This window comes from Pseudomonas sp. LARHCG127, assembly GCF_052871455.1.
On record NZ_JBIXJT010000010.1, the window covers coordinates 1 to 57,671 of the forward strand.

The 57,671-nt window shown below is 60.8% G+C and carries 44 protein-coding genes (1 of these 44 running past the window's edge); 28 read left to right on the forward strand and 16 right to left on the reverse strand.

Going from position 1 to position 57,671, the window contains the following annotated elements; all coding sequences use genetic code 11:
* Positions 1–175: 175 nt before the first annotated feature.
* The 6 genes from ntrC to glnA all read right to left on the reverse strand — a co-directional run bounded on the left by ntrC (position 176) and on the right by glnA (position 6,454).
* Positions 176–1,612: a nitrogen regulation protein NR(I) gene (gene ntrC, locus ACIPQ1_RS17810; protein ID WP_186706133.1), complete on the reverse strand. Its 1,437-nt coding sequence runs from the start codon at positions 1,610–1,612 to the stop codon at positions 176–178.
* Positions 1,609–2,694 carry a nitrogen regulation protein NR(II) gene (gene glnL, locus ACIPQ1_RS17815; RefSeq protein WP_003186732.1) on the reverse strand — a complete coding sequence of 362 codons (1,086 nt, stop codon included), beginning with the start codon at positions 2,692–2,694 and terminating at the stop codon, positions 1,609–1,611. The genes ntrC and glnL overlap by 4 nt, the downstream gene beginning before the upstream one ends.
* A 253-nt stretch (positions 2,695–2,947) precedes the next feature.
* Positions 2,948–3,571 (reverse strand): DUF4124 domain-containing protein, encoded by a 624-nt coding sequence (locus tag ACIPQ1_RS17820; protein ID WP_250961893.1) that lies wholly within the window; start codon positions 3,569–3,571, stop codon positions 2,948–2,950.
* On the reverse strand, positions 3,568–4,086 hold the full coding sequence (locus ACIPQ1_RS17825; RefSeq protein ID WP_250961894.1) for a DUF4124 domain-containing protein: 519 nt from the start codon (positions 4,084–4,086) through the stop codon (positions 3,568–3,570). The genes ACIPQ1_RS17820 and ACIPQ1_RS17825 overlap by 4 nt, the downstream gene beginning before the upstream one ends.
* Before the next feature lie 275 nt (positions 4,087–4,361).
* The gene (locus tag ACIPQ1_RS17830; RefSeq protein ID WP_411386238.1) at positions 4,362–4,925 is read right to left on the reverse strand and encodes a chorismate mutase; all 564 of its coding nucleotides are present in this window, start codon (positions 4,923–4,925) and stop codon (positions 4,362–4,364) included.
* Positions 4,926–5,047: 122 nt separating this feature from the next.
* Positions 5,048–6,454, reverse strand: a complete 1,407-nt coding sequence (glnA, locus tag ACIPQ1_RS17835; protein WP_057449143.1) for a type I glutamate--ammonia ligase — start codon at positions 6,452–6,454, stop codon at positions 5,048–5,050.
* Positions 6,455–6,782: 328 nt separating this feature from the next.
* On the opposite strand from glnA, the gene thiI reads away from it, so the two are divergent.
* Complete coding sequence (gene thiI, locus ACIPQ1_RS17840) at positions 6,783–8,237, forward strand: tRNA uracil 4-sulfurtransferase ThiI (protein ID WP_250961896.1); 1,455 nt, start codon at positions 6,783–6,785, stop codon at positions 8,235–8,237.
* A 133-nt stretch (positions 8,238–8,370) separates the two neighbouring features.
* Positions 8,371–10,191 carry a translational GTPase TypA gene (gene typA, locus ACIPQ1_RS17845; protein ID WP_250961897.1) on the forward strand — a complete coding sequence of 607 codons (1,821 nt, stop codon included), beginning with the start codon at positions 8,371–8,373 and terminating at the stop codon, positions 10,189–10,191.
* A 226-nt stretch (positions 10,192–10,417) separates the two neighbouring features.
* Here the strand turns inward: typA and ACIPQ1_RS17850 are convergent, their stop codons facing one another.
* Positions 10,418–10,855 carry a YkgJ family cysteine cluster protein gene (locus tag ACIPQ1_RS17850; protein ID WP_134922476.1) on the reverse strand — a complete coding sequence of 146 codons (438 nt, stop codon included), beginning with the start codon at positions 10,853–10,855 and terminating at the stop codon, positions 10,418–10,420.
* A 254-nt stretch (positions 10,856–11,109) separates the two neighbouring features.
* On the opposite strand from ACIPQ1_RS17850, the gene ACIPQ1_RS17855 reads away from it, so the two are divergent.
* From ACIPQ1_RS17855 to ACIPQ1_RS17875, 5 genes are all read left to right on the forward strand, one after another.
* Complete coding sequence (locus ACIPQ1_RS17855; RefSeq protein ID WP_411386240.1) at positions 11,110–13,560, forward strand: glycogen/starch/alpha-glucan phosphorylase; 2,451 nt, start codon at positions 11,110–11,112, stop codon at positions 13,558–13,560.
* A gap of 291 nt (positions 13,561–13,851) precedes the next feature.
* Positions 13,852–17,475, forward strand: coding sequence for a DUF2339 domain-containing protein (locus ACIPQ1_RS17860; protein ID WP_446534535.1), 3,624 nt, complete (start codon positions 13,852–13,854; stop codon positions 17,473–17,475).
* Positions 17,472–18,848, forward strand: coding sequence for a DUF3999 domain-containing protein (locus ACIPQ1_RS17865; protein WP_411386242.1), 1,377 nt, complete (start codon positions 17,472–17,474; stop codon positions 18,846–18,848). Before ACIPQ1_RS17860 ends, ACIPQ1_RS17865 begins: the two co-directional genes overlap by 4 nt.
* Positions 18,849–19,082: 234 nt before the next feature.
* Positions 19,083–20,093: a class 1 fructose-bisphosphatase gene (locus ACIPQ1_RS17870; RefSeq protein WP_030141457.1), complete on the forward strand. Its 1,011-nt coding sequence runs from the start codon at positions 19,083–19,085 to the stop codon at positions 20,091–20,093.
* 3 nt (positions 20,094–20,096) lie between these two features.
* A complete protein-coding gene (locus tag ACIPQ1_RS17875) occupies positions 20,097–20,693 on the forward strand; it encodes a DUF924 family protein (RefSeq protein ID WP_250961903.1) in 597 nt (198 codons plus the stop codon).
* Between the two features lie 103 nt (positions 20,694–20,796).
* Here the strand turns inward: ACIPQ1_RS17875 and ACIPQ1_RS17880 are convergent, their stop codons facing one another.
* Positions 20,797–22,689 carry a methyl-accepting chemotaxis protein gene (locus ACIPQ1_RS17880; RefSeq protein WP_446534536.1) on the reverse strand — a complete coding sequence of 631 codons (1,893 nt, stop codon included), beginning with the start codon at positions 22,687–22,689 and terminating at the stop codon, positions 20,797–20,799.
* A 284-nt stretch (positions 22,690–22,973) separates the two neighbouring features.
* On the opposite strand from ACIPQ1_RS17880, the gene ACIPQ1_RS17885 reads away from it, so the two are divergent.
* Entirely contained in the window at positions 22,974–23,228 is a 255-nt protein-coding gene (locus ACIPQ1_RS17885; protein WP_003186715.1) for a hypothetical protein, read from the forward strand.
* A 31-nt stretch (positions 23,229–23,259) separates the two neighbouring features.
* Positions 23,260–23,829, forward strand: a complete 570-nt coding sequence (locus tag ACIPQ1_RS17890; RefSeq protein ID WP_250961905.1) for a lipocalin family protein — start codon at positions 23,260–23,262, stop codon at positions 23,827–23,829.
* A gap of 119 nt (positions 23,830–23,948) precedes the next feature.
* Here ACIPQ1_RS17890 and ACIPQ1_RS17895 read toward each other — a convergent pair whose 3' ends face one another.
* On the reverse strand, positions 23,949–25,313 hold the full coding sequence (locus ACIPQ1_RS17895) for a formimidoylglutamate deiminase (protein ID WP_411386245.1): 1,365 nt from the start codon (positions 25,311–25,313) through the stop codon (positions 23,949–23,951).
* A 143-nt stretch (positions 25,314–25,456) separates the two neighbouring features.
* Between ACIPQ1_RS17895 and hutC the strand changes: the two genes are divergently transcribed.
* From hutC to mdoH, 17 genes are all read left to right on the forward strand, one after another.
* Positions 25,457–26,167, forward strand: a complete 711-nt coding sequence (gene hutC / locus ACIPQ1_RS17900) for a histidine utilization repressor (protein ID WP_014336125.1) — start codon at positions 25,457–25,459, stop codon at positions 26,165–26,167.
* Positions 26,164–26,733, forward strand: coding sequence for a HutD/Ves family protein (locus ACIPQ1_RS17905; RefSeq protein WP_411386246.1), 570 nt, complete (start codon positions 26,164–26,166; stop codon positions 26,731–26,733). Before hutC ends, ACIPQ1_RS17905 begins: the two co-directional genes overlap by 4 nt.
* 467 nt (positions 26,734–27,200) lie before the next feature.
* Positions 27,201–28,889 (forward strand): urocanate hydratase, encoded by a 1,689-nt coding sequence (gene hutU, locus ACIPQ1_RS17910; protein ID WP_446534537.1) that lies wholly within the window; start codon positions 27,201–27,203, stop codon positions 28,887–28,889.
* A 137-nt stretch (positions 28,890–29,026) separates the two neighbouring features.
* Positions 29,027–30,493 (forward strand): purine-cytosine permease family protein, encoded by a 1,467-nt coding sequence (locus ACIPQ1_RS17915; protein ID WP_446534538.1) that lies wholly within the window; start codon positions 29,027–29,029, stop codon positions 30,491–30,493.
* A gap of 70 nt (positions 30,494–30,563) precedes the next feature.
* Positions 30,564–31,532: an ABC transporter substrate-binding protein gene (locus ACIPQ1_RS17920; protein ID WP_446534539.1), complete on the forward strand. Its 969-nt coding sequence runs from the start codon at positions 30,564–30,566 to the stop codon at positions 31,530–31,532.
* 71 nt (positions 31,533–31,603) lie between these two features.
* Positions 31,604–32,455 carry an ABC transporter permease gene (locus ACIPQ1_RS17925; protein ID WP_181290757.1) on the forward strand — a complete coding sequence of 284 codons (852 nt, stop codon included), beginning with the start codon at positions 31,604–31,606 and terminating at the stop codon, positions 32,453–32,455.
* A complete protein-coding gene (locus ACIPQ1_RS17930; protein ID WP_446534540.1) occupies positions 32,452–33,282 on the forward strand; it encodes a quaternary amine ABC transporter ATP-binding protein in 831 nt (276 codons plus the stop codon). The genes ACIPQ1_RS17925 and ACIPQ1_RS17930 overlap by 4 nt, the downstream gene beginning before the upstream one ends.
* A 172-nt stretch (positions 33,283–33,454) precedes the next feature.
* Positions 33,455–34,978, forward strand: a complete 1,524-nt coding sequence (gene hutH / locus ACIPQ1_RS17935) for a histidine ammonia-lyase (protein ID WP_446534541.1) — start codon at positions 33,455–33,457, stop codon at positions 34,976–34,978.
* A 131-nt stretch (positions 34,979–35,109) separates the two neighbouring features.
* Positions 35,110–36,642 carry a histidine ammonia-lyase gene (gene hutH, locus ACIPQ1_RS17940; RefSeq protein ID WP_411386249.1) on the forward strand — a complete coding sequence of 511 codons (1,533 nt, stop codon included), beginning with the start codon at positions 35,110–35,112 and terminating at the stop codon, positions 36,640–36,642.
* A gap of 129 nt (positions 36,643–36,771) precedes the next feature.
* On the forward strand, positions 36,772–37,974 hold the full coding sequence (gene hutI / locus ACIPQ1_RS17945; protein ID WP_446534542.1) for an imidazolonepropionase: 1,203 nt from the start codon (positions 36,772–36,774) through the stop codon (positions 37,972–37,974).
* An 11-nt stretch (positions 37,975–37,985) separates the two neighbouring features.
* Complete coding sequence (hutG, locus tag ACIPQ1_RS17950; RefSeq protein WP_446534543.1) at positions 37,986–38,789, forward strand: N-formylglutamate deformylase; 804 nt, start codon at positions 37,986–37,988, stop codon at positions 38,787–38,789.
* A gap of 292 nt (positions 38,790–39,081) precedes the next feature.
* Positions 39,082–40,029 (forward strand): choline ABC transporter substrate-binding protein, encoded by a 948-nt coding sequence (locus ACIPQ1_RS17955; protein ID WP_446534544.1) that lies wholly within the window; start codon positions 39,082–39,084, stop codon positions 40,027–40,029.
* A 181-nt stretch (positions 40,030–40,210) separates the two neighbouring features.
* Positions 40,211–41,122 (forward strand): alpha/beta hydrolase, encoded by a 912-nt coding sequence (locus ACIPQ1_RS17960; protein ID WP_411386253.1) that lies wholly within the window; start codon positions 40,211–40,213, stop codon positions 41,120–41,122.
* 104 nt (positions 41,123–41,226) lie between these two features.
* Complete coding sequence (gene pip / locus ACIPQ1_RS17965; protein ID WP_003196909.1) at positions 41,227–42,198, forward strand: prolyl aminopeptidase; 972 nt, start codon at positions 41,227–41,229, stop codon at positions 42,196–42,198.
* Entirely contained in the window at positions 42,195–42,632 is a 438-nt protein-coding gene (gene dtd, locus ACIPQ1_RS17970; RefSeq protein ID WP_250961919.1) for a D-aminoacyl-tRNA deacylase, read from the forward strand. Before pip ends, dtd begins: the two co-directional genes overlap by 4 nt.
* Positions 42,633–42,982: 350 nt before the next feature.
* Positions 42,983–44,722, forward strand: a complete 1,740-nt coding sequence (locus ACIPQ1_RS17975; RefSeq protein WP_189656173.1) for a glucan biosynthesis protein G — start codon at positions 42,983–42,985, stop codon at positions 44,720–44,722.
* Entirely contained in the window at positions 44,715–47,285 is a 2,571-nt protein-coding gene (mdoH, locus tag ACIPQ1_RS17980; protein WP_411386254.1) for a glucans biosynthesis glucosyltransferase MdoH, read from the forward strand. The genes ACIPQ1_RS17975 and mdoH overlap by 8 nt, the downstream gene beginning before the upstream one ends.
* Positions 47,286–47,340: 55 nt before the next feature.
* On the opposite strand, the gene ACIPQ1_RS17985 is transcribed toward mdoH, so the two are convergent.
* Positions 47,341–48,366 (reverse strand): RHS repeat-associated core domain-containing protein, encoded by a 1,026-nt coding sequence (locus ACIPQ1_RS17985; RefSeq protein WP_446534545.1) that lies wholly within the window; start codon positions 48,364–48,366, stop codon positions 47,341–47,343.
* A gap of 472 nt (positions 48,367–48,838) precedes the next feature.
* On the opposite strand from ACIPQ1_RS17985, the gene ACIPQ1_RS17990 reads away from it, so the two are divergent.
* Together ACIPQ1_RS17990 and ACIPQ1_RS17995 are read left to right on the forward strand one after the other, a co-directional pair.
* Positions 48,839–50,032: an aminotransferase class I/II-fold pyridoxal phosphate-dependent enzyme gene (locus tag ACIPQ1_RS17990; RefSeq protein ID WP_250961922.1), complete on the forward strand. Its 1,194-nt coding sequence runs from the start codon at positions 48,839–48,841 to the stop codon at positions 50,030–50,032.
* Positions 50,029–50,970, forward strand: coding sequence for an NAD(P)-dependent oxidoreductase (locus tag ACIPQ1_RS17995; RefSeq protein ID WP_411386256.1), 942 nt, complete (start codon positions 50,029–50,031; stop codon positions 50,968–50,970). The genes ACIPQ1_RS17990 and ACIPQ1_RS17995 overlap by 4 nt, the downstream gene beginning before the upstream one ends.
* Before the next feature lie 134 nt (positions 50,971–51,104).
* Here ACIPQ1_RS17995 and ACIPQ1_RS18000 read toward each other — a convergent pair whose 3' ends face one another.
* The 6 genes from ACIPQ1_RS18000 to tatB form a co-directional block, all read right to left on the reverse strand.
* On the reverse strand, positions 51,105–51,542 hold the full coding sequence (locus ACIPQ1_RS18000) for a bleomycin resistance protein (RefSeq protein ID WP_250961924.1): 438 nt from the start codon (positions 51,540–51,542) through the stop codon (positions 51,105–51,107).
* 326 nt (positions 51,543–51,868) lie between these two features.
* Complete coding sequence (locus ACIPQ1_RS18005; protein WP_446534546.1) at positions 51,869–53,785, reverse strand: methyl-accepting chemotaxis protein; 1,917 nt, start codon at positions 53,783–53,785, stop codon at positions 51,869–51,871.
* A 212-nt stretch (positions 53,786–53,997) separates the two neighbouring features.
* Complete coding sequence (locus ACIPQ1_RS18010) at positions 53,998–55,902, reverse strand: methyl-accepting chemotaxis protein (protein ID WP_446534547.1); 1,905 nt, start codon at positions 55,900–55,902, stop codon at positions 53,998–54,000.
* Between the two features lie 114 nt (positions 55,903–56,016).
* A complete protein-coding gene (locus ACIPQ1_RS18015) occupies positions 56,017–56,724 on the reverse strand; it encodes a 16S rRNA (uracil(1498)-N(3))-methyltransferase (RefSeq protein ID WP_250966020.1) in 708 nt (235 codons plus the stop codon).
* Positions 56,721–57,518, reverse strand: a complete 798-nt coding sequence (gene tatC / locus ACIPQ1_RS18020) for a twin-arginine translocase subunit TatC (protein ID WP_411386258.1) — start codon at positions 57,516–57,518, stop codon at positions 56,721–56,723. The genes ACIPQ1_RS18015 and tatC overlap by 4 nt, the downstream gene beginning before the upstream one ends.
* Positions 57,515–57,671 carry the final stretch of a Sec-independent protein translocase protein TatB gene (gene tatB, locus ACIPQ1_RS18025; protein ID WP_186706103.1) on the reverse strand. It continues 263 nt past the right edge of the window, so the window shows 157 of its 420 coding nt (coding positions 264–420); its start codon lies beyond the right edge, outside the window; the stop codon is at positions 57,515–57,517. The genes tatC and tatB overlap by 4 nt, the downstream gene beginning before the upstream one ends.

Genomic DNA, 57,671 nt, shown 5'->3' on the forward strand with positions numbered 1-57,671 from the left:
TCAAGAACCATGCTTGCAGCACGTTGCTTGAACTCGCGGGTGTAGGTCTTTCGCTCTTGCATGAAACCTCCTGATTGGGCGAATCATATCGCCCTTAAGAGGTGTCCGGGTTCATTAGGCCAGTTCAGCTTGCTCGCGATGGGGCCTCCAAATTCAGCGAAGGGTCAAAGGCTGATCAGCCCTCATCCCCGTCATCATCATCCCCACCATCGACCTTCATCCCCAATTCCTTGATCTTGCGGGTCAAGGTATTGCGGCCCCAGCCCAGTAGCACGGCGGCGTCGCGGCGGCGGCCGGCGGTGTGCTTGAGGGCGGTTTCGATCATGATCCGCTCGAAGCTGGGCACGGCACTGTCCAACAGGCTCGACTGGCCACGGGCCAGGGCCTGGTCGGCCCACTGGCGCAGGGCTTGTTCCCAGTTGGTCACCGGGGCCGAATCCTGCGGCAGGCTCAACAGCTCCGGCGGCAGGTCGCTGATGTGCACCTCGCGACCCGAAGCCATCACCGTGATCCAGCGGCAGGTGTTCTCCAACTGGCGCACGTTGCCCGGCCATGGCAGGTTCTTGAGGTATTCCTCGGTTTCGCTCTTGAGCAGCTTGGGCTCGACCGCCAGTTCCTGGGCCGCGCGGCTGAGGAAGTGCCGGGCCAGGGTCGGGATGTCTTCACGACGGTCCGCCAGGCGCGGGATATGGATGCGGATCACGTTCAGGCGATGGAACAAGTCCTCACGGAATTTGCCGGCGTGCACCAGGGTTTCCAGGTTCTGGTGGGTCGCGGCGATGATGCGCACATCGACCTTGACCGGCGTATGGCCGCCGACCCGATAGAACTCGCCATCGGCCAATACGCGCAACAGGCGGGTCTGGGTGTCAGCCGGCATGTCTCCGATTTCATCGAGGAACAGCGTGCCGCCGTCGGCTTGCTCGAAACGCCCACGGCGCAGGTTGGCCGCGCCGGTGAACGCGCCTTTCTCGTGGCCGAACAGTTCGGACTCCATCAAGTCCTTGGGAATCGCCGCCATGTTCAGCGCGATGAACGGCGACGCCGCCCGTGGACTGTGGCGATGCAGGGCGTGGGCCACCAGTTCCTTGCCGGTGCCCGACTCGCCGTTGATCAGCACGGTGATGTTGGAGTGGCTCAAGCGCCCGATGGCGCGAAACACTTCCTGCATCGCCGGAGCTTCGCCGATGATTTCCGGGGTGCGGGCCAGGGCCGGCACTTCTTCCAGGCCCTGCTGCTCCTGGGCGTGCTGGTTGGCGCGCTTGACTAGCGACACCGCTTCGTCGACGTCGAATGGCTTGGGCAGGTATTCAAAAGCGCCGCCCTGGTAAGACGCCACGGCGCTGTCCAGGTCGGAATGGGCGGTCATGATGATCACCGGCAGGCGCGGATGCTGTTCGCGAATTCGCGCCAACAGATCCAGGCCGCTGGCGCCCGGCATGCGGATGTCGGAGATGATGACGTCCGGTTGCTGACGCGCCAGGCGACTCATCACCCCGTCGGCGCTGTCGAAGCTCTGGGTGGTCATGCCTTCCTGTTGCAAGGCTTTTTCCAGGACCCAACGGATAGAACGGTCGTCATCGACGATCCACACGGTTTCACTACGGCTCATGTCGATGTGGCTCCTTGTTCCAGTGGCAGGAAGATCGAGAAGGTGGTGTGGCCGGGGTGGCTCTCACATTCGATCAAGCCCTGATGCTGACTGATGATGTTCTGGGTAATGGCCAGGCCCAGCCCGGTACCGTCCGGACGGCCGCTGACCATGGGGAAAAAGATGGTTTCCTGCAGCTCGGCTGGGATGCCCGGGCCGTTGTCGATGATTTCGATCTTGGTCACCAGGCGATGGCGCACATGGCCGATGGTGAATTGGCGCATGGCGCGGGTCCGCAGGCTGATGCGGCCCAGGCGCAGTTCGTTCTGGCTGCTGATGGCCTGCATGGCGTTGCGCACGATGTTCAGTACTGCCTGGATCATTTGTTCGCGGTCGATCAAGACATCGGGAATGCTCGGGTCATAGTCGCGCACCAAGGTGATGCAGCCCTGGCTTTCGGCTTCCACCAGGCTGCCGACACGTTCCAGCACTTCATGGACGTTGCACATCGCCAGGGATGGCAGCTTGTTCGAGCCAAGCATGCGGTCCACCAGGTTCCGCAGGCGGTCGGCTTCTTCGATGATGACGTTGGTGTAGTCCTTGAGGCTTTCTTCCGGCAGTTCGCGGGCGAGCAACTGCGCCGCGCCACGTATCCCGCCGAGGGGATTCTTGATCTCATGGGCGAGGCCGCGCACCAGCATCTTGCTGGTTTCCTGCTTGGACAATTGCGCCTCTTCCTTGGTGATGCGCAGCAGCCGATCACGGGGATGGACTTCCAGCAGCAGCAAAGTGGCACCGTTGTTCAGGATCGGCGTGACTGCGTAATCCACGGTCAGGGTCTGGCCGGTCAGGGCGGTGAGCATCGCCTCACGCTTGGTGAACGGGTGGGCCTGCTCCACCGCTTGGCGCAGGGAGTTGAGCGCTTCGGCGGATTCGGTGAACAGCTCGCTGATGAACTGCCCGTGACTGCGCTGGCCGCTGACGGCCAGGAGCATCTCCGCCGCCGGGTTCATATACTCGAGGCGCAATTCTGCGTCGAGCAGGATGGTCGCGGTGGTGAGGTTGTCGAGCAGCAAGCGGTGTAGTGCGTCGCTAATGGTCATCAGGACCTCTTTTGGAGCGTAGCAACTGGGGACCGATCCCAAATTGCGCGCGCGATTAATGCGCTGTTGCGAGGAAAATGCAAAAACCAAACCAAGGCTCCGAAAAGAAGCGTTTAGAGCCTCAAAAGGGTGTTTTTCGGTCGGTTGCGTGGCGTTCTGCCAGCTTTTTCGGGTACTTTCGAACCAAAATGGGTTTTGGATCTGGGTATCGTGCAAGCTATTGCACCAATATAGTGCGTCGGTCTGGGTGGTGTTAGAAGAACGGCAAGATGCTGCTTTTTTCTTCTTCAGGTTTTTCGGCGAGAGGGCACTCGGGCCGTTGACCGTAGTCGGCCGTGGCGCAGGGCTTGATGCGGCGCTTTTGCGCCAGGGACATGCGCTGCATGTGGAAGGGCTGGTTGGCGGTGCGCTCGACGATGCGGTCCTGCTCGTCAAGGATTTCCACCGCCAGATGATGGCTGCCCCGGTCGATGTTACTCAAGGCGAATACCGGGCTCGGCCCCGGCGCGCCCGTCGGCTGGCCGTCGAGCAACAGCCGGTAGCGGTGGCCTTTTTTAAGGCCGGGCTCGCTGGTGACGCTGACGATCAGTTCGCCTGCGGTGCTGCGTATTGTCGCGTCCGGCTCGGGTATCAACAGCCGGAGCATTTCGTAATGGAACAGCGGCTCGGGCCGGGCTTCGGCCGCAGGCGCCGAGGGTGTGCTCGCCGGCGGCGTCGGCATCCGGTTGCCGGGTGACACTTGGACTTTCTTTGCGTTGCCAGGGCGCGGCTGATCGGTGAACACACGATTACCCTGGGCATCGATGTAGGTGTAGACCTGCGCCACCCCGGGCAGCGCCGCCAATGCCAGGCCAAGGGCGAGCCACCAGCGGATCATGGTCGGTGCACCCGTTGCACGGTGAACGTGACGGTTTCGCTTTGCTGCACAAGGTTCTCTCCGTCGATGACCTGAACCGCCAGGCTGTGTTCGCCCCGATCGATATTCATCAATTGCAGGCGCGGCACGTTGCTCGGCTGGCCGTAGGGCTGTCCGTCCAGCAGCAAACGGAACAGATGGGGGCTGCGCAGGCGCGGTTGGGCACGCACGCCCACGGTGAAGGTGCCGTTGTTGGCACGCAGGGCCTCCTCGGTGGGGATGTCGATCAGTTCCAGGATCTCATAGGCATTGCGCGGTTCGTCGCTGTTCGCGGGGGCTGGTGGGGTGTCCGGGCTGGTTGGGGATTGACGTTCGATGCTGTTGAGCGGTGGCAACTCCACTGTCTGCGCCGGTACGCCTTGGGGCGGCTGGTTGCTGTAGGCGGTGTTGCCCTCGGCGTCGGTGTACTTGTAGATATGCGCGGCGGCAGGCAGCGCCAGCAGCAACAACAGGATGATTAAAAAACCGCGACCCATGGGAAATCAACCGAAAACCAGAGTGATGGATGCAGCATAGGCCAGGGCGGATGGTTGGCCCAGTTGTTGTGTTGCTCCCACAGGGGATTTGCTGTGAGCACACATCTTGAGCCCGATGCAAAACCATTGTGGGAGCGAGCTTGCTCGCGATAGCGGCGTGTCAGTCATTGGGGTGTTGGATGTGCCGGCCTCATCGCGAGCAAGCTCGCTCCCACAGGGGATCGGTTGTGAGCACACATCTTGGGCTCGATGCAAAACCACTGTGGGAGGGGGGCTCAGGATTTCGGGGAAACGCACAGTCCGCCGGTTGCCCGGATCAAGGCGAGCCTGTGTATCGGGTGCTGTTTGTTGTGGTGGGTGGCTCGGGCCAGCCATTGCGGGCAGTGCGGGTCGGTGCGGTAGGGGGCGAAATCGGCCAGTTGCTGCAATAGGCGTTTTTGCAGTCGATCAAGTTGTGGGCGGATCTCGCCTACCAAGTCCGGGCGTGGCAGGTCCGGGGCCTTGCCGTCCAGGGCCCAGTCGGACAAGTTGATGTATTGCACCATTTTGTTGGCTTCTATCTGGGCGGCGAAAAACGCTTCCACGGTTTCGCCACTCAACTTGTAGGCCGGCGCCTGGGCAACGGCGGCGGCAATGACTTCACGCTCGCGCTGACGGTCCTCCACAGGTTTGCCACTGTCCCATTTGCTCAACGCTACCTGGTCGGCGATGGCCAGGCGTTCGCCAATGGCGTTGAGCAGCGGGGTGAGGTCGTCAGGGGCGCGGGTCGAGGCGGCTTCGGCGGTGGTAGCCAGCAGCGCGGCAGACAGGGCAAGGCAGAGCTTGAAGCGCAACGTCATGGTCAGTCTCGTCTTCTGTGGGGGAGCGACGAGGCATCATGCACTTAACCTGCCCCCATAAAAAAGGCCTCCCGAAGGAGGCCTCTCTTTAGTTCACGCCGTGCGTGGCGGCGCTTACTGGATCAGCAGCTGTAGTACAGCTCATATTCCAGTGGGTGTACGAAGGTGCGAACCTTGATTTCTTCTTCGCTTTTCAGTGCGATGTAAGCGTCGATGAAGTCATCGCTGAATACGCCGCCCTTGGTCAGGAACGCACGGCCCTTGTCCAGCTCTTCCAGGGCTTCTTTCAGGCTGCCACAGACTTGTGGGATTTCCTTGGCCTCTTCAGGCGGCAGGTCATACAGGTTTTTGTCAGCGGCATCGCCAGGGTGGATCTTGTTCTGGATACCATCCAGGCCGGCCATCATCAGTGCAGCGAAGGCCAGGTACGGGTTGGCAGCCGGATCCGGGAAGCGTGCTTCGATACGGCGGGCTTTAGGGCTGTTCACGTAAGGAATACGGATCGAGGCGGAACGGTTGCGAGCCGAGTAGGCCAGCATGACCGGAGCCTCGAAGCCTGGGACCAGACGCTTGTAGGAGTTGGTCGACGGGTTGGTGAAGCCGTTCAGGGCCTTACCGTGCTTGATGATACCGCCGATGAAGTACAGGGCGGTGTCCGACAGGCCGGCATAGCCTTCGCCTGCGAAGGTGTTCTTGCCGTCCTTGGAGATCGACATGTGAACGTGCATGCCCGAACCGTTGTCGCCGTACAGAGGCTTCGGCATGAAGGTCGCGGTGCGGCCGAAGGCGTCAGCCACGTTGTGTACGCAGTACTTGAGGGTCTGTACTTCGTCAGCCTTCTTGACCAGCGTGTTGAATTTCACGCCGATTTCGTTCTGGCCGGCAGTCGCCACTTCGTGGTGGTGAACTTCGACGGTCTGGCCCATTTCTTCCAGTGCGTTGCACATGGAGGTACGGATTTCGTGGTCGAAGTCGAACGGTGGAACCGGGAAGTAACCGCCCTTGATACCTGGACGGTGGCCTTTGTTGCCGCCTTCCACGTCCTGGTCGGACATCCACGAACCTTGTTCGGAGAAGATCTTGAACATGGAGCCGGAGATGTCGGACTTGAACTTGACCGAGTCGAAGATGAAGAACTCAGGCTCAGGGCCGAAGAAAGCGGTGTCGCCGATACCGGTGGACTTCAGGTATTCCTCGGCACGGTGGGCGATGGCGCGTGGGTCGCGGTCATAGCCTTGCATGGTCGAAGGTTCGATGATGTCGCAGACCAGGATCAGGGTCGGCTCTTCGGTGAACGGGTCCAGGACGGCGGTTTCGTCGTCCGGCATCAGGATCATGTCGGAGGCTTCGATGCCTTTCCAGCCGGAGATGGAGGAACCGTCGAACATCTTGCCGATTTCGAAGAATTCGTCGTCCAGCGCATCACGGGCCGGCATGGTCACGTGATGTTGAGTGCCTTTGGTGTCAGTGAAGCGCAGATCAATCCACTTGACGTCATGATCTTTGATGAGTTGAACCGACTTCGACATATGTCCTCCGGGTGGCTTCGGGCGGGTAGTGGAGTGCCCTTAGATATGGGTGATGCCGGCGCGAATACTCTGCCAAGGCAACCTGCCTCACAAGGGAGCAAATTGCATGCCAGTGCCCCAGCATGGGTTTTTTGCACCAAATCCACGCTTTTAAAGGCGTAAATCACAGATTGTCAGACAATAACGCACTGCAATGTGGCGCCGTCAATCGATAATGACCTGTTTTGGTGCATGTAAAACCATCTGCACAGAAACTGGTTAAACCTTGAGCAATTTCCGCTATAATCCGCGCCCCCCTTTTTCGGCTGGCCGTTCGCGCGCTGTTTTCATGAAACTAATCGTAAAAGTCTTCCCCGAGATCACCATCAAGAGCCGCCCGGTACGGATGCGTTTCATCCGCCAGTTGGCCAAGAACATCCGTGCTGTGCTCCGAGACCTGGACCCGGCTGTGGTGGTGAATGGCGTGTGGGACAACCTCGAGCTGGAAACCCGTGTCAGCGAACCCAAGGTCCTGAAGGAAATGACCGAGCGCCTGAGCTGCATGCCGGGCATCGCGCATTTTCTGCAAGTCGACGAATATCCGTTGGGTGATTTCGACGACATCCTTGCCAAGTGCATGCTTCATTATGGTGACGCACTGACCGGCAAGATCTTTTCGGTGCGTTGCAAGCGTGCGGGCAAGCACGCGTTCAGCTCTATGGATGTGGAGAAGTACGTCGGCAGCCAATTGCGCCGGCAATGCGGCGCGGCCGGTATTTCGTTGAAAGATCCGGAAGTCGAAGTCCGCATCGAAATTCGCGACCAGCGGCTATTCGTGATCCACAGCCAGCACAACAGCATCGGCGGTTATCCGCTGGGTTCGCTGGAGCAGACCCTGGTGCTGATGTCCGGTGGCTTCGACTCCACGGTAGCCGCCTACCAGATCATGCGTCGCGGGTTGATGAGCCATTTCTGCTTTTTCAACCTGGGCGGGCGCGCCCATGAATTGGGCGTGATGGAAGTGGCGCACTTCATCTGGAAGAAGTACGGCAGCTCCCAACGCGTGTTATTTGTGAGTGTGCCGTTCGAGGAAGTCCTGGGCGAGATTCTCGGCAAAGTCGATAACAGTCATATGGGCGTCATTTTGAAGCGTATGATGTTGCGCGCCGCTTCACGAATTGCCGACCGCCTGCAAATCGACGCGCTGGTGACCGGCGAGGCGATCTCCCAGGTGTCGAGCCAGACGTTGCCGAACCTGTCGGTGATCGACTGCGTGACCGAGAAGCTGGTCCTGCGTCCACTGATCGCCAGCCACAAGCAGGACATCATCGACCAGGCCAATGAAATCGGCACCGCCGAGTTTGCCCGGCACATGCCCGAGTACTGTGGCGTCATCTCGGTCAATCCGAAGACGGCGGCCAAGCGCGGGCGGGTAGAGCACGAAGAGAAAGAATTCGACATGGCGGTGCTCGAGCGAGCGCTCGAAAACGCCAGGCTGGTGCCGATCGATCGGGTGATCGATGAATTGGGCCAGGATGTTCAAATTGAAGAAGTCGGCGAAGCGTTGGCCGGTCAGATCATCATCGACATCCGCCATCCGGATGACGCTGAAGACGACCCGCTGAGTGTCGCCGGCATCGAGGTAAAAACGATGCCGTTCTATGCAGTGAACGCGCGTTTCAAGGAACTGGACCCTACTCGCCAGTACCTGCTGTATTGCGACAAAGGCGTGATGAGTCGCCTGCATGCCCACCATTTGCTCAGTGAGGGGCATGCCAATGTGCGCGTTTATCGACCGAGCTAAGTGCCCGGGGCTGTATGCCTGTGGCCTGCGTCACCGGCCCCCCGACGCCGCCGACACGCTGTAACTGTCGGACTCAACGTAAATCGCTGCCACGACCTGTCAGCACACCGAATCCTCTGATCGAGATACACAAGTGATCGAAAATCTACGCAACATCGCCATCATTGCTCACGTTGACCATGGTAAGACCACCCTGGTAGACAAACTCTTGCGTCAATCCGGCACCCTGGAGCGCAACGAGCTCAACGACGAGCGCGTGATGGACTCCAACGACCAGGAAAAAGAGCGCGGTATTACCATCCTGGCGAAAAACACCGCCATCAACTGGAACGGCTACCACATCAACATCGTGGACACCCCGGGCCACGCCGACTTCGGTGGTGAAGTAGAGCGCGTGATGTCGATGGTCGACTCCGTACTGCTGCTGGTTGACGCTCAAGACGGCCCTATGCCGCAAACCCGTTTCGTGACCAAGAAGGCGTTCGAAGCCGGCCTGCGTCCGATCGTGGTCATCAACAAGGTTGACCGTCCAGGCGCGCGTCCGGACTGGGTTCTGGACCAGATCTTCGACCTGTTCGACAACCTGGGTGCCACCGAAGAACAGCTGGACTTCAAAGTCGTCTACGCCTCGGCCCTGAACGGCATTGCCGGCCTGGACCACACCGCCATGGCGGAAGACATGACCCCGCTGTACCAGTCGATCGTCGACGACGTACCGGCACCGAAAGTCGACCGTGACGGTCCGTTCCAGATGCAGATCTCGGCACTGGACTACAACAGCTTCCTGGGTGTGATCGGTGTTGGCCGTATCGCCCGTGGTCGCATCAAGCCGAACACCCCGGTGGTTGCCATCGACGCTGAAGGCAAGAAGCGCAACGGTCGTATCCTCAAGCTGATGGGTCACCACGGCCTGCACCGCATCGACGTTGAAGAGGCAGCGGCCGGCGACATCGTCTGCATCAGCGGCTTCGACCAGCTGTTCATCTCCGACACCCTGTGCGACCCACTGAACGTCGAAGCGATGAAGCCGCTGACCGTTGACGAACCTACCGTTTCGATGACCTTCCAGGTCAACGACTCGCCGTTCTGCGGCCGCGAAGGCAAGTTCGTGACTAGCCGTAACATCAAGGAACGCCTGGACAAAGAGCTGCTCTACAACGTTGCCCTGCGCGTTGAAGAAGGCGACTCGGCCGACAAGTTCAAAGTCTCCGGCCGTGGTGAGCTGCACCTCTCGGTACTGATCGAAACCATGCGTCGCGAAGGCTTCGAAATGGGCGTGGGTCGTCCTGAAGTGATCATCCGAATGGTCGATGGCGTCAAGCACGAACCGTACGAAAACGTGACCATCGACCTGCCGGAAGAATCCCAGGGCGCGATCATGGAACAAATGGGCCTGCGTAAAGGCGACCTGACCAACATGGTTCCGGATGGCAAGGGCCGTGTGCGCCTTGAGTACAACATCCCGGCCCGTGGCCTGATCGGTTTCCGTAACGAGTTCCTGACCCTGACCTCCGGTGGCGGCATCCTGACCTCGATCTTCGATCGTTACGACGTGATGAAGTCCGGCGACATGTCCGGCCGTCAGAACGGCGTGCTGGTATCGGTTGCCACCGGCAAGGCCCTGACCTACTCGCTGGAAACCTTACAAGCGCGCGGCAAGCTGTTCGTCGAGCACGGCCAGGATATCTACGAAGGTCAAATCGTCGGCCTGAACAGCCGCGACAACGACCTGGGCGTGAACCCGACCAAAGGCAAGAAGCTCGACAACATGCGTGCTTCGGGCAAGGACGAAACCATCGCCCTGGTTCCGCCGGTCAAGTTCACCTTGGAACAAGCGCTGGAGTTCGTGCAGGAAGACGAGCTGTGTGAAGTGACGCCTAAGTCGATTCGCCTGCGTAAGAAAATCCTTGGCGAAAGCGAGCGTACCCGCGCTGCCAAGAAAAGCGGCAACTGAGTCTCGACTTAGTTAGCGGCTGAAAAAAAACGCCCCCGGTCGTGAGATCGGGGGCGTTTTTTTATGCCTGGAAGTTATGTAGTGGCTTTCAGGGCGCTATCGCGAGCAAGCTCGCTCCCACAGTAGATCTTCAGCGGATACAGATTCTGTGTCCGACATGAATCCCCTGTGGGAGCGAGCTTGCTCGCGATGGCGATGGTTCAGGCGCTAGATAACCAACGGCTGATCAGAATCGATCCAACGTCCGCGGGTTGCGCTCGCGCTCCACTTCCTTGGGCTTGTAGGCGCAATAGCCTGGCCGTGGTCCGACCCGAGGATGGTTGCGGCAGGTGTCCGGGCGCTTCTCGTAAATGGTGCACAGCCGGCTCTTGCGGTCCAGATAAAGGCAATCGTTGTTGCTCATGCGCTGGAGCGTGAAGATTTCCGACTTCTGGTTGTAGCGCTCGACGATCCCTTCCTTCTGCAGGCGCTTGGCGATGTTCTTCGGTGGGTCGCCCAGTTCGAACTCATCGACGATGCCAATGCGGATCAGGTCCTTGATCTTGACCTCCACCGGCAGCGTGCAGCAGCTCGACACGCAGGAACCGCACATCGGGGCGGAGTACTTGGCCCAGGTATCGAGTCGGTCGATCTCCGCGGCGGCGATCAGGTTGGACTTCATCATCACGGTTTACCAGCATGCATCAGGGCGCGCGATCATACCGGGACTGGTGAAATTTTGAACGACCATCTGCCGGTTTTTTTTGCATCCCGGCAAAACCTGTCGGGACCGGCACGGCCCCTGCATTCATTCGACCATCCGGCAATTCCATGGCGGCGATTCTCCGACACTCGGGGAAATCCACCGAACCAAGAGCCTGTACCGTCTGTCAGACCGTCTAGGCTCAGACAATTCCATGCTCGTTCGAGGTCTTATCAATGACTCAAGAACCACTTGTTCGCGAAGCTGAAGTTGCGGCATTTCGCGACGCCGTGTTGACCAAACTCACTTATGCCGTCGGCAAGGACCCCGATCATGCGTTTGATCACGATTGGTTCGAAGCCATTGCCCTCGCCGCCCGCGACCACATGGTCGAACACTGGATGGACCACACGCGGCAGATCTACCGCAAGGGCCAGAAGCGGGTCTATTACCTCTCCCTGGAATTTCTCATCGGTCGCTTGCTCTACGACAGCCTGAGCAACCTCGGCCTGCTGGACACCGCCCGTGAGGCCTTGACTGAGTTGGGCGTGGACCTGGAGCGTATCCGGCTGCTCGAGCCCGACGCGGCGTTGGGCAACGGTGGCCTTGGCCGCCTGGCGGCGTGCTTCATGGAGAGCATGTCCACACTGGGTATCGCCGGCCATGGCTACGGTATTCGTTACGAACACGGCTTGTTCCGCCAGGCGATTGTCGATGGTTGGCAGCAGGAGCAGACCGAGCACTGGCTGGATTTCGGCAACCCGTGGGAGTTCGAGCGTCCGGAAGTGGTCTACCCGATCGGCTTTGGCGGCAGCGTCGAAACCGTGACCGACGACACCGGCAAGACCCGCCAGGTCTGGTCCCCGGCCGAAACCGTGCGGGCCATTGCCTATGACACGCCAGTGGTGGGCTGGCGCGGCGCCAGTGTCAACACCCTGCGCCTGTGGCGCGCCCGGGCGGTAGAAGACCTGCACCTGGAACGCTTCAATGCCGGCGACCACCTCGGCGCCGTAGCCGAAGTGGCCCGGGCCGAAAGTATTTCCCGCGTGCTGTACCCAGCCGACAGCACCGAAGCCGGGCAGGAACTGCGCCTGCGCCAGGAATATTTCTTCGTCGCCGCCTCGTTGCAGGACTTGCTGCGCCGCCATCGCAACATGCACACCTCGGTGCTGACCCTGGGCGATCACGCGGCCATCCAGCTCAACGACACGCACCCGTCCATTGCCGTGGCCGAGTTGATGCGGCAGTTGGTGGACGTCTACGACGTGGCCTGGGACGCGGCCTGGCAGGTCACCCAGGACACGCTGTCCTATACCAATCACACGCTGTTGCCCGAAGCCCTGGAAACCTGGCCGGTGGGGCTGATGGAGCGCATGTTGCCCCGGCACATGCAGATCATCTACCTGATCAACGCCCAGCACATCGATTCGCTGCGGGCCAAGGGTGTGCACGATTTCGACGTGCTGCGCGCGGTGTCGCTGATCGAGGAGGACAACGGTCGCCGGGTGCGCATGGGCAACCTGGCGTTCCTCGGTTCCCACAGCGTCAATGGCGTGTCCGGGCTGCATACCCAGTTGATGCGCAGCACGGTGTTCTCCGAGCTGCACAAACTCTATCCGGAGCGGATCAACAACAAGACCAACGGCATCACCTTCCGCCGCTGGCTGTTCCAGGCCAACGCTGAATTGACTTCGATGATGGTCGACGCCCTCGGCCCGAGCGTGCTCGACAACCCCGAGGAGCGCTTGATCGAACTGGAACCGTTTGCCGACAAGCCGGCGTTTCGCAAGCAGTTCGCCGAGCAGCGCCTGCACAGCAAGAAGGCCCTGGCTTACTTGATTCATGAACGACTGGGCATCGCCGTCAACCCGGCGGCGATGTTCGACGTGCAGGTCAAGCGGATCCACGAGTACAAGCGCCAGTTGCTCAACCTGATGCACACCGTGGCGCTGTACCAGGCGATTCGTGCCGAGCCGGAAGTGGACTGGGTGCCGCGGGTGAAGATCTTCGCCGGCAAGGCCGCCGCCAGTTATCACCAGGCCAAGCTGATCATCAAGCTGACCAACGACATCGCCCGGGTGGTGAACAACGACCCGACCGTGCGCGGCTTGCTCAAGGTGGTGTTCCTGCCCAACTACAACGTCAGCCTGGCCGAAAGCATCATCCCGGCGGCGGATTTGTCGGAGCAGATTTCTACCGCCGGTTTCGAAGCTTCGGGCACCAGCAACATGAAGTTCGGCCTCAACGGTGCGCTGACCATCGGCACCATGGACGGCGCCAACGTGGAAATGCATGACCGCGTCGGTGGCGAGCACATGTTCATCTTCGGCCTGACCGCCGAGCAGGTCGAGGCGCGCAAGCGCAACGGCGAATTCAGCGCCGCGCCGGACATCGCTGCGTCCCATCGGCTCAACGATGTGCTGCAGGCGATTCGTGGCGGGGTGTTCTCGCCGGACGATCCGATGCGCTACACCGGGCTGGTGGACTCGTTGGTGGATTACGACCGCTTCTTGGTTTGCGCCGATTTCGACGCCTACTGGAACGCCCAGGCCAAGGTCGAAGAGAAGTGGCACGATTCCAAGCAATGGTGGCGTTCTGCGGTGCTCAACACCGCGCGCATGGGCTGGTTCTCCTCGGACCGGACCATTCGGGAATACGCCACCGACATCTGGAAAGCCCTGGAGTAGCCTTTACTGCAAGAAATGTGAGCGAAGCCCAACGGCGGTTGGGCTTCGTCGATATACTAGGCGCCAGTTTCGCCGGGCTGTGCAGCCGGACTCGGTACTGGAAATGCCAACCATCCAATGTGGGAGCGAGCTTGCTCGCGATAGCAGCCTGTCAGGCAACATTAATGTCACCTGACACACCGCATCGCGAGCAAGCTCGCTCCCACAGGGCGTGGGGGTTTTCCACTAGACTGATCCAGGCACCGCATCACCCCGGTTACGCCCGCAACGGGCCGCTTAGGGATATCGACCATGCAATGGATCTTGACGTTGTTGGGCCTGGCACTCGGCTGGGTGGTGGACGAGTCGTTCGCCGATGCGCTGATAGGCGCACTGGTGGGGCTTGGCATCGCCCAGGCGTTTCGACTGGGGCGCCTGGGAGTCCAGGCCGCCAAGCAACAGATCTTGTTGCAGGAAGCCCAGCAGAGCGTGCTCACGCTGGAAGCCCGCCTGGCGGTTCTCGAACGCGGCAAGGTGGCCGAGCCACCTGATCCGACGCCAGCGCCCGAGGTTGCCGTGCCCCAGGCCGCGCAGCCCGCGACGCGTAGCGAGCCGCAGCTCGTCTGGGAGTTGCCGCCAGACCTCGAACCCGTTTCCGCGATGGCCAGCCAGGCCAGCCAGCCGTTGCCCGAGAACATTTGGAAACCCGCGCCAGAGACGTCCAGTCGACGTGCCAACCGCGACTTTGCCCCTTTGCCCCTGGAGCCGATCGCTGCGGAGCCGGCGGCCCCGCGCGGCCCGAATCTGTTCGACCGCGCCGTGACGGGCGCGCGCAACTGGCTGTTTGGCGGCAATACCGTGCTGCGAGTCGGTGTGCTGCTGTTGTTCCTCGGCCTGGCGTTCCTGCTGCGCTACGCCACCGAAGGCATGGTGGTGCCGATCGAAGTGCGTTACGCCGGTGTCGCGGCCAGTGCGTTGGGCCTGCTGGGCCTGGGCTGGTGGTTGCGCCAACGCAACAGCAGTTATGCGCTGATGCTCCAGGGGACCGGGATCGCCGTGCTGTACCTGACGGTGTTCGCCGCCATGCGCCTGCATCCGTTGCTCGACTCCAAGGCGGCCCTGGGTTTGCTGGTGGCGGTCACGGTGTTCTCGGCGATCCTCGCGGTTACCCAGAACGCCATGGGCTTGGCTGCTGCGGCGGCGCTGGGCGGGTTTGCCGCCCCGATCCTGACCTCCACCGGCAGCGGCAACCACGTTGCCCTGTTCAGCTATTTCATCCTGCTCAATGCCGGCATCCTCGCGATCGCCTGGTTCAAGGCCTGGCGCCTGCTCAACCTGATCGGTTTTGTCGGCACCTTCGGCATCGGTTTCGCCTGGGGCCTGCGTTCCTACACACCGGAACTGCTGTGGAGCACCGAGCCGTTCCTGATCCTGTTCTTCCTCATCTACCTGGCGATTGGCTTGCTGTTCACGCGGCGCAAATTGTTGGAAATGAGCGACGCTCCCGAAGACGCTAGCCGCGAGGCGTTGCTGCGCTGGTCGGCGCGCAAGGGCGATTACGTGGACGGCAGCATGCTCTTCGGCCCGCCGCTGGTGGGCTTCGGCTTGCAGTTCGCGTTGGTGCAGCACCTGGAATTCGCCGCCGCCTTCAGCGCCCTGGCCCTGGGCATGATCTACATGGGCCTGGCTCGGCTATTGATGGGTGGGCGCGCCCTGCTGTTGGCGGAAACCTGCCTGGCCCTGGGGGTGATTTTTGCCAGCCTGGCGATCCCGTTGGGGCTCGATGCCCGTTGGACCGCGGCGGCGTGGGCCGTGGAAGGCGCGGGAATCTTCTGGCTGGGCCTGCGCCAGCAACGTCCATTGGCCCGGGCTTTTGCCTTGTTGCTGCAAGTGGGCTCGGCACTGGCGTTCCTCAGCGAGTTGCGCACTGGCGACGGCAGCCTGCTCGATGGTTCACCGCTGGGAGCATTGATGCTCGGCGGCGCCTTGCTGTTCACCTTCTACCAGTTGCTCAAGGCTGAGCCCGGACACTGTTCGCATTGGGAACGCCAAGGCCGGCCGATGCTGGCGGTGCTGGGGCTGAGTTTCCTCTATCTGCTGGCACCGCTGTTCTTCCTCACCCACGGCACCGCCATTGCCTGGGCCCTCGCCGGTTTGGCGACGCTGTTTGTCGGCCTGCGCCTGCAATCGCGTAGCTTCCTGTTCACGGCGTTTGCGGTGCAATTGCTCGGCGGCGCGCTGTTCCTGTTGCGCTTGCAAGGTGCCGAGGGCGATGCCTCAGCGGTGTTCAGCGCGGGTTGGAGCGGTTTGCTCAGTGCCTCGCTGATCGGCCTGGCGTTGATCGGCGGCATGTTGCTGGCGGCGCGCGACGACATGGTGCGCAACGATGTCCGGTTGCTGCGCGGCTTGTCGGTGGTATTGCTGGCGGGGCTGGTGCTGATCAATCTCGCGGTGCTGTTCGTCCTGCCGTGGCAAACGGCGAGCGGCGTATGGGCGGCCAGCGGCCTGTTGATCATCTGGCTGAGCCTGTACCTGAAACAACGGGTGAGTTTTGTCTTCGGCCTGCTGTTGCAACTGCTGGGCGGTGCGGCGTTCCTGACGGCGGGGCCGGCGCTGTTGGGGCCGCTCAATGCCGAGGACCTGCGGCCCCTGGCCCATAGCGGCTTCTGGACGCCGTTGGTGCTGGGGCTGGCAGCGCTGGTGGGGGCATGGCGCCTGCAACGGGCGCATGCGGCGCAGGAACTCGATGCCTTGAGCTTGCAACGCCTGTCCGAGCTGCTGCTGATCTGGGGCGCCGGTTGGTGGGCGCTGGCGTGGGTCAGCGAAGTGCTGCGCTTCGCCCCGGCGAATCAGCAAGGCAGCTTGCTGTTGGGGGGCGCGGCGCTCAGCGTGGCGGTGTGGAGCGTATTGTCGCTGCGCTTGAAATGGCCGGCGCTGGGGCTGCTGTGCACCTTGTTGATCCCGGCGACGGGTTGTGTGCTGGTGGCAACGGGGCACAGCCATTACCACCCGGCGGCGAACGTTGGCTGGCTGGCCTGGCTGGCGGTATTCGCCGTGCATTTCCTCTCGCTCAAGCGCCTGGCCGAGACGCTGCCGGCGCAGGCGCGCAGTACGGCCCACGTCCTGGGTTGCTGGTTGCTGATGGCGGTGTTGATGCTGGAGTTGCGTTACGGCCTGCTATTGCTGTCCGAGCAGTACAATGCCTGGCGCTGGCTGGCCTGGGCGATCCTGCCGGGCTTGTACCTGGTGCTGATGGCCACGCCGCGTACCTTGCCATGGCCGGTCTCGGCCCAGCCGCGCGAATACCGGGTCTACGCGGCGGCGCCCATGGCGCTGTTGATGCTCGGTTGGTTCTGGCTGACCAACACCTTCAGCGATGGCAACTCAGAGCCACTGCCTTATGTGCCGTTGCTCAATCCCCTGGAACTGGGCCTGCTGTTCGCCTTGTTCGGTATCTATGTGTGGGCCCGCAACGCCGTGGCGCAATCGACGAACCGCTGGAGTCGCGTCGGGTACATCGCCCAGTTGATCGCCGGTGTGTCGCTGTTCGCGTTCTTCACTGCCCTGGTGATGCGTACGGCTCACCAGTGGATGGGGGTCCCGTACGAGCTGGATGCGCTGCTCGAGTCAATGTTCGTGCAGGCCGGCTTGTCCATTGTCTGGACCCTGATCGCCCTGGGCCTGATGATCGGTGGTCACCTGCGCCATCGTCGAGAAGTGTGGCTGGTGGGCGCGGCGTTGATCGCCGTGGTCGTGGCGAAGCTGTTCTTTGTCGAATTGAGTAACCGTGGCGGTCTGGCGCGGATCGTGTCGTTTATCGGCGTGGGCGTGTTGTTGCTGGTGGTGGGCTACTTCGCGCCGCTGCCGCCAAAACGCCCGGAAACGGCCTCACCGGTCGAGCCGCCGATGCCTGTCAGTGAGGGAGTGTCATCTTGAGTCGCACGTTGAATCGGATCGGGCTGGGGGTGGTCGGATTGTGGGTGGCCTTGTCGGCTACGGCCCAGGAGCAACCGGCGGATTTCGCCCATCAGGTGCCGTTGGCCTTGAGCGGCGAAGGGCCGTGGTATCGCCTGCCATTGCCATTGGACGTTCAATTGCAAGCGCGGCAGACCGACCTGAGCGACTTGCGAGTCTTCAACGCCGCCGGCCAGGCCCAGGCCTACGCCTTGGTGCGCGAGTCGGCTCAGAGTCGGGAAAACCGCACCTTCACCGACGTGAAGTGGTTCCCGCTGTACAACGCCGCCGATGACAACGAGCGCGCGCCCAGCGTGCGGGTGCAATCGAACGCCAACGGCACCCTGGTTGAAGTCCAACCCGCCAGCCGGCTCGAAGCCGGGGAAGAGGCGTTGCGTGGCTGGTTGTTGGATGCCAGTGCGATCAAGGCACCGCTGCAGCAGTTGATCCTCGACTGGACCAGTGAGCGCGACGGTTTCCAGCGATTCACCATCGAAGCCAGCGACGATTTGCAGCACTGGCAGTCATGGGGCGAAGGCCAGGTGGCGCGCCTGACCTTTGCCGACGAGCAGGTCGAACAGCATGAAGTGAATCTGCCGGGGCAGCCGGCGCGCTATCTGCGGCTGCTGTGGGATTCGCCGTCCTCGGCGCCGGTGCTGACCTCGGCCCAGTTGCAAAGCGCCAGCCGCGAAAACCTGCCGTTGCCACTGGCCTGGTCGCAGCCGTTGGCCGGCAGCACGACGAAGACCGGTGAATACACCTGGCAGCTGCCCATGGGGCTGAACATCGAACAGGTGGAGGTCGAACTGAGCCAAGCCAACAGCCTGGCGCCGGTGACCCTGGCTGGCCGCCGCGAAAGCAGCCATCCGTGGCAGCCGCTGGGCGCTGGTTTGCTTTATCGCCTGACCCAGAACGGCCAGGACGTGCTGCAAAACCGTCTGCAACTGTCCGGCCAGACCGTGCAGCAACTGAAATTGACCGTGGACGAGCGCGGCGGTGGCCTGGGAACCGAAGCCCCGGCGTTGCGCTTTGCCGTGCGTCCGACCCAAGTGGTGTTCCTGGCGCGGGGCGAAGGCCCCTACCGCCTGGCGCTGGGCAGCGCGACAGCCAAGGCGGCCAGCTTGCCATTGACCACGTTGGTGCCCGATTACAAACCGTCGCGCCTGGCGGCGTTGGGGACGGCGACGGTGAACGGCTCGGCCACTTCGACGCCGGTTACGGCCGCTGCCGCTGTGCCGGCGACGGTCGATACCAACTGGAAGAAAATCGGCTTGTGGGCGGTGCTGCTGCTGAGCGTGCTGTTCCTCGCGGCGATGGCTTTCAGCCTGCTGCGCAAGCCGCCGGTCAAGAGCTGAGGTGTGTTCATCGCGAGCAAGCTCGCTCCCACACTGGACCGTGTTCCTCGGAAGAACTCGGTCAACTGTGGGAGCGAGCTTGCTCGCGATGGCGCCCTGTCATTCAACAGAAATACCCAGGCGAACCGCTGCGCCGTGAACTCAATCCTCCATATCCCGTCTCATAGGAGGAATTAAGTCCCGACTCGCGCTAAACTGCGCGGGTTTTCCGCCCCCTATTTTTCGGAGCCGTCCATGTCCCGCGTTACCTTGAGTCGCTATTTGATTGAGCAGACCCGCAGCAACAATACCCCTGCCGATCTGCGCTTTTTGATCGAAGTGGTGGCGCGTGCGTGCAAGGAGATCAGCCACGCCGTCTCCAAAGGCGCCTTGGGTGGTGTCCTGGGCAGCATGGGCACCGAAAACGTGCAGGGCGAAGTGCAGAAGAAGCTGGACGTGCTGTCCAACGAAATCCTGCTCGAAGCCAACGAATGGGGCGGTCACCTGGCGGGCATGGCGTCCGAGGAAATGGACAATGCCTACCAGATTCCCGGCAAATACCCCAAGGGTGCCTACCTGCTGGTGTTCGACCCACTGGACGGTTCGTCGAACATCGACATCAACGCGCCGGTCGGCACCATCTTCTCGGTACTGCGTTGCCCGAACGAGTACCTGAGCCAGAACGAAGCCCTGAATGAAAAGGCCTTCTTGCAGCCAGGCACCGAGCAGGTTGCCGCCGGTTATGCCATCTATGGTCCGCAGACCATGCTGGTGCTGACCTTGGGCGACGGCGTCAAGGGCTTCACCCTGGACCGCGAGATGGGCAGCTTCGTCCTGACCCACGAAGACATCACCATTCCTGAAACCACCCAGGAATTCGCCATCAACATGTCCAACCAGCGTCACTGGGAAGCTCCGGTACAACGCTACGTCAGTGAGTTGCTGGCCGGTGAAGAAGGCCCGCTGAAGAAGAACTACAACATGCGCTGGGTCGCCGCGATGGTTGCCGATGTGCACCGGATCCTGACCCGTGGTGGCCTGTTCATGTACCCGCGTGACAGCCGCGAGCCCTCCAAGCCAGGCAAGCTGCGCCTGATGTACGAAGCCAACCCGATGTCGTTCCTGGTGGAGCAGGCCGGTGGCGCTTCCACCGATGGCCACCAGCGCATCCTTGATATCAAGCCTGAAGGCCTGCACCAGCGTGTGGCCGTGTTCCTCGGCTCGAAGGAAGAAGTGGCCCGCGCCACGGCTTACCACAAGGAGTAAATCATGGCCGAGCCCTGGCAGCCGTTGCTCGATTGGTGGTTTGGCACAGCCGAAAAACCAGATGAGATCGCGGCTGACAAGGGCAAGCTATGGTTTGGCAAAGGCCATGATCGCCAGGCGCAAGAGCGCTTCGGTGATCAGGTCGAGCAGGCACTGGCCGGCGGATTGACCGATTGGGCGCAACGCCCGGAAGGTTGGCTGGCCTTGGTGCTGCTACTGGATCAACTTCCCCGGATGATCTATCGCAACACCCCCGAAGGTTTTTCCGGCGACCTGCGTGCCCAAGCGCTGGTGGCTCAAGGACTGGCGGCGGGCTTCGATCAGCAACTCAAACCCATCCAGCGCGTATTCATCTACCTCGTACTCGAACACTGCGAAAACCTCGCGGTGCAGAACGAAGCCGTGTCGCGGTTCATCGAGTTGGTTCGAGAACAGCCCGAGGCGCAGCGTGCGGTGTTTGAGGACAACCTGGATTATGCCGAGCGGCATCAGAAGATCATTGCGCGGTTTGGCCGCTTTCCCCATCGCAATGCGGTGTTGGGGCGTGAGTCCACGGCTGAGGAAGTGGAGTTCTTGAGCAGGCCTGGGTCCAGGTTCTAAATTGTGTTGTGGCCGCTATCGCCATCGCGAGCAAGCTCGCTCCCACAGTAGAGTGCGGTCAACTGTGGGAGCGAGCTTGCTCGCGATGGGGCCTTCGATAGCACTAGATCCGGAAACTGCCCACCAACTGCTTCAACCGCGCCGCCTGCTGCTCGAGGTCGGCACAGGCCCGCAAGGTGGCTTGCAGGTTTTCCACGCCTTCCTGGTTAAGCGTATTGATCTCGGTGATGTCGACGTTGATCGATTCCACCACGGCGGTCTGTTCTTCGGTGGCGGTCGCCACGGATTGATTCATGCCGTCGATTTCACCGATGCGTTGGGTCACGCTGCCCAGCCGTTCGCCGGCCTGGTTGGCGATGCTGACGCTGCCTTCGCTCTGGCGCTGGCTGTCGGTCATGGTCAGTACCGCTTCCCGTGCGCCGACTTGCAGCTCTTCGATCATCTTCTGCACTTGCTGCGCCGAGTCCTGGGTGCGGTGGGCCAGGTTGCGCACTTCATCGGCCACCACCGCGAAGCCGCGCCCGGCCTCACCGGCCCGTGCCGCTTCGATGGCGGCGTTGAGGGCGAGCAGGTTGGTTTGCTGGGAGATGCTGGTGATCACCTCGAGGATCTGGCCGATGTTCACCGTGTTGCTGTTCAGGGTTTCGATGTTGCCGCACGAATCGCTGATCTTGGCTGACAACTGCTGCATGGCCGCGATGGTTTTATCCACTACTTGCTGGCCATCTTCGGCCAGGTTGCGGGCCTCGCTGGAATGTTGCGAGGCGAGGGCGGCATTCTGGGCGATTTCCTGGGCGGCGGCGCCGAGCTGGTTGATGGCCGCGGCCACGCTGCTGGTGCGCGACGCCTGCTGGTCGGAGTTGAACATCGACGAGTTGGAGGCACTGACCACGCGCAGGGCGACTTCGTTGACCTGGCCGGTGGCCGAGGCCACTTCGCGGATCGAGGTGTGAATGCGCTCGACAAAACGGTTGAACGACGTGCCCAGGGCGCCGAATTCGTCCTGGCCGTGGATCACCAGGCGCCGAGTCAGGTCGCCTTCGCCTTCGGCGATGTCATGCATGGCGCGGCCCATGGTCAGCAGCGGTTGCATCAACACGCGGATCAACATGCCCAGCAAGGCGATGATGAACACCACGGCGATGACCATGGCGATCAGTGCCGAAGTGCGGAACTCACTGAGCATCGCCAGGGCGGTGTCCTTGTCGAGCACCAGCGCCACGTACCAATCGGTGCCCGGCACACCATTGACCCGGGTGAAGGAGATGAATTGGGACTTGCCGTCGAGGTCGACTTCCTTCACACCCGGGCTGATTTGCGGCGCGCCGTTGGGGTAGGCCTCGGCCAGGGTCTTGAGCACGCGCTTGCTGTCGGGGTGGATCAGGATCTTGCCGTCGGCGCTGACGATGAACGCGTGGCCGTGGCCGCCGAAGTTCAGCGAGTTGATGATGGCGCTGACGCTGGACAGGTCGATGTCCGCACCGGCCACGCCGATCATCTGGTTCTGGCGTTGTACCGGAGTGGCGACGGTGATCACCAGCTTGCCCGACGAGGCGGCGATGTAGGGTTCAGTGACGATGGTTTGCTGTGCGCTGTTGGCAGCCTTGTACCAGCCACGGGCGCGAGGGTCGTAGTCGGCGGCGCGATTGCCGGCCGGTACCGAGAACATCAGGCCGTCGGTGCCGCCGAAATAGCTGAGCTGGAAATTGCCGGTATAGGCCGGCAGGCCCACGGCGCGCTTGAGGCTGTCGGCACTGCTGCCGTCCACGGCGATCTGTTGGGCCAGCGATTGCAGCAATTGGATACGGCCGTCGACCCATGTCTGGATGTTACGGCTGGTCAGGCTGCCGAGTTCCTGCATGGAAGTCTCGGTGCTGGCGTGCAGGCTTTGGCGTTGACGGTAGTCGTTGAACAGGATGAAACAGGCGAATGCAACGGCCACCACGAGGGCGGCAGCCAGCAGGATTTTATGGCTGAATTTCATGTTTCTGGTCATTAAGAACACTACCGCGGAGGGACGGGTCAGGATGGGCTGTCAATTTGCCATAACGCAGGGTTTTGCGCTGTGACTTTTTATCGGCGTAGAAGCCCGGCTCATCAGGCGTCCAGGGTCCAATCCCGACGAAAGGTACGACGGCGTCACAAACCGAGTGACTCACCGATGAAACACCTCTGCACGGCCAATAAATACTGGCGGCGCGAGGGAACCAGATAGGGGTTTTCTCTTCTAAGGATCAGGTTGGCACCCTGCCACCTCCCTTCCGTTCCAGGAGTTACACCATGTCGCTGCGTTCTATCGCTCTGCTGTTTATGTGCGTCGTGCTGACCGCATGCAGCAAGGTCAACCAGGAAAACTATTCGAAGCTGTCGGCTGGCATGCCCAAGGCCGAAGTCGAAACGTTGCTGGGGAAACCGACCGATTGCTCAGGCGCCCTCGGCATGTCCAGCTGCACCTGGGGCGACCAGAAAAGCTTTATCAGCGTGCAGTACGCCGGTGACAAAGTGTTGATGTTTTCCGGCCAAGGCCTGAAGTAAACCGAGGCCAGTGGCCTGCGGGAGAAAAATAATGATGCGGTTAGTGTTTGTGCTTTTGGCTGGCCTGGTATTGGCTGGCTGTGCCACTTCTGGCGAAGATCCGTTGGCACCCAAGACGGTCAACAGCGTCAATCTCAAGCGTTACCAGGGGACCTGGTATGAGTTGGCCCGCCTGCCCATGTATTTCCAGCGCAATTGCGCGCAATCGGAAGCTCACTACACCCTCAAGCCAGACGGCAACGTGGGCGTGCTCAATCGCTGCCTGACCTCGGACTGGCAGTGGGAAGAAGCCAGGGGCACCGCGACGCCGCAGGTGCCGGGCAAGACCGACAAGCTCTGGGTCGAATTCGATAACTGGTTTTCCCGGATCGTGCCGGGCGTGGCGAAAGGGCAATACTGGGTGCTCTACGTCAGCGATGATTACAAGACCGCCATCGTCGGCGACCCGAGCCGTCGCTACATGTGGCTGCTGTCCCGCACACCGACCGTCAACAGCGTCGTGCGCGAAGAACTGCTGAGCAAGGCGCGCCAGCAGGGCTACGACACGACACGCCTGGTCTGGCGCGCGTCGGACCGGCAGATGGCCAAGACTTCGGACTGACAGTCACCCGAAAACCAATGTGGGAGCGAGCTTGCTCGCGATAGCGGACTTGAAGGTAAAGGTCTCATCGCGAGCAAGCTCGCTCCCACATTTGGTATCTGTCACATCGATTCTTGGGGTCAGCCCAGCAGTTCGCGCAATACCTGGGTAAACGCCCGGGCGCTTTCCGCTTCGCCGGCATGACGCCCCTCACGCACCACCCACTGTCCGCCGACCATCACATCGCGCACCTGGCGATCGCCGCCGGCGAACAGCCAGCGATTGAGGATCCCGTCGCCCTGGGCCGTGGCCAGGTATGGGTCGTTGCCATCGAGCACCAGCCAGTCGGCGCGCTTGCCGATTTCGAGAGCGCCGATCGGCTGCCCCAGGGCCTGGGCGCCGCCTTCCAATGCCGCGTCAAACAAGGTGCGGCCAACCATCGGCTGATCCGCCCGATACAAGCGGTTGCGCCGTTGATCCCGCAGGCGCTGGCCATATTCCAGCCAGCGCAATTCTTCGACCACGCTCAATGACACATGGCTGTCGGAGCCAATACCGAGGCGTCCGCCCTGGGCGAGGAAATCCACGGCCGGGAAAATCCCGTCCCCCAAATTGGCTTCGGTGGTCAGGCACAGGCCGGCAATCGCCCGGCTCTTGGCCATGAGGCTGACTTCCTGGGCGTTGGCGTGGGTGGCGTGGACCAGGCACCAGCGCTGATCGACCTCGGTGTTGTCATACAGCCATTGCAGCGGACGCGCGCCGCTCCAGCCCAGGCAGTCGTCGACTTCCTTTTGCTGCTCGGCAATATGGATGTGCACCGGGCAATCATGGTCGCTGGCGGCCAGCACGTCCTGGATCTGCCCGGGCGTCACGGCGCGCAGCGAGTGGAAGCACAGGCCCAGCGCCTGGGACGCTTGCCCGGCCAGGATCGGCTGCAAGCGCGACTGAAGTTTCAAGTAGTTTTCGGTGCTGTTGATGAACCGGCGCTGCCCGTCGTTGGGTGCCTGGCCGCCAAAGCCGGAATGGCTGTAGAGCACCGGCAGCAGCGTCAGGCCAATGCCGGCGGCGCTGGCGGCGTGGCTGATACGCAGGGCCAGCTCCGCCGGGTCGGCGTAGGGCGCGCCGTCGGTGTCATGGTGGACATAGTGGAATTCAGCGACCGAAGTATAGCCGGCCTTGAGCATTTCGATGTACAGCTGGCGGGCGATGATGCCGAGTTGGTCGGGGCTGATTTTTCCGACGAGGCGGTACATCAAGTCGCGCCAGGTCCAGAAACTGTCGTTGGGATTGCCCGCCACTTCCGCCAGCCCGGCCATCGCCCGTTGGAAGGCGTGGGAGTGCAGGTTCGGCATGCCCGGCAACAGCGGACCGCCCAGCCGTTCGGCGCCATCTGCGTGGGAGCCGGCCTGGATATGGGTCAGGACGCCTGCGGCATCCACCTCAAGACGTACATCATAGGCCCATCCACTAGGCAGCAGCGCGCGTTCGGCAAAGAAGGCGGACATGGTTCAACCTCATCGTGCGTAATTTGTATATACATATACAGACGTTTGCCTGGCCGGTAAACTCCGGCAAGCTAGCAACCTTATTCGCAGAACAGGGAACCGCCGTGCCGACTCCGCCTGCCAAACCGCCGCTGGCCGCAAACATGGGTGACAGTCCGGCGCCCTTGTACGCCCGCGTTAAACAAATGATTACCCAGCAGATCGACAGTGGAAACTGGCCGCCGCATTACCGTGTGCCATCGGAAAGCGAGCTGGTCAGCCAGCTGGGTTTCAGCCGCATGACCATCAACCGTGCCCTGCGGGAAATGACCGCCGACGGCCTGTTGGTGCGCATGCAGGGTGTCGGCACCTTCGTGGCCGAGCCCAAGAGCCAGTCCGCGTTGTTCGAAGTGCATAACATCGCGGATGAAATCGCCTCCCGTGGTCATCGTCACAGCTGCAAGGTCATCACCCTGGAAGAAGAGGCGGCCGGTTCCGAGCGGGCCCTGGCCTTGGACATGCGTGAAGGCCAGAAGGTATTCCATTCACTGATCGTGCATTTCGAGAACGACATCCCCGTGCAAATCGAGGACCGTTTCGTCAACGCACTGGTGGCACCTGAATACCTCAAGCAGGACTTTACCGTGCAAACCCCCTACGCCTACCTGAACCAGGTTGCGCCGCTGACCGAAGGCGAGCACGTAGTGGAGGCGATCCTAGCCGAGCCGAGCGAATGCAAGCTGTTGCAGATCGAAAGGGGCGAGCCGTGCCTGTTGATCCGTCGCCGCACCTGGTCCGGGCGCCAACCGGTCACCGCCGCTCGCCTGATCCATCCGGGCTCACGTCACAGTCTGGAAGGGCGTTTTCATAAATGAGCCAATTGAAAGTGTTACGTGCCGCGGATTACCCGCGCATGCCTTGGAAGAACGGTGGCGGCAGTACCGAGGAAATCACTCGCGATGCCGGCACCGGCCTGGAAGGTTTCGGCTGGAGACTGTCGATTGCCGATATCGGTGAGTCGGGTGGTTTTTCCACCTTCGCCGGTTACGAGCGGATCATCAGTGTCTTGCAGGGAGATGGCATGACGTTGAATGTCGATGGTCAGGCTACGCGGGCGCTTTATCCGCTGGACGCTTTTGCGTTCAGCGGCGAGAGCCATGTGCATTGCACGCTGCTGGGCGGACCGATTCGTGACTTCAACCTGATCTACGCACCGCAGCGTTACCGCGCGCGATTGCAATGGTTGGGCGGCCAGCAGCGGTTTTTCAGCGAGGCGGCAACGGTGTTGGTGTTCAGTGCCGCGCCGACGCTGAGGATCAAGATGGATGAGGCTGTCGAGGCGCTGGGGCTTTATGACTGCCTGCAACTGAGCGGCAACACCGGGCTGCTGGAAATCACCACCCACGGCCAATGCTGCGTGATCGAGCTGACGGCCCACTAAAGAAATCCTGCGACAGAGCTTTTGTGGCGAGGGAGCTTGCTCCCGCTGGGCCGGGCTGGCGCTCCAGCGCGCAGCGGCCCTGTTTTTTGGGGTCTGCTTCGCAGCCCAGCGGGAGCAAGCTCCCTCGCCACAAAAAGCGTGTTTATTGTTCCTTCCGCACGCACCAACTTGTTACTGAATGCCCCAGCGTGGCGCAATATCACGCTTTTATGTCCCCCCGATTCCTCCCTTTGAACCCCCCCGTCAAAAATTTCATGCCGCTCAGCAGCCCTTGAATCACAAGGCTTTCAGCAATTCCCCAACCGTTTCTGAACACTACCTCTAACAAGTTGGCCGCTTGATTGCATATGCTTGTACATACAAGTAAAGACGTATGCGTATGAGTCACCGATATTCAACGCAACGTTCGTAGAAATCGCTGCCCACTGCCCGGGCTGGTCTGGATTGATCGCTGAGGAGTTTTTGCTGTGACCGACGCTACCCGCAAACCCGAAAAATACCGTGACGTTGAAATCCGCGCCCCTCGCGGTAACACGCTGACCGCCAAGAGCTGGCTGACCGAAGCGCCGCTGCGCATGCTGATGAACAACCTCGACCCGGAAGTGGCCGAGAACCCCAAGGAGCTGGTGGTCTACGGTGGCATCGGCCGCGCGGCACGCAACTGGGAGTGCTACGACAAGATCGTCGAAAGCCTCACCCACCTGAATGACGACGAAACCCTGCTGGTGCAATCCGGCAAGCCGGTGGGCGTGTTCAAGACCCACAGCAACGCCCCCCGCGTACTGATCGCCAACTCCAACCTGGTGCCGCACTGGGCCAGTTGGGAACATTTCAACGAACTCGACGCCAAGGGCCTGGCCATGTACGGCCAGATGACCGCCGGCAGCTGGATCTACATCGGCAGCCAGGGCATCGTGCAAGGCACCTATGAAACCTTCGTCGAGGCCGGTCGCCAGCATTACGATTCCAACCTCAAGGGCCGCTGGGTGCTGACCGCCGGCCTGGGCGGCATGGGCGGCGCACAGCCGCTGGCCGCGACCTTGGCCGGTGCATGCTCGCTGAACATCGAGTGCCAGCAGGTGAGCATCGATTTCCGCCTGAAAACCCGCTACGTCGACGAGCAGGCCAAAGACCTCGACGACGCCCTGGCGCGCATCGAGAAATACACCGCCGAAGGCAAGGCGATTTCCATTGCACTGTGTGGGAACGCGGCGGAAATCCTGCCGGAAATGGTCCGTCGTGGTGTGCGTCCGGACATGGTCACCGACCAGACCAGCGCCCACGATCCCCTCAACGGCTATCTGCCGGCCGGCTGGACCTGGGACGAATACCGTGCCCGCGCCAAGACCGAGCCCGCCGCCGTGGTGAAGGCCGCCAAGCAATCGATGGCCGTCCACGTCAAAGCCATGCTGGCCTTCCAGAAAATGGGCGTGCCGACCTTCGATTACGGCAACAACATCCGCCAGATGGCCCAGGAAGAGGGCGTCGAAAATGCCTTCGACTTCCCGGGTTTCGTCCCGGCCTACATCCGTCCGCTGTTTTGCCGCGGCATCGGCCCGTTCCGCTGGGCGGCGCTGTCGGGTGACCCGCAGGACATCTACAAGACCGACGCCAAGGTCAAGGAACTGATCCCCGACGACGCTCACCTGCATAACTGGTTGGACATGGCTCGCGAGCGCATCAGCTTCCAGGGCTTGCCGGCACGGATCTGCTGGGTTGGCCTGGGCCAGCGCGCCAAGTTGGGCCTGGCGTTCAACGAAATGGTGCGCAGCGGTGAGCTGTCGGCGCCGATCGTCATCGGCCGTGACCACCTCGACTCCGGTTCCGTGGCCAGCCCGAACCGTGAAACAGAATCCATGCAGGACGGCTCCGACGCCGTTTCCGACTGGCCGCTGCTCAATGCCTTGCTCAACACCGCCAGTGGCGCGACTTGGGTATCGCTGCACCACGGTGGCGGCGTCGGCATGGGCTTCTCCCAGCACTCGGGCATGGTGATCGTCTGCGATGGTACCGATGAAGCGGCCGAGCGGATTGCCCGCGTGCTGCACAACGATCCGGCGACCGGCGTGATGCGCCATGCCGATGCCGGTTACCAGATCGCCATTGATTGCGCGAAGGAGCAGGGGCTGAACCTGCCGATGATTACCGGCAAGTAATCCCGGATCCCTTGTGGGAGCGAGCTTGCTCGCGATAGCGGTGGATCAGTACCGGTTCCGTCTACTGACACGCCCTCATCGCGAGCAAGCTCGCTCCCACAGGGATGAATTGCAGAACAATCCACAGAGGTTGAACCATGGCTGTCACCAGCACACGCGCAAGCAGCAAGCCGTTGATCGAGAAACGTTCGATCGACTACATCCCGGAAGCGGAGCGACACGGTCGGCTGTTGAGCCAGTTCACCCTCTGGATGGGGGCCAACCTGCAAATCACTGCAATCGTCACCGGTGCATTGGCGGTGGTGCTGGGCGGTGATGTGTTCTGGTCGTTGATCGGTTTGCTGATCGGCCAAGTGCTCGGCGGTGGCGTCATGGCCTTGCATGCCGCCCAAGGGCCAAAGCTTGGCCTGCCGCAGATGATCTCCAGTCGTGTGCAGTTTGGTGTGTATGGCGCGGCCATCCCGATCGTGCTGGTGTGCCTGATGTACCTGGGTTTCACCGCGACGGGGACCGTGCTTTCCGGCCAGGCGCTGGGCCAGTTGTTTGGTGTCAGCGACAGTGTCGGCATCCTCATTTTCGCCAGTGTCATTGTGCTGGTCACGGTGCTCGGGTATCGGGTGATTCACTTCATTGGCCGTGTCGCCAGCGTGATTGGTGTGATTGCCTTTGTTTACCTGTTTGCTCGCCTGATCAGCCAGACCGACGTGGGCGCACTCCTGCAAATCCGCCATTTCAGCTGGAGCAGTTTCCTGCTGGCGGTGTCGCTCGCGGCCTCCTGGCAGATCGCCTTCGGCCCCTACGTGGCGGACTATTCGCGTTACCTGCCGAGCAAGACCTCTTCGGTGAAAACCTTTTTTGCCGCAGGTGCCGGTTCAGTCATCGGCGCACAGGTGGCGATGATCCTCGGCGTGTTTGCCGCCGCCTCGGCCAACGGGCAGTTCGCCGGTCACGAAGTGGCCTACATCGTTGGCCTGGGCGGTACCGGTGCCACGGCTGCGTTGCTGTACTTCAGCATCGCGTTCGGCAAGGTCACCATCTCCACGCTGAACTCCTACGGTAGCTTCATGTGCATCGCGACCATCATCAGCGGGTTCCGGGGACACCTGAACGTAACGCGTGTGCAGCGTCTGGTGTTCGTGCTGTTCATTGTCGGCGCGGCGACCTTGATCGCGCTGCTCGGCCAGCACTCGTTTCTCGGTGCGTTCAAGTCCTTCATCTTGTTCTTGCTGGCGTTCTTCACGCCGTGGAGCGCGATCAACCTGGTGGACTACTACTGCATCACGCGCGAGCGTTATGACGTGCCGGCATTGAACGATCCGAAGGGTCGCTACGGTCGCTGGAATGCCCTCGGCATCAGCGTCTACGTCTTTGGTGTACTGGTTCAGTTGCCGTTCATTGCCACCAAGTTCTATACCGGTCCGTTGGTGAAAGCCATGGGCGGTGTGGACATCTCCTGGATCATCGGCCTGGTGGTCCCGGCGGCGCTGTATTACGTCGTCGCCAGGAAGTGGCACAGCGCAGTACCCGATCAATTGATCCTGCCGGTCGAGCAGGACGCGGTTGACGCACAACCGAGCAGGGCGGGCCGCATCCAAGCGGTCTGATGGGACGTTGACAGGGCTGGATGCCTCTTGACTGCCGTAAGCCAATCCAACTGATTAGGAGCGTCACATAATGAAGTCGAACAAGACCCTGCTGACCACATTGCTTTCCATGGGCCTGCTGGCCAGCGCCGGCGCCACGCAAGCGGCCGGTTGGTGCGAGTCGGGTAAACCGGTGAAATTCGCCGGCCTGAACTGGGAAAGCGGCATGCTGCTGACCGACGTCCTGCAAGTGGTGCTGGAAAAAGGCTACGACTGCAAGACCGACAGCCTGCCCGGCAACTCCATCACCATGGAAAACGCCCTGAGCAGCAACGACATCCAGGTATTTGCCGAAGAGTGGGTCGGCCGCAGTGAAGTCTGGAACAAGGCCGAGAAGGCCGGCAAGGTGGTCGGCGTCGGGGCCCCGGTGGTGGGCGCCATCGAAGGCTGGTACGTGCCGCGCTACGTGATTGAAGGCGATGCCAAGCGCAAGCTCGAAGCCAAGGCCCCGGGCCTGAAGAACATCGCCGACCTGGGCCAGTACGCCGTCGTGTTCAAGGATCAGGAAGAGCCATCCAAGGGCCGCTTCTACAACTGCCCGGCCGGCTGGACCTGCGAGCTGGACAACAGCGAAATGCTGAAGAGCTACGGCCTGGAAAAAACCTACACCAACTTCCGTCCAGGCACCGGCCCGGCCCTGGATGCGGCGGTGCTGTCGAGCTACAAGCGTGGCGAGCCGATCCTGTTCTACTACTGGTCGCCAACGCCGCTGATGGGCCAGGTGGACTTGGTCAAACTCGAAGAAAAACCCGGCGTGGATAAAAGTGTGAGCATCAAGGTCGGCCTGTCCAAGACCTTCCACGACGAAGCCCCGGAACTGGTGGCGGTGCTGGAAAAGGTCAACCTGCCGATCGATATCCTGAACCAGAACCTCGGGCGCATGGCCAAAGAGCGGATCGAGTCGCCGAAACTGGCGAAGATCTTCCTGAAGGAACATCCTGAAGTCTGGCACGCCTGGGTCAGTGAAGACGCTGCCAAGAAAATCGACGCGGCTCTGTAGGTCGAATATTTCCCGGCCAACCGTGGGGCTGGCCGGGACATTCACCGCATCCACCTGATCGAGAGTCTCTTATGTTTCCCGAAAGCTTTACCTTCTCCATCGCCGACTGGGTCAACGGTTGGGTCGATTCCTTGGTGACCAATTATGGCGATGTGTTCCGGCACATCTCCGACACCCTGCTGTGGGCCATCGTCAACCTCGAAGGCCTGCTGCGCATGGCGCCGTGGTGGTTGATGCTGGCCATCGTCGGCGGCGTTGCCTGGCACGCCACCCGCAAGGTCGTCGCTACGGCGGTGATCGTCGGCCTGTTGTTCCTGGTGGGCGCGGTGGGCCTGTGGGACAAATTGATGCAGACCCTCGCCCTGATGCTGGTGGCGACGCTGATCTCGGTGATGATCGGCATTCCCCTGGGCATTCTCTCGGCGCGCAGCAATCGCCTGCGTTCGGTGTTGATGCCGTTGCTGGACATCATGCAGACCATGCCGAGCTTCGTGTACCTGATTCCGGTGTTGATGCTGTTTGGCCTGGGCAAGGTCCCGGCGATCTTCGCCACGGTGATCTACGCCGCGCCGCCGTTGATTCGCCTGACTGACCTGGGCATCCGCCAGGTGGACGGCGAAGTGATGGAGGCGATCAACGCCTTCGGCGCCAACCGCTGGCAGCAGTTGTTCGGCGTGCAACTGCCCCTGGCCCTGCCGAGCATCATGGCCGGGATCAACCAGACCACCATGATGGCCCTGTCGATGGTCGTCATCGCCTCGATGATCGGCGCCCGTGGCTTGGGTGAAGACGTATTGGTGGGCATCCAGACCCTCAACGTCGGGCGTGGCCTGGAAGCGGGCCTGGCCATTGTGATTCTCGCCGTGGTCATCGACCGCATTACCCAGGCCTATGGTCGTCCTCGGCATGAGGTGAGCAAATGAGCAACGCAGCCATCAGCAAGATCGAAGTCAAAAACGTCTTCAAGATTTTCGGCAACCGCTCCAAGGAAGCCCTGGAGCTGATCCGCCAGAACAAGACCAAGGACCAGGTGCTGGCCGAAACCGGCTGCGTGGTCGGCGTGAACGACCTGTCGCTGAGCATCGGCACCGGTGAGATCTTCGTGATCATGGGCCTGTCCGGCTCCGGCAAATCCACGTTGGTGCGCCATTTCAACCGGCTGATCGATCCCACTAGCGGCGCGATCCTGGTGGACGGCGAAGACATCCTGCAACTGGACATGGACGCCTTGCGCGAATTTCGCCGGCACAAAATCAGCATGGTGTTCCAGAGCTTCGGCCTGCTGCCCCACAAGAGCGTGCTGGACAACGTCGCCTACGGCTTGACAGTGCGCGGCGAGAGCAAGCAGGTGTGCGCCGAGCGGGCGCTGCACTGGATCAACACCGTGGGCCTGAAAGGCTATGAGAACAAATACCCGCACCAGCTCTCCGGTGGCATGCGCCAGCGCGTCGGTTTGGCCCGGGCCTTGGCGGCGGACACGGACATCATCCTGATGGACGAAGCCTTCAGCGCCCTCGACCCGCTGATCCGCGCGGAAATGCAGGACCAGTTGCTGGAACTGCAAAAGACCCTGCACAAGACCATCGTCTTCATCACCCACGACCTCGACGAGGCCGTGCGCATCGGCAATCGCATTGCGATTCTCAAGGACGGCAAGCTGATCCAGGTCGGCACGCCGCGGGAGATCCTGCACTCGCCGGCGGATGAGTATGTCGATCGGTTTGTGCAGCGCAGGGCTGCGGTGGTTTGAGGTTGTGGTGGCTGGCGCGCTTTTGTGGCGAGGGAGCTTGCTCCCGCTCGGGCGCGTAGCGGCCGCTTCTTTTGGGCCTGCTGCGCAGTCCAGCGGGAGTAAGCTCCCGCGCCACAAAGGCTGTGCTTTTAGCCAGATGTGATGCTGAAATAATTTTTTCATGAGGTTGAAGATGTCCCAGGCTGAAAAAATCATCATCACCGGCGCTCCGTTGCGCTGGCAGGACGTGGTCGCCGTCGCTCGCTTCGGCGCGGTGCTAGAGCTGTCGACCCAGACCTGGGCACGGATCGACAATGCCCAGGCCATCGTCCAGCGCATCGTCGAAAGCGGCGAACGCGCCTATGGCGTCAACACCGGCCTGGGCGCCTTGTGCAATGTCTCGCTCAAGGACGAACAACTCAGCCAACTGTCGCGCAATACCCTGCTCAGCCATGCCTGTGGCGTCGGCCCGGCGCTCTCCGACGAGCAGACCCGGGCGATTCTCTGCGCGGCCATCCATAACTACAGCCAGGGCAAGTCCGGCATCCATCGGCGCGTGGTCGAGGCGTTGCTGGCCCTGCTCAATCGCGGCATCACCCCGCAAGTGCCGTCCCAGGGTTCGGTGGGTTACCTGACCCACATGGCCCACATCGGCATTGCGTTGCTGGGCGTTGGCCAGGTCAGCTATCGCGGGCAAATCGTCCCGGCGCAACAGGCCCTGGCCGCCGAGAATTTGCAACCGGTGCAACTGGGGGCCAAGGACGGTTTGTGCCTGGTCAACGGCACGCCATGCATGACCGGCCTCAGTTGCCTGGCCCTGGCCGATGCCACGCGACTGGTGCAATGGGCCGACGTGATCGGCGCCATGAGTTTCGAGGCCCAGCGCGGCCAGATCGCCGCGTTCGACGCCGACGTCATGGCGCTGAAGCCGCATCCGGGCATGCAGCAGGTCGGCGTCAATCTGCGGGCATTGCTCGACGGCAGCGAAGTCATCGCCGGTAGCCTGGGTATTCGCACCCAGGACGCCTTGAGTATCCGTTCGATTCCCCAGGTACACGGCGCGGCTCGCGACCAATTGGCCCATGCCCGACAACAGATCGAAACCGAACTCAACTCGGTGACCGATAACCCGCTGCTGCTGGGGACACCGGAGAACTTCCGGGTCATGTCCCAGGCCAATCCCCACGGCCAATCGGTGGCGTTGGCGGCAGACCTGCTGGCGATTGCCATGGCAGAGATCGGCTCCATCGCCGAGCGCCGCCTCGACCGGCTGATCAACCCGCACGTCAGCGGCCTGCCAGCCTTCCTGGTGGCCAACCCCGGCGTGAACTCGGGGATGATGATCGTGCAATACGTCGCCGCATCGCTGTGCGCGGAAAACAAGCAATTGGCGCAACCGGCGGTGCTGGACAATTTCGTCACCTCCGGGTTGCAGGAAGACCATTTGAGCATGGGCACCAACGCCGCCCTGAAGCTGCACCGGGCGTTGGAAAACTGCACGCAGATCCTCGCCATCGAATACCTGCTGGCGGCCCAGGCCTTTGAATTTCTCAAGACGCAGCGCTTCGGCGCCGGGACGGACATCGCCTGGAAGCTGCTGCGCGAGCGTGTTCCGGCCTACGACCAGGATCGCTGGCTGGCGCCGGACATCGCCAGTGCCGCCGGGCTGCTAAAAGATCCGAACGTGCTGCACAACGTACTACCCCATTTGAACTGATCAAAAATAGCGCCAGCGTGCCAAGGCACCTATAGCCCACAAGGCATCGCCCAAAAAGCGAAGGTGACGGATAACGGAACATTCCGGAGCGACTGGCGGGTGAAAAACAAAACTCTCAAAAGGAGCAATACATGACTGCCTTAAACCTGATTCCCGGCCAATTGAGCCTGGCTCAATTGCGTGACATCTATCAGCATCCGGTGACCCTGAGCCTGGACGCCAGCGCGTCGGCGCAGATCGAGGCCAGTGTTGCGTGCGTGGAACAGATCCTCGCCGAGAACCGTACCGCCTACGGCATCAACACCGGTTTCGGCCTGCTGGCCTCGACCCGCATCGCCAGCGAAGACCTGGAGAACCTGCAGCGCTCCCTGGTGCTGTCCCATGCCGCTGGCGTGGGCGAGCCGATCAGCGATGCGCTGGTGCGGTTGGTCATGGTGCTCAAGGTCAACAGCCTGAGCCGGGGTTTTTCCGGCATCCGTCGGCAGGTGATCGATGCGCTGATTGCGCTGATCAATGCCGAGGTCTACCCGCACATCCCGCTCAAGGGGTCGGTCGGTGCGTCCGGTGACCTGGCGCCGCTGGCCCATATGTCCCTGGTGCTGCTGGGCGAAGGCAAGGCCCGCTACAAGGGCGAATGGCTGCCGGCCGTCGACGCCCTGAAAATGGCCGGCCTCGCGCCGCTGACCCTGGCCGCCAAGGAAGGCCTGGCGCTGCTCAACGGCACCCAGGTCTCCACCGCGTTTGCCCTGCGCGGCCTGTTCGAAGGCGAAGACCTGTTCGCCGGTGCCCTGGCCCTGGGCAGCCTCACGGTGGAAGCGGTGCTCGGTTCGCGTTCGCCATTCGATGCACGTATCCATGCGGCTCGCGGCCAGAAAGGCCAGATCGATGCCGCCGCGGCCTACCGCGACCTGCTGGGCGAGCGCAGCGAAGTCTCCGATTCGCACCAGAACTGCGACAAGGTCCAGGACCCGTACTCCCTGCGCTGCCAGCCGCAAGTGATGGGTGCCTGCCTGACCCAGTTCCGCCAGGCTGCCGAAGTGCTGGTGATCGAGGCCAACGCGGTGTCGGACAACCCGCTGGTGTTCGCTGCCGAGGGCGACGTGATTTCCGGTGGCAACTTCCACGCTGAACCGGTGGCGATGGCCGCTGACAACATGGCCCTGGCGATTGCCGAAATCGGCTCCCTGAGTGAGCGGCGCATTTCGCTGATGATGGACAAGCACATGTCGCAACTGCCGCCGTTCTTGGTGGCCAATGGCGGGGTGAACTCCGGCTTCATGATCGCCCAAGTGACTGCGGCCGCCCTGGCCAGTGAAAACAAGGCGCTGTCCCATCCCCATTCGGTGGACAGCCTGCCGACCTCGGCCAACCAGGAAGACCACGTCTCCATGGCCCCGGCCGCTGGCAAGCGCCTGTGGGAGATGGCCGAGAACACCCGTGGGATTTTGGCGGTGGAATGGCTTGCGGCATGCCAGGGCCTGGACCTGCGCGGCGGCTTGAAGACTTCCGCCAAACTGGAACAGGCCCGGGGCCTGTTGCGTGCAGAAGTGCCGTTCTATGAGAAGGACCGGTTCTTTGCGCCGGACATCAATGCAGCGAGTGAATTGCTGGCGAGTCGGTGCCTGAACGAATTGGTTACGGCGCAGCTGTTGCCGAGCCTGTAAGGGCCCCTTCGCGAGCAAGCTCGCTCCCACAGGGGATCGGTGTCGAGCCCTTCATTTGGGGTACACCCCTGATCCCTGTGGGAGCGAGCCTGCTCGCGATTCGATTTTGAATGAGACGAGGAAACCGGGATGAAAACCCTCTGGCAAAACTGCCACGCCGCCACCATGGCCCAAGGCGTCTACTCGATCATCGAAGACGCCGCCATCGTCACCCAGGACGAGCACATTCAATGGATCGGCCCGTGCGCCGAGTTGCCAGCAGGCGATTACCCGGCGGTCAACGACCTCAAGGGCGCCTGGGTCACGCCGGGGCTGATCGACTGCCACACCCACACGGTGTTTGGCGGCAACCGCAGCGGTGAGTTCGAACAGCGCCTGCAAGGTGTCAGCTACGCCGAAATCGCCGCGGCCGGCGGTGGCATCGCCAGTACCGTGCGCGCCACCCGCGCCGCCAGTGAAGACGAGCTGTTCGCCAGCGCGGCCAAACGCCTGAAAAGCCTGATGCGTGACGGCGTGACCACGGTGGAAATCAAGTCCGGCTATGGCTTGGACCTGGCCAGCGAACGCAAGATCTTGCGGGTCATTCGCCGCCTCGCTGCCGAACTTCCGGTCAGCGTACGCAGCACCTGCCTGGCGGCCCACGCCTTGCCGCCGGAATACAAGGACCGCGCCGATGATTACATCGAGCACATCTGCACCGAGATGCTGCCGGCCCTGGCGGCAGAGGGGCTGGTGGATGCGGTGGACGCCTTTTGCGAATACCTGGCCTTTTCCCCGGCGCAGGTCGAGCGGGTGTTCATCACCGCGCAGCAATTGGGCCTGCCGGTGAAGCTGCACGCCGAACAGTTGTCATCGCTGCAGGGTTCCAGCCTTGCGGCACGCTACCAGGCGCTGTCGGCCGATCACCTGGAGTTCATGACCGAAGACGATGCCATGGCCATGGCCGCGTCCGGCACCGTGGCGGTGTTGCTGCCGGGGGCGTTTTATTTCCTGCGCGAAACCCAGCTGCCGCCCATGGATGCCCTGCGCAAGCACGGCGTGAAAATCGCCGTGGCCAGCGACCTCAACCCCGGCACTTCGCCGGCGTTGTCGTTGCGCTTGATGTTGAACATGGCCTGCACCTGTTTTCGCATGACCCCGGAAGAAGCCTTGGCGGGGGCGACGATTCATGCGGCCCAGGCCTTGGGCATGGCGCAGACCCACGGTTCGCTGGAAGCCGGCAAGGTCGCGGATTTTGTCGCCTGGCACATCGACCGCCCCGCTGACCTGGCGTACTGGCTCGGTGGCGATCTGGAAAAACGCGTCGTGCGTCACGGCGTGGAAATCGATTGAGGAGAATGGTTGTGGAGAAGGTCCTGAATTTCAAGCAAGGGCGCGTGCCGCTGTTGATCAGCATGCCCCACGCCGGCCTGCGCCTGACCCCGGCGGTACAGGCCGGGTTGATCCCCGAGGCCCAGAGCCTGCCGGACACTGACTGGCACATTCCCAAGCTCTATGCGTTCGCCAATGAGTTGGGCGCCAGCACCCTGGCCGCGGAATACTCGCGGTTCGTCGTCGACCTGAATCGCCCCGCCGATGACAAGCCGATGTACGTCGGCGCCACCACCGGTCTGTACCCGGCGACGCTGTTCGATGGCGTGCCGTTGTTTCGCGAAGGACTGGAACCGTCGGCCGAGGAGCGGGCGACGTACCTGCGACAAGTCTGGATGCCGTACCACCAGGCGCTGCAGCAGGAGCTGGCGCGGCTCAAGGCCGAGTTCGGCTATGCCTTGCTGTTCGATGCCCACTCGATCCGTTCGGTGATCCCGCACCTGTTCGACGGCAAGCTGCCGGACTTCAACCTGGGCACGTTCAACGGCGCCAGCTGCGACCCGACCCTGGCCAGCCAGCTCGAAGCCATCTGCGCTCGCCATGGCCAGTTCACCCATGTGCTCAACGGGCGTTTCAAGGGCGGACACATCACCCGGTATTACGGCAACCCGGCCGAGGACATTCACGCGGTGCAACTGGAACTGTGCCAAAGCACCTACATGGAAGAGTTCGAACCGTTCAACTATCGCTCCGATCTGGCGGCGCCGACCCAGGTGGTGCTCAGGGAGTTGTTGGAAGGCTTCCTGGCGTGGGGGCAAAAGGCCTACAAACATTAACCTGTGACCAAGCGGTCTTTGTGAAGGACTTCTTGTGAACAGGGGGTTCTGTGGCGAGGGAGCTTGCTCCCGCTGGGTGGCGAAGCCGCCCTCGCTTTTTTGGTTGCTACGCAACCGAGCGGGAGCAAGCTCCCTCGCCACAAAAGCATTTCAAGCCGCTCTCCCTGTCGCCACCGTGCAAAACCAAGTCGCCACAGTTCACCTTTACCGCCTCGACGCTGCGTAATGTTCCAGGCACGGTGCACCTAGACACCGACCTACAACAATCCACTGCCGCACGAGACCCCTCGCGATGAAAAGACTGTCCAAGCGCTGTCTGTCGTTCCTCTGCGGTACCGTTCTACTAAGCTCCGGCGCGATGGCCGCTGAACCTGCATCTTGCCAGACCGTACGCATGGGCGTGGTCAACTGGACCGACGTGATCGCTACCAGCGGCATGGCCGACGTGTTGCTCACCGGGCTGGGCTACGAAAGCAAGCAGACCAGCGCCGTGCAGCAGATCATCTTCGCCGGCATCCGCGACAAGCGGCTCGATATCTTCCTGGGTTATTGGAAACCGGCAATGGACAAGAACATCGCCCCGTTCCTGGCGGCCAACCAGGTGAAGGTCCTGGGTAAACCCAGCCTGGCCGATGCCCAGGCCACCTTGGCCGTCCCGGACTACGTGGCTGCGGCGGGGCTCAAGACCTTTGCCGACATCGCCCGGTTCAAGGATCAGCTTGGTGGCAAGATCTATGGGATTGAGCCAGGCAGTGGCGCCAACACCACCATCAAGACCATGATCGAAACCAATCACTTTGGCCTCAAGGATTTCAAGCTGATCGAATCCGGTGAGGCGGGGATGCTGGCGGCGGTGCAGCGGGCGGTGAATCGCAAGGAATTCGTGGTGTTCGTCGGCTGGACCCCGCACCCGATGAACATCAACATGAACATCGCCTACCTGACGGGCAGCGAAGACGTCTATGGTCCGAACGAAGGCGCCGCGACCGTGTCCACGGTGACCGCGCCGGACTACGCCCAGCGTTGCCCCAACGTTCAGCGGCTGCTGGAAAATCTCACGTTCACCGCCGCCCAGGAAAGCCAGATGATGGTGCCGATCATGGAGCGCAAGACACCCCAGGACGTCGCCCGGCAATGGCTGCGCGAACATCCCGAGGATTTGCAGCGCTGGCTCGCTGGCGTGACCAGCTTCGATGGCAAGGATGGCGTAGCGGCGGTGCAGGCCAGCCTCAAGCACTGACACAACCTTATGGACACTGATACCCCTGTGGCGAGGGAGCTTGCTCCCGCTGGGTTGCGAAGCAGCCCTAGAAAAAAAGCGGGCGCTGCGCACCCGAGCGGGAGCAAGCTCCCTCGCCACAGAAGCCACAGAAGCTAAAAACGGCTGAGCCACATCCTCTTTCGACGCATGGCAATCCAAGATGGCCTACCCACTATCCCAGGCAATGTCCGCCTTCATCGACAAAACCCTGAGCTTCACCGCCCCGGACGACAGCCTCGACGGTTCGCGCCAGGCTTACAGCCAGATGTGCCGGGCGTTTACCCCGTCGCGTCCGCCAACGCTCGTGGTGGAGGATTTGCCGTTGGCCGGCGTGCCTATCCGGGCCTATCACCCGCGCATTGCGCCGCCGCTCGCCGGCTGGCCGTGCATTCTCTACCTGCACGGTGGCGGTTGGGTGGTGGGGGACCTGGATTCTCATGACTTCATCTGCATGGAACTGGCGGCTGAGCTTGGCGCGTTGGTAGTGGCGGTGGATTACCGGCTGGCCCCCGAGCATCCGTTTCCGGCCGCGTTCGAAGATTGCCTCGCGGTGTGGCACCACTTGGCGGACACCCCGTTTGCCATCGACCCGCGTCGCCGGGCGGTGGCCGGTGACAGTGCCGGCGGCAACCTCGCCGCTGCGTTGTGCTTGGCCTTGCGCGATGCCGGGCAGCCGTTGCCCCGGGTCCAGGTGTTGATCTACCCGGCGCTTGGTGGCCCGGCGGATTTGCCCTCACGCCAAGCGTGCGAAGATGCCCCGCTCTTGAGTGGCCGCGACCTGGAGCGCTATGAGGCGCTGTACCTGTGTGGCGCCCAACCCACGCCTTATGCCATGCCGCTATTCGCCGACGACCTGAGCGGCGTGCCGCCGGCGCTGGTTGCGGTCGCGCAATGGGACCCGCTGCGCGACGATGGTGTCCGTTACAGCGAGCGGCTGAAAGCCGCAGGGGTGGACTCCGTGCTGTATATCGGCGAAGGGCTGGTCCACGGTTGCCTGCGTGGCCGGGGCCAGGTGCCAGAGGTCGATCAGTTGTATCGCACGCTGCTGGCGTTCCTGGCTGACATGCTTTGACTGCGCAGGGGCATGCTCATTCAGGTGATTCGGGTTTATGATGCCGGACGGCAGATTAAATAGACGTCCCCACAGGGATGACTCGACCCCTTACGGAGCGCGCAATGCAGACTTTGTACCCGCAGATCAAACCCCATGCCCGGCACGATCTGGCTGTCGATGACACCCACACGCTCTATGTCGATGAAAGCGGTTCCCCGGAAGGTCTGCCAGTGGTGTTCATTCACGGTGGCCCGGGTGCTGGCTGCGACGCGCAGAGTCGTCGCTACTTCGATCCGAACCTTTACCGTATCGTCACCTTCGACCAGCGCGGTTGCGGTCGCTCCACCCCCCACGCCAGCCTGGAAAACAACACCACCTGGGATCTGGTCGAAGACCTGGAGCGCATCCGCAAGCACCTGGGCATCGAAAAATGGGTGCTGTTCGGCGGTTCCTGGGGCTCGACCCTGGCCCTGGCCTACGCCCAGACCCATCCAGAGCGGGTGCATGGCCTGATCCTGCGTGGGATCTTTCTCTGCCGTCCGCAGGAAATCGAGTGGTTCTACCAGGCTGGCGCCAGTCGCCTGTTTCCCGACTATTGGCAAGACTACATCGCGCCGATTCCCCTGGATGAGCGCGACGACTTGCTCAGCGCTTTCCACAAGCGCCTGACCGGTAACGACCAGATTGCCCAGATGCATGCGGCCAAGGCCTGGTCCACCTGGGAAGGTCGTACCGCGACCCTGCGTCCGAACCCGCTGGTGGTCGATCGCTTCTCCGAGCCGCAGCGGGCGCTTTCGATTGCCCGGATCGAATGCCACTACTTCACCAACAATGCGTTCCTCGAACCCAACCAGCTGATTCGCGACATGGGCAAGATCGCCCATTTGCCGGGCGTCATTGTGCACGGCCGCTACGACGTCATCTGCCCCTTGGACAACGCCTGGGAGCTGCATCAGAACTGGCCCAACAGCGAACTGCAGGTGATCCGCGACGCCGGTCACGCCGCTTCGGAGCCGGGAATTACCGATGCGCTGGTACGCGCCGCTGCGCAAATGGCCCGGCGCCTGCTCGACCTGCCGCCCGAGGAAGCATGAAGGGGCTGTTGCAACGTGTGCGCTGCGCACGGGTCGAAGTAGCCGGTGAGATCATCGGGGCTGTAGACCAAGGCTTGCTGGTGCTGGTGGCCGTCGAGCCCGGGGATACCCGGGCCAGCGCCGACAAACTCCTGCACAAGCTGCTTAACTATCGCGTGTTCAGCGACGCCGAGGGCAAGATGAACCTGTCCGTGGTGGATGTCGGTGGTGGGCTGCTGCTGGTGTCGCAGTTCACCTTGGCGGCGGACACCAAAAGCGGCCTGCGTCCAAGTTTTTCCACGGCCGCGCCTCCGGCCTTGGGCGAAGAGTTGTTCAACTATTTGCTGGCCCAGGCGAAACAGGTGCATGGCACAGTGGCATCAGGTAGATTCGGCGCCGACATGCAGGTGCATCTGGTCAATGATGGCCCGGTAACCTTCCTGTTACAGTCCTGAAAGCGTTTGAAACATCTTTTCCGTTCTGTTTCGAGGCTAAACAGGGAGTTTTCTCGATAAATACTTTGCTACCCCTGATGCGTTGTCACGCGGGCTACTAGATAATCGCGCGCTACGGGGGATCAGCGTTCGCTGGTCCATTTGACTTAGGTAGAGACTTGTCCTGAACCGTTTGGGGAATCATTTTGCCCCGTCGGAGTCGGAACAATGCTCGCCAACTTGGCAAGAGTGGTCCGCAGGAACGGTTTTTCAGCGCCGTTACCGTGTAGATACTTTATCTGGCCGTTGGTTTTTTGATCAGTTTTCGGCGAGGGTTGCTCGTGATTGTTAGTCCCTGTAATGCACCAAAAATGACTGCCAAACGGTTTAGAAGCGCCTTGGTAGCGGGCTCGGCCCTGCTGTGCCTGTTCGGCGCGGGCCAACTGTGGGCATTCAGCCTGGATGATGTATCGGCGAAGGCACAAGAACTGGCCGGGCAGAAATTCGAAGCCCCGCGCAGCAATTTGCCGAACGAATTCCGCGAAATGAAGTTCGCCGATTATCAGAAAATCCGTTTCCGCACCGAAAAAGCGGAGTGGGCCGACCAGAAGACCCCGTTCCGGCTGTCCTTCTATCACCAGGGCATGCATTTCGACACCCCGGTGAAGATCAACGAAATCACCGCGACCACCGTCGACGAGATCAAGTACGACCCGACACGGTTCGATTTCGGCGACGTGAAGTTCGATCCCAAGGCCACCGAACAGCTGGGCTACGCCGGTTTCCGCGTGTTGTACCCGATCAACAAGGCCGACAAGCAAGACGAAATCATGACCATGCTGGGCGCGAGTTATTTCCGCGTCATCGGCAAGGGCCAGGTCTACGGCTTGTCCGCGCGTGGCATGGCCATCGACACCGCGTTGCCATCCGGTGAAGAGTTCCCACGCTTTCGCGAGTTCTGGATCCAGCGTCCGAAACCCACCGACAAGCACCTGGTGATCTTCGCCCTGCTGGATTCGCCGCGGGCCACTGGCGCTTATCGCCTGACCGTGCGTCCGGGCACCGACACCGTTGTCGACGTGAAATCCCGCGTGTTCCTGCGCGATCGCGTCAACAAACTGGGTATCGCCCCGTTGACCAGCATGTTCCTGTTCGGCGCCAACCAGCCGTCCAAGGTGCTCAACTACCGTCGTGAACTCCACGATTCCAGCGGCCTGTCCATCCATGCCGGCAACGGCGAGTGGATCTGGCGTCCGCTGAACAACCCGAAACACTTGGCCGTGAGCAACTTCTCGGTAGAAAACCCGCGTGGTTTCGGCCTGCTGCAACGTGGTCGTGACTTCAGCCACTATGAAGACCTGGATGACCGTTACGAAAAACGCCCAAGCGCCTGGATCGAACCGAAAGGCGATTGGGGCAAGGGCACCGTCGATCTGGTCGAGATCCCGACCGCCGACGAAACCAACGACAACATCGTTGCGTTCTGGAGCCCGGAAAAACTGCCTGAACCAGGCCAGCCGCTGGACTTCGCCTACCGTCTGCACTGGACCCTCGACGAAGCCAACCTGCACTCGCCAGACAGTGCCTGGGTCAAGCAGACCCTGCGTTCCACTGGTGATGTGAAGCAGTCCAACCTGATCCGTCAACCGGACGGCAGCGTGGCCTACCTGGTGGATTTCGAAGGGCCGTCCCTGCAAGCATTGCCTGAAGACGCCGAAGTGCGTAGCCAGGTGAGCGTTGGCGACAACGGCGAGATCGTCGAGAACAGCGTGCGCTACAACCCTGAAACCAAGGGCTGGCGCCTGACGCTGCGACTGAAGATCAAGGACCCGAAACAGGCCACCGAGATGCGTGCGGCACTGGTTCGTCCGCTGACGCCTGTCGAAGCCCCGGCCGCCTCGCATTCCGCGACCACGACCCTGGCCAAGGCCGACAAGATCGCCCGCCAGCAGACTGAAAAAGAGCTCGCGAAAGAAAAAGCGCAAGACGAAGCCAAGGCTGTCCAGGCGGACACCGCCGCGGTCGAACCGACCCCAACCCAGCAGGAACCGGAACCGACTGAGCAAGTCCTGACCGAGACCTGGAGCTATCAGTTGCCAGCCGATGAGTAATACTCCAGTACAGCCAGAGACGCTCAGTGAGTACCTGGCCCATTTGCCCATGACCGACGAGCAGCGCGCCGAACTGGCGGGCTGCAAGTCCTTCAGCGAATTGCACGAACGCCTGTCGTCGCCGACGTTCGACGCGCCCACCGAGGCTGTGCAAGCCTCGGTGGGTCGCCGGCTGACCCTGAGCACCGCCGAAGAGCTTGAAGAAGCGGAAATGCTGGGGCTCGACGCCAGTGGCCGGGTGTGCCTGAAAGCGACGCCGCCGATCCGTCGGACCAAGGTCGTGCCGGAGCCGTGGCGCACCAATATCCTGGTGCGCGCCTGGCGGCGCCTGACCGGTCGCACCAACCCGCCGAAGCCGCCCAAGGATGAGCGCGTGCTGCCCCATGCACGCTGGCGTACCGTGGGTTCGATCCGCCGCTACATCCTGCTGATCCTGATGCTCGGCCAGACCATCGTCGCCGGTTGGTACATGAAGGGCATCATGCCCTACCAGGGCTGGTCGTTCGTCGACCTGGAAGAAGTCCTGCACCAACCGCTGTTGCAGACGGCCACGCAAGTGCTGCCGTATGCGTTGCAAACCAGCATCCTGATTCTGTTCGGGATCCTGTTCTGCTGGGTGTCGGCAGGTTTCTGGACAGCGCTGATGGGCTTTCTCGAATTGCTCACCGGCCACGACAAATACCGCATCTCTGGCGCCAGCGCCGGCAATGAGCCGATTCCCAAGGATGCCCGCACCGCGCTGGTGATGCCGATCTGCAACGAAGACGTGCCGCGGGTATTCGCCGGTTTGCGCGCCACCTTCGAGTCGGTGGCTGCCACCGGTGACCTGGATCGCTTCGACTTCTTCGTGCTCAGCGACAGTAACGAGACTGATATCTGCGTGGCCGAACAGCAAGCCTGGCTGGACGTCTGCCGTGAAGCCGGGGGCTTCGGCAAGATCTTCTACCGTCGTCGTCGCCGTCGCGTGAAACGCAAGAGCGGCAACCTCGACGACTTCTGCCGTCGTTGGGGCAGCGACTACAAGTACATGGTCGTGCTCGACGCGGACTCGGTGATGAGCGGCGAATGCCTGACCAGCCTGGTGCGCCTGATGGAAGCCACGCCGGACGCCGGCATCATCCAGACCGCGCCACGGGCTTCGGGCATGGACACGTTGTATGCGCGCATGCAGCAGTTCGCCACGCGAGTGTACGGTCCGCTGTTCACCGCCGGTCTGCACTTCTGGCAGTTGGGTGAATCCCATTACTGGGGTCACAACGCGATCATCCGCATGAAACCGTTCATCGATCACTGCGCCTTGGCGCCGTTGCCGGGTAAAGGTGCGTTCTCGGGCGCGATCCTGTCCCACGACTTCGTCGAAGCCGCGCTGATGCGCCGTGCCGGCTGGGGCGTGTGGATTGCCTATGACCTGCCGGGCAGCTACGAAGAGCTGCCGCCAAACCTGCTGGACGAACTCAAGCGTGACCGTCGCTGGTGCCACGGCAACCTGATGAACTTCCGGCTGTTCCTGGTCAAGGGCATGCACCCGGTGCACCGTGCGGTGTTCCTGACCGGCGTGATGTCTTATCTGTCGGCGCCGCTGTGGTTCTTCTTCCTGGTGCTGTCCACCGCGCTGCTGGCGGTGAACACGCTGATGGAGCCGCAGTACTTCCTTGAACCACGCCAGCTTTATCCGCTGTGGCCGCAATGGCATCCGGAAAAAGCCATCGCCCTGTTCTCGACCACCATCGTGCTGCTGTTCCTACCCAAACTGCTGAGCATCGTGCTGATCTGGGCCAAGGGTGCCAAGGAGTTCGGTGGCAAGTTCAAGGTGACCATGTCGATGCTGCTGGAGATGCTCTTCTCCATGCTGCTGGCGCCGGTGCGGATGATCTTCCACACCCGTTTCGTGCTCGCCGCGTTCCTCGGCTGGGCCGCGACCTGGAACTCGCCGAAACGTGACGACGACTCCACGCCATGGAGCGAAGCGGTCAAGCGTCACGGTCCGCAAACCTTGCTGGGCTTCTTCTGGGCCTTGCTGGTGATCTGGCTGAACCCAAGCTTCCTCTGGTGGCTGGTGCCGATCGTCGGGTCGCTGATCCTGTCGATCCCGGTGTCGGTGATCTCCAGTCGCGTGGGCCTGGGCTTGAAATCCCGTGATGAGAGCTTATTCCTGATTCCCGAGGAATACGCACCGCCCCAGGAACTGCTGTCGACGGACCAGTACACCCATGAGAACCGTTGGCACGCGCTGAACGACGGTTTCATCCGGGCGGTGGTCGATCCACAACAGAACGCCTTGGCGTATGCATTGGCGACCTCGCGTCACGGCCAGGCCGAGCCGATTGAATGGCTGCGGGTCGAACGCGTTCGTCACGCCCTGAAGGTCGGCCCTGCCGGTCTCAATAACGCTGAGCGGCTGGCCCTGCTGAGCGACCCGGTGGCCCTGTCCCGCTTGCATGAGCAGGTCTGGAGCGAGGCGCATCCCGAGTGGCTGGCGGCGTGGCGTGAATCGGTCAAGGCGGACCCTCATGCACCGTTGCTGCCGCTACAGCCGGTGAGCGTACAGCCTCAACTGGCATGACAAAGAGCCCCGCTAACCAACGGGGCTTTTTGTTTGTGCGCGGTGAGTCATAGGTTCATGGGTAGCGGGTATTTCTTCGGATAGCGGAAGCACTTAGCGTCGCCGTGTATTCGTCAAGATCAAACATTCTCCTTCGTTTGATAAACCTTTGATTTCGTGGAGACGTCCAGGAAGTAGGTGAGGAGACTAGAGATTCTCGGGTCAATGAGTCCCGAAGCGGGGGCAGTTGAGCTCGTTTATGCAGCAAAACACCAAAACCACTCACCATGCCAATCGCCCCCAGCGCCACCAGGGCGATCAGGAGCGGGTCATTGACGGGTGATTCAGGATGATGATGCTCCATTCGGTTCAGGACTAGATAGGCGACGGTCCCTACGAAGGCGCTGCCGCTTGACACTACTTTGGCAACGCGCCCGAACGTGGCGTCAGCGACAAATGGAAGCCGTCGTACCAGCACTTTAGGAGCAAGGAACGGAAGTACATAGTTTCCGCCGAATTCCATCAGCCCATTTACGAACCACAACAGCCCGTGTGGAATCCGTCCCGTGGGATCTGTGCGATTTATCGGGTCTCCCTGACAATAGGCATAACAGTTCAGTCCTCCGTCTCCAAAGGGACTCAGGCTGTCAGGGCTGTTAAAGCGCATCAGGACAGGATTGAACGCACGGTGCCCGTTTCCCAGCAAGTAGCAACCCGTAATCGTATCGTTCCGTTCACCGTTGAAAGCCAGAAGGCTGCTCAGGCCCCCTTGAGCGGGGCGATGACCGTAAGGCGTATAGGTCGAAGTGCCGTCGCTGCTCTGCAGCACCGAGCGATGCTTTTCGGTCAGCAGGATTGACGTACGTGGGGTGTTCCCTCCGTGGTTTTCCGCCAGCAAGACATCCAAGGTCTGAAAAACCTGATACTGAATGGATCCTTGGATTTCTGTAGCGAGCCGATCTAATAGATAGAACCGGTCACGACGGAGTTGGTCGGCAGGCACGCAGCAAACCAGACGATCGAGAGCATCGTATAGATACTGGACTAATAGTCTGTCAGCAGTGTTCGACATCAATATTTTTCCAGGAAACAGACCGTTCATTCAGTCTCGGTCGGAATGAGAATGTTGTCTACTATCAGAACTGATAGGTTTTGAGAGTGCTCGGCGTGTACGAGGATAAGTGTCAAGCGCCGTCACTGAAGGGTGACAGGTTGTAACTTGTTTGATGGTTTATCTTCTGCTGGGTAAAGGCATACAGATTATTGCTGTGAGATATTTTGAAAAGTGGATTGGGTTGTTGGATGTTTTTCGAGTGGGCGCGCTAGAGGGCGAGTTGCGGCAACAATGCTTCAGCCTAAAAGCTCGATAATTATTCGAATATCTACGTTACAAAAGAATCCCGTCATCAGTGTCGGCTTTGTCCGTCTGTTAAGAACGGGAAATATTTAGATAGCTAGTTGCGGGTGTGTCAACTTTACATGTGGGCGCTTGGTTATTAAGGTTCGGTTCGTCAAGGAAGGCAGTCCTAGATCAAGGTCGAACTAGATATTCAAATTATCCGATAGGAAGCCCGATGAGCCTTATGTCTGATTACAAAAACCAGAGCCTTACTGAACATGAAGTTTTTGGGTTGTCGGCACAATATAATCTTGCCGATGGTCATAGCTACATTTCTGCGAAAACGCATTTTAGCAGCGTGTTACCTGAGTTGCCTGACTTATGGGGTTCGGCGGTCGAGACGCCTGTTCCGCAAATGGAGATGGCGTTCAAAGATATTTTTGCAGATTATTTTGCGCTGCCTGGGTTAAAAAATCACCAATATTTTTCGATCTGCCCTACCGCGTCAAACAGCATAGACATAGTGGGAGCATGGGCGCGATCAAAGCAGTTAAAAATAGGCCTTGTCGAACCCACTTTTGACAACCTCGCCCAGTTGCTTAGGCGTAGGGAAGTCGAGCTTGAAGCTGTTCCAGAAAGCTTGTTTTCAGACTTGGGCTTGCTGGAGAGGTTTGTTCAAAACAAAAAACTTGACGCCTTGTTTATGGTTAATCCCAATAACCCGACAGGTTTCGTCATCGATGCAGTCATGATGAAAAATATTGTGGAACTGTGCCATCGGCTCAATATAATTTTGATCCTCGATACCTCTTTTCGGTTCTGCCACAAAACCGCTATCGACGAATATGCACTCCTGGTTGAAAAGGGCGCGTCATTTATCATTCTGGAGGATACCGGTAAGCAATGGCCAACATTGGATGCCAAGGCCAGCCTGCTGTCATATAGCAAGAATCTGGCCCAGGAAATCAGAGCCATCTACGAAGAAATTTATCTTTGCTGTTCCAATTTTGTACTGAGACTGATCATTGCATTTATCGAGGCGACGCTAAAAAGAGGAGGGCTCTCTTATGTGCACTCGATTATTACCAAGAATGCAGAAATAGTACGTTCCCAGCTTGCAGGAACACGGGTCAGCGTTGATTCGCCGCATTCGTATTCGGGCATGACGGTTATGTGGCTTAACATAAAACGAACTGGGCTCTCGGACCTGGAATTAACTGACTACCTTGCAACTTATGACGTGGCCGTGTTGCCGGGGAGGTATTTCTATTGGAACAGTCATGAGGTCGCAGGGCACGACCGTATAAGAATTGCGCTTTTGAAACCTGATGACCAATTCAAATTTTCGCTCTCGCGCTTGAGACAAGCCCTGCTCGAGCTTGAATCGGCCAAAGACTACAATGATTGTGTAGAGAAGATTTCGGAATGAGAAAGGTTCTGGTAACGGGGGATTTTGATATTGATAAAACGGTATTTTCAGACGGTATTGAACTCACCCATATAAGACGTCCTATTGATGAGAGGCAAATTCTAGAGGTGTTGCCCGATGTGCACGACTATATTTTAGGTGGACCGGAATACCTGTCTGCGGAGCTGATTGACGCCGCCACTCGGTTAGAGAATATCGTTGTAATGGGAACAGGCACCTCCAGCTTCGTGGACGTGAAGTATGTTTCCGATAAAGGCATAAAATTAGCCAATACACCCAACCTAAACGTGCAAGCGGTGGCTGAATTTACATTGGCAATGATTGTCCTCTGTTCGGCAAGGGCTTTTGAAAGCGCTGAAAGTGTGAAGGCGGGCAACGCTTGGATACAGACGCCCAGGCGATCATTGTTGAATCTTAAAGTTGGCTTTGTTGGCATGGGATCGATTGCAAGTGAGGTGGCATATCAGCTTCATATGCGTGGAACTGCAAATATGCGCTATTGGTCCCGGACACGGAAGGAGTCGCTGGAAAAGTCATTGGGCCTGCAACATACCTCCCTCGGTGATCTGGTCAGCACCGTTGACGTTTTATGTATTCATCTGAGTGGTTGTGCCGAAACCTTTAATCTTATCGATGAATCGGTATTGGCCTGCGCGTCAACGGGACTGATGATATTGAATTTGTCCAATCCAAAAATTATCTGCCCGCGTGCGCTCAAGACCTACCTCAATCGCAATGCGGATGCATTTTGTTTTATCGATGGCTACTACAACGAATGGGCGGCTAACAAGGGCCAGCATGATGATCCCTATGGTTTGCTCTCATTGCCCTCAAAAAAAATAATGGTCACTTCGCATCTGGCGGCACAGGAGCAAGTGACTGTTGAAAATATTTTTCTTCAGGCTGTGAAAACCCTTCATTGTATCAGCGGGCGTTAAGTTCAATGGCCTTTCATTTGAATGGCTTTAAAACGTTCGCATGCGGCGTGATGATTTATTGCCCCAATATGAGGTATTCCGGTGGCTGGACACTCACTTTCTCCAAGAAAGTGAGTGTCCAGTCCAGCATTTGCTTACATTAGTTCGTTGCGGCTGGATTTGGAGCCTAGGTTTTGAGCAAACCTAAGTAAATAGCCATCTGGGTCTAATATGAGAAAATTGCTTTGACCTTGAAGCAAATCATTTTCTTTGTACCAGCATTCTTCTATCGGTTTATGCAGCTTGTATCCCGAAGCCATCAATGATTTCGCTAACGCTCTGACATCAGGACAATCAATGGAGAGGTTCATTCCGCGTCCATAAGGTTTTTGTAGCGGGCCCACACGCCATGGCGACTCTTTGTGATCGTCTTGCTCCAGCATTAACTGGCTGCCGTGATAGGAAATGAATATAAAACCGTCGTTCGGTCTTTCATACTCAACGCTGAAGCCAATGAGCTTGCAATAAAAACTTGAGCTTGCCTTGATGTCGGACACAATCAGTTCAGGTATAAGCTTGTTAAAGGCGACCATAATTCCTCTTCCGTGAAGAATGTTTCATATAGTTAATGGAGGTGCCATTCTGTCGTGAACTCTAGAAAAGTCCAATAGATTTTTCTGATGCTTTCGTCATTTTTATGATGGTTGCAATCATTTGACGATATGTGGCAGTTATAAATTATGTCTGAAAGTTAAAGTAGGCGGGATGTTTAAAAACATTAAACCTGCTGCGGCGCATGTCGAATATCACTGTCGGTAGAGCAGTGCTCTCAGCCCCAATAGGGACTGATGCACTGCTTCATGCCTATGTGTTTGGAAAACCAGCTAAGCGGCCATTCGTTACAAAATCCCCAATGTCTCTAAACTTTGAACCGCCCCACCAGCGTCTGCAAGTGAACGCCCAACCGAGCCAATTCCGCACTTGAAGCGGCCGTCTCCTCACTGGACGACGCCGTCTGCTCCGACACATCACGCACATTCAGCACACTACGGTTGATCTCCTCAGCCACCGCACTCTGCTGCTCGGCCGCTGCGGCAATTTGCTGATTCATCGACTGGATCGCCGAAACCGTCCGAGTGATGTTCTCCAGCGAGCTCCCCGCACGACGGGTCAATTCGACGCTGCTGTCGGTCAGGCTACGGCTGTTGTCCATGATGGTCGCGACCTGTTCGGTACCGGTCTGCAGGCCCACGATCAGTTCTTCAATCTCTTCGGTGGATTTCTGGGTGCGCTGGGCCAGGCTACGGACCTCGTCGGCCACCACGGCGAAGCCTCGTCCGGCCTCACCGGCACGGGCTGCCTCGATGGCCGCGTTGAGGGCCAGCAGGTTGGTCTGCTGGGCCACGGACTTGATCACGTCCAGGACGCTGCCGATCTTGTCGCTCTCACGCTTCAAATCGCCCATGGCGGCGGTGGAATTGCCTACTTCCTTGGCCAGGCGCTCGATCTGGGCGATGGCTTCGCCAACGACCTTGTCGCCTTCACGGGCTTGCTGGTCGGCGGCGACGGCCGCTTCGGAAGCTTCCTCGGCGTTGCGCGCCACTTCCTGCACCGTGGCGGTCATTTCGTGCATGGCGGTGGCGACCTGATCGGTTTCCACTTTTTGGCTGTTGACCCCGGCGCTGGTCTGTTCGGTCACGCTTGAGAGTTGTTCAGCGGCGCTGGCGATCTGGGTAACCCCTTCACCGATGCCACCGATCAATTGCCGCAGGCCGACGGTCATGCGTTGCATGGCGCGTTGCAGTTGGCCGAGTTCGTCGCGGCGTTCGGAGGTAAGGTTGTGGGTCAGGTCGCCTGCGGCGACACGTTCTGCCACCTTCAGGGTCTCATCCAGCGGGCCGACGATTTGCCGAGTAATGAGCAGGGCGGCGATCACGCCAAACAGCAGCGCCAGTGCAGCGGCTGCGATCAGGACGCTCTTGGCCTGGGCGGTGTCGTGGTCACGCACGGCGGTCTGGGAGACGGTGAGCTTCTGGCTGGAATCGATCAGTACCTGGCCCTGCTGACTCATGCGCTGCAATGCGGCGCCGTTATCAAGTTGGGAATCGCGGAACTGGCTGACCGCCGCTCGATAGATGTTCATCGAGTCGCTGGCCTGTTGGAGCTTGTCGGCGTGCTCTTCGGGCAACTGCGCTGGCAAGCGTGCCAAGAGTTTCAAGACATCGGTGATTGCATCGATGGCCGGTTGTTGGGCCTCGCTTTTACCGCTGTAGGTGTAGCCGCGAACCTGATAACGCGCTTGTTGGATGGCCTTGCTCAAGGTCACGATGCTGTTGAACTGGGTGATGTCGCCACCTTGCAGCAGCGCTTTTTCCACTTCGGCGACGCGAGCCACGGTGTTATCGGCGCTGGCGCCCAGCTTGCTGCGGGCATCTTCGCGGCTGACGGTGGCGCTGGTCATCTGGGCGAAGGCGCTTTTGTATTCGGCGACGGCGGCCAGTTGCTGGTCGATCAATGCAACATCGGCTGGCTGTTCGATCAGCTCGCGAGCGGTTTTCAGCCCGGCTTCGAGTTTGCCAAGTAGGTCATTGACCTGTTGTGGCCCTTTCTCGCCCCGCGTGGTGTTGTAGTCGATGCTGGCCAGGTTCAAGTCCTTGCTCAAGTCATTGAGACTGGCAATGAACCCCAGCTTGTCGCCCCGGCTGATGACATTGCCCAGGCCGGACCAGCCGGTGAACGCAATCATCAAGGTGAGGAGCAGCACCAGGCCGAAGCCTGCGCCGAGTTTGCGGTTAACGCTTACATTTCCCAGACCCTGGGCAAGCCACCCGAACATGCTGATACTCCCTTGGAGCGCTGATTTGGTTTTATGGGGACTGTATCGGCGGCTTCGGTGGGATCTGTAGGGATTTGCCAAGATTTCGTGGCGAGGGAGTTTGCTCCCGCTCGGCTGCGAAGCAGTCGTAAATCTGGAGAGTGTTGGTGGCCGCTTCGCGGCCAAGCGGGAGCAAGCTCCCTCGCCACACAGGGTTTGTGCCTGCCCTTTGGTCAGACCTTGAAGCGCCCCACCAGCGTCTGCAAATGAGCCCCCAACCGCGCCAGTTCGGCGCTCGAAGCGGCGGTTTCTTCACTGGAAGCGGCCGTCTGTTCGGAGACATCGCGAACATTCACGACGCTGCGGTTGATCTCCTCGGCCACGGCGCTCTGTTGCTCGGCCGCGGCGGCGATCTGTTGGTTCATCGACTGGATCGCGGAAACGGTGCGGGTGATGTTTTCCAGTGAGCTACCGGCACGGCGAGTCAATTCGACGCTGCTGTCGGTCAGGTTGCGACTGTTGTCCAGGCTGGACGCGACTTGTTCGGTTCCGGTCTGCAGGCCTAGGACCAGTTGCTCGATCTCTTCGGTGGACTTCTGGGTGCGCTGGGCCAGGCTGCGTACCTCGTCGGCCACCACCGCGAACCCACGCCCGGCTTCACCGGCCCGGGCCGCCTCGATGGCCGCGTTGAGGGCCAGCAGGTTGGTTTGCTGGGCCACGGACTTGATCACGTCCAGGACGCTGCCGATCTTGTCGCTCTCGCGTTTGAGGTGGCCCATGGCTTCGGTGGAATTGCCCACAGCGTTGGACAGGCGCTCGATCTGGGCGATGGCTTCGCCAACCACCTTTTCGCCTTCGCGAGCCTGCTGGTCCGCGGCGACGGTCGCTTCGCTCGCTTGTTCGGCATTGCGCGCCACTTCCTGCACCGTGGCGGTCATTTCGTGCATGGCGGTGGCGACCTGGTCGGTTTCCACTTTCTGGCTATTGACCCCGGCGCTGGTCTGCTCGGTGACGGCCGAAAGCTGTTCGGCGGCGCTGGCGATTTGCGTGACGCCGTCGCAAATGCCACCGATCAATTGCCGCAGGCCCACGGTCATGCTCTGCATGGCACGTTGCAGTTGGCCCAGTTCGTCGCGGCGCTCGGAACTTAGGTTGTGGGTCAAATCGCCTGCCGCCACGCGTTCGGCGACCTTGAGGGTCTGCTCCAGTGGAGTGACGATCTGCCGGGTGATCACCATGGCTGCGATCACCCCGAACAGCAGGGCCAACGCAGCGGCCGAGATCAGGAAGAGGTTGGCTCTGGCGGCCTCATGGTCGCGCACGTCCGTTTGGGACAACGTGATGTCCCTACTGGCCCCGCGTAGCACAACCCCCAAGTCGGACATGCGCTTGATGGCGGCAGCGCTGGCGGCCTGGGCTTCATGGAACTGGCTGACGGCGGCACGATAGGCCTTGAACGACTCGCTGGCCTGTTGCAGGTTGGCGGCGTGTTCAGCGGGCAGTTGGGCCGGCAGGCTGCCAAGCGCTTTCAGCGCGTTATCGATGGCATCCAAGGCCGGCTGCTCGGCATCGGCCTGGCCGCTGTAGGTGTAGCCGCGAACCTGATAGCGGGCTTGCTGGATGGCCTTGCTCAGACTCACCACGCTGTCGAGTTGAGCCGCGTTCTCGCTTTGCCGTATGGCGCTTTCAACGCTGGCGACTCGGGCCACGGTGTTATCGGCGCTGGCGCCCAGCTTGCTGCGCGCATTCTCACGACTGACTGTGGCGCGGACCAATTCGGCAACGACAGTCCTGTACTCGGCAATAACCGCCAGTTGTTTGTCGATGAGCGCCACATCGGCCGATTGCTTGATCGATTGGCGAGCAGCCTGTAGTCCAGGTTCCAATTTACCGAGGAGATCGTTGAGGTCACCTGGGCCTTTCTCGCCGCGGGTCGCGTCGTAATCCATACGCGCGGAGCGCAGGTCCTTGGTCAGGTCGTTCAGGCTGGCGATGAGCCCCAGCGTGTCGCCGTGGGCAATCACTTTACCCAGGCCGGTCCAGCCGGTGAAAGCGATCATCACGGTCAAGAACAGCACCAGGCCGAAACCGAAGCCAAGTTTGCGATTGACGCCTACGTTACCTAGCCATCGGATCATGCTGGTACTCCCTTGAAGGGCGGAATTGCGTTGTATAAAACGCTATCGGCTCAGAAAAGGAGAGCAGGAGCAATGAGTTAGATGCCTTTGGAATAGCGTGGCAAACCAAAGGGATCAGAACAGTCGTGCGAGCAGGGCCGTAACGGCAGTTTCCACCCGCAGGATCCGTTCCCCAAGCTGCACCGGTTGCAAGCCGGCCTTGCCCAGCAGATCGATCTCGTAGGGGATCCAGCCGCCTTCGGGGCCAATTGCCAGGGTGACGGGTTCCGTCAGGGCCCGGGGGCAGGGCGGGTGGTTGCCCGGGTGGCCGACCAGCCCGAGGGTCCCGTCCACAAGGGCCGGCAGGCGGTCTTCAACGAAGGGCTTGAAGCGCTTTTCAATGATGATTTCAGGCAGGACGCTGTCCCGGGCTTGCTCCAGCCCCAGGATCAGTTGCTCCCGAATTGCCTCGGGCTCCAGGAACGGCGTCTGCCAAAAGCTCTTTTCCACGCGATAGCTGTTGACCAGCACCACCCTCGGCACGCCCATGGTGGCGATGGTCTGGAACACTCGCCGGAGCATTTTCGGACGCGGCAGCGCCAACACCAGGGTCAAGGGCAACTTGGCCGGTGGAGGCTGGTCGAGGATCACTTGCAGTTCGGCTTCCCGAGCTTCCAGGCGCAGCACCTGGGCCGAGCCCATCAACCCGCCAATGCGCCCGACACGCAGGCTGTCGCCGACCGCGCTGCGGTGGACTTCCTGCATGTGGGTCAACCGGCGATCGCTCAGGATGACGCGGTCAGGCCCGATGAAGTCGGCCTCTTCGAGCAGCAGCAGGTTCACGCTTGGGTCGCTGGCGGCTGATCGTTATGGTCATCGACCGGTTGGTCCTCGGGGTCTTCCTTCCGACGTTTGCGCACCAGGCCACCGAACAGGATGCCGATCTCGAACAGTAGCCACATCGGCACGGCCAACAGGGTCTGGGAGAAAATGTCCGGCGGGGTCAGGATCATGCCGACCACGAAGCAGCCGATGATCACGTAGGGGCGGATCTTCTTCAGGTAGGCGACGTCGACCACGCCGATCCACACCAGCAGCACCACCGCCACCGGGATTTCGAACGCCACGCCGAAGGCGAAGAACAGCGTCATGACGAAATCCAGGTAGCTGCTGATGTCCGTCATCATTTCCACGCCCGCCGGGGTGGCGGCGGCGAAGAACTTGAAGATCAGCGGGAACACCAGGTAATAGGCGAAGGCCATGCCGGTGTAGAACAGCAGGATGCTGGACACCAGCAGCGGCACGGCGATGCGTTTTTCATGCTTGTACAGGCCAGGTGCGATGAAGCCCCAGATCTGGTGCAGGATCACCGGGATCGCCAGGAACAGCGAGACCATCATCGTCAGCTTCAGTGGCGTCAGGAACGGCGACGACACGTCGGTGGCGATCATCGTCGCCCCTACCGGCAAGTACTGGCGCAGCGGCGTGGAGACGAAGGTGTAGATCTGCTGGGTGAAGGAAAACAGCCCGGCGAAGATGATGAAAACCGCCGCGACGCAACGCAGCAGGCGGGTGCGCAACTCGGTGAGGTGCGATACCAGCGGCATCGGCTGGTCGTTTTCGGGGATATCGCTCATGGGGCTCGCGGCGGCAAAGTAGGGTCGTTAGGCGCAGGCGCAGCGGTGGAGGCTGTGTCCGCTACCGTCGGTGTCGCTGGCGCCGGTTCTGCCACCGGCACGCCGCTTTCTGGCGTTTGGGAAGCCATCGTCGGCTCGACCACGGGCTGGACC

What these genes read in the sequence shown, in the direction of transcription:
- ACIPQ1_RS17930 (WP_446534540.1), top strand. Translation starts at nt 32,452, where the DNA reads ATGAGCAACGCAGCCATCAGCAAGATCGAAGTCAAAAACGTCTTCAAG.
- ACIPQ1_RS17880 (WP_446534536.1), bottom strand. Translation starts at nt 22,689, where the DNA reads ATGACCAGAAACATGAAATTCAGCCATAAAATCCTGCTGGCTGCCGCC.
- ACIPQ1_RS17875 (WP_250961903.1), top strand. Translation starts at nt 20,097, where the DNA reads ATGGCCGAGCCCTGGCAGCCGTTGCTCGATTGGTGGTTTGGCACAGCC.
- ACIPQ1_RS17850 (WP_134922476.1), bottom strand. Translation starts at nt 10,855, where the DNA reads ATGATGAAGTCCAACCTGATCGCCGCCGCGGAGATCGACCGACTCGAT.
- glnA (WP_057449143.1), bottom strand. Translation starts at nt 6,454, where the DNA reads ATGTCGAAGTCGGTTCAACTCATCAAAGATCATGACGTCAAGTGGATT.
- ACIPQ1_RS17830 (WP_411386238.1), bottom strand. Translation starts at nt 4,925, where the DNA reads ATGACGTTGCGCTTCAAGCTCTGCCTTGCCCTGTCTGCCGCGCTGCTG.
- ACIPQ1_RS17860 (WP_446534535.1), top strand. Translation starts at nt 13,852, where the DNA reads ATGCAATGGATCTTGACGTTGTTGGGCCTGGCACTCGGCTGGGTGGTG.
- ACIPQ1_RS17995 (WP_411386256.1), top strand. Translation starts at nt 50,029, where the DNA reads ATGAGAAAGGTTCTGGTAACGGGGGATTTTGATATTGATAAAACGGTA.
- ACIPQ1_RS17870 (WP_030141457.1), top strand. Translation starts at nt 19,083, where the DNA reads ATGTCCCGCGTTACCTTGAGTCGCTATTTGATTGAGCAGACCCGCAGC.
- ACIPQ1_RS17820 (WP_250961893.1), bottom strand. Translation starts at nt 3,571, where the DNA reads ATGATCCGCTGGTGGCTCGCCCTTGGCCTGGCATTGGCGGCGCTGCCC.
- pip (WP_003196909.1), top strand. Translation starts at nt 41,227, where the DNA reads ATGCAGACTTTGTACCCGCAGATCAAACCCCATGCCCGGCACGATCTG.
- ACIPQ1_RS17895 (WP_411386245.1), bottom strand. Translation starts at nt 25,313, where the DNA reads ATGTCCGCCTTCTTTGCCGAACGCGCGCTGCTGCCTAGTGGATGGGCC.
- ACIPQ1_RS17890 (WP_250961905.1), top strand. Translation starts at nt 23,260, where the DNA reads ATGATGCGGTTAGTGTTTGTGCTTTTGGCTGGCCTGGTATTGGCTGGC.
- hutH (WP_446534541.1), top strand. Translation starts at nt 33,455, where the DNA reads ATGTCCCAGGCTGAAAAAATCATCATCACCGGCGCTCCGTTGCGCTGG.
- ACIPQ1_RS17990 (WP_250961922.1), top strand. Translation starts at nt 48,839, where the DNA reads ATGAGCCTTATGTCTGATTACAAAAACCAGAGCCTTACTGAACATGAA.
- ACIPQ1_RS17905 (WP_411386246.1), top strand. Translation starts at nt 26,164, where the DNA reads ATGAGCCAATTGAAAGTGTTACGTGCCGCGGATTACCCGCGCATGCCT.
- tatC (WP_411386258.1), bottom strand. Translation starts at nt 57,518, where the DNA reads ATGAGCGATATCCCCGAAAACGACCAGCCGATGCCGCTGGTATCGCAC.
- mdoH (WP_411386254.1), top strand. Translation starts at nt 44,715, where the DNA reads ATGAGTAATACTCCAGTACAGCCAGAGACGCTCAGTGAGTACCTGGCC.
- ACIPQ1_RS18010 (WP_446534547.1), bottom strand. Translation starts at nt 55,902, where the DNA reads ATGATCCGATGGCTAGGTAACGTAGGCGTCAATCGCAAACTTGGCTTC.
- ACIPQ1_RS18005 (WP_446534546.1), bottom strand. Translation starts at nt 53,785, where the DNA reads ATGTTCGGGTGGCTTGCCCAGGGTCTGGGAAATGTAAGCGTTAACCGC.
- ACIPQ1_RS17955 (WP_446534544.1), top strand. Translation starts at nt 39,082, where the DNA reads ATGAAAAGACTGTCCAAGCGCTGTCTGTCGTTCCTCTGCGGTACCGTT.
- ACIPQ1_RS18000 (WP_250961924.1), bottom strand. Translation starts at nt 51,542, where the DNA reads ATGGTCGCCTTTAACAAGCTTATACCTGAACTGATTGTGTCCGACATC.
- ACIPQ1_RS17960 (WP_411386253.1), top strand. Translation starts at nt 40,211, where the DNA reads ATGGCCTACCCACTATCCCAGGCAATGTCCGCCTTCATCGACAAAACC.
- ACIPQ1_RS17885 (WP_003186715.1), top strand. Translation starts at nt 22,974, where the DNA reads ATGTCGCTGCGTTCTATCGCTCTGCTGTTTATGTGCGTCGTGCTGACC.
- ntrC (WP_186706133.1), bottom strand. Translation starts at nt 1,612, where the DNA reads ATGAGCCGTAGTGAAACCGTGTGGATCGTCGATGACGACCGTTCTATC.
- ACIPQ1_RS17975 (WP_189656173.1), top strand. Translation starts at nt 42,983, where the DNA reads ATGACTGCCAAACGGTTTAGAAGCGCCTTGGTAGCGGGCTCGGCCCTG.
- dtd (WP_250961919.1), top strand. Translation starts at nt 42,195, where the DNA reads ATGAAGGGGCTGTTGCAACGTGTGCGCTGCGCACGGGTCGAAGTAGCC.
- thiI (WP_250961896.1), top strand. Translation starts at nt 6,783, where the DNA reads ATGAAACTAATCGTAAAAGTCTTCCCCGAGATCACCATCAAGAGCCGC.
- hutI (WP_446534542.1), top strand. Translation starts at nt 36,772, where the DNA reads ATGAAAACCCTCTGGCAAAACTGCCACGCCGCCACCATGGCCCAAGGC.
- glnL (WP_003186732.1), bottom strand. Translation starts at nt 2,694, where the DNA reads ATGACCATTAGCGACGCACTACACCGCTTGCTGCTCGACAACCTCACC.
- ACIPQ1_RS17825 (WP_250961894.1), bottom strand. Translation starts at nt 4,086, where the DNA reads ATGGGTCGCGGTTTTTTAATCATCCTGTTGTTGCTGCTGGCGCTGCCT.
- ACIPQ1_RS17915 (WP_446534538.1), top strand. Translation starts at nt 29,027, where the DNA reads ATGGCTGTCACCAGCACACGCGCAAGCAGCAAGCCGTTGATCGAGAAA.
- ACIPQ1_RS17985 (WP_446534545.1), bottom strand. Translation starts at nt 48,366, where the DNA reads ATGAACGGTCTGTTTCCTGGAAAAATATTGATGTCGAACACTGCTGAC.
- ACIPQ1_RS17920 (WP_446534539.1), top strand. Translation starts at nt 30,564, where the DNA reads ATGAAGTCGAACAAGACCCTGCTGACCACATTGCTTTCCATGGGCCTG.
- ACIPQ1_RS17925 (WP_181290757.1), top strand. Translation starts at nt 31,604, where the DNA reads ATGTTTCCCGAAAGCTTTACCTTCTCCATCGCCGACTGGGTCAACGGT.
- hutH (WP_411386249.1), top strand. Translation starts at nt 35,110, where the DNA reads ATGACTGCCTTAAACCTGATTCCCGGCCAATTGAGCCTGGCTCAATTG.
- hutC (WP_014336125.1), top strand. Translation starts at nt 25,457, where the DNA reads ATGGGTGACAGTCCGGCGCCCTTGTACGCCCGCGTTAAACAAATGATT.
- ACIPQ1_RS17855 (WP_411386240.1), top strand. Translation starts at nt 11,110, where the DNA reads ATGACTCAAGAACCACTTGTTCGCGAAGCTGAAGTTGCGGCATTTCGC.